Below are 56,987 nucleotides of genomic sequence, written 5' to 3'. Positions count from 1 at the left end.
ATCTCGTTTTATTTTATTTGAAAATGCATGCCACATATTTTTTGCAGTTTCATCCAAATGGAAAAGTGCATAGGCTACATTAATAAAAGTTCCTATGTCCATATTACTTAAAGCTATTGCGGACTCGATTTCATCACCAACAGCTTTCCCCGATCCTCTTTGAATAGCTTCCCACATCTTTTTCGCTGTTTCAAACGTGCTAACTATACCGTCTGCCGCATCGTCCCAAGCATTTCTAACCGGAGATTTCTCCTCAATTATGTTATTTGTTTCTATATCTTTAATTGACTGATCGTTTTTTCGAGCTGTTTCTTCTATAATCCCCTGAATCGAACTCACCCAATTCATATTCAACACTTGTGTACTAAACGTACCACTCACAGGGCTAAATCCTTTCCCGCTTTGCACTTCAGCGAGTCCGGCTGTGATGCTAGCGGCTAATTGGAGGGCGGTGCTGTAGTTGTTGCTGGATGAATGATTGAATTCATATAAATGCTCTAGTTTTTCTTCCAGTTTTTTTCTCATTGCACCTAATACCGTTACAATTGCACCTACTCCGGGCATTGGTGTAAGTACTTCTATTGCTTCTATACTTGCAATCGATTGATTAATTCCCCGTATTTGTTCTCTTATTTCTTGTTCAATCACATCTGTCGAAGCAACTTTCGCTTGGAACTCGCTTGGAAATGCTTCGTTTTGGCGAATTAATTCTTCACATAAGCATATGATTCCTTGCGCTAATGGCCGAAATGTTTGGACAAGGTAGGCTTTTGCACTACTATATGTTTGTCCTTGTAATACTGTATCTACCGCAAAGGCATCAATAGATTGAATGGCTTGTTCCATACTTTGAATCGTAGCATTACATATAGCGTTCATACTTTGAGTTTGATTTTGTACTTCTCCCAAATACATGTTTAAACTCATGTATTGGCCTCCCTTTGTAGTTGCTGCTGTTCATAGGAAAGGTCGTTTTCTTTCTCGCTGAGATGCCGTTTTTCTTTAAGCAACGTCTCTTTTTCGTTTTCTAATTCGAATGTAAGTTTTCTTTCGTACTGCCCGATCTCTTGCCGCATATTCGTAAAAAGGTGTAACACTTCTTTGTCACCATACCAAGTTTCTAGTATTCGGTTAAATAAACGATTATTTCTATTTTTCCATTCATGAAAACTAGCCTCAGCTCGTTCTTGATTTTGCAGCGCGATTCGGTTTTCATTTTGTTCTTCAAATATAATTCGTAATTTTTGATTACATTGATTGATTCTCGTTTCAATTCCTTGACTCATCTTTTCTCCCTACTTTTCCCCCTTTACGTAGGTTGTTACATTATTAAAAAGTCTTTTGAAGTCCTGTATCCATTTTCTCAAATTCATTTGCTACGGAATGGATATTATCAATTGTTTGTTGAAAAGCAGTACAAAATTGTTTCGTGATCTGTAAATTTTGTTGATTTGCTTCTTGTGCTTTGAAGTTCACAGATAGTGTCGTACGCGTTGCCTTATTTATAGAGCGACTAGTAGCACTTTGCATCCTATCTGAAGCATTTCTCATTTTCGTTGCAAGTTGCGTTGCCGTATGCAAATTACTTTGAAATTCTCCCATTACTTACTCCCCTCTACCTTTTATTTACAAGAAAATTATACCACGGAAAAATATCCCAATAAACCGAATATTCGAATTTAACATACAATTCAGCACTGTTACTGAGGATGCGAGCAACGCTTATCTATCAACATAACTGAGTCCAAAATGGATTCTACTTATACAAAAAAGATGACTTCAGCCATATGCTAAAGTCATCTTTTTCTACCTTATTATTTTACTAATTCTCCATTATAAGCTTTTATATTAAGCGGAGCAGTTAAAAATTGTGCTGCTTTACTAGCGAAAGATGTGAAGTGTTCACTCGTATTATGGCTCGCAACTGCTGCTTCATCTTTCCATACTTCTACCATCGTATAAACACTTTCTTTTTCTGTATCTTTATATAAGTCATAAGATACATTTCCACTTTCTTCTCTTGAACCATGAATGAGTGGCTGAATTTCTTCTAAAAATGATTGTTGTTTTGCTGGGTCTACTTGAAATATTGCGTGAATAATAATCATGGTGCTTCCCCTCTCATTTTTCACTAATTTTTTCAAACTACTTCCACTCTGCAACTTTTTCAATTGGAAGACGTACTGATTGGTAACCACTGTCAGCAGCTTTCCCGATTGAAATTAGCATTACTGGTACGTAGCGTTCTTTATCTAGTCCAAATGCTTCTGCGATTTGGTCTTTTTCAAATCCACCAATTGGACAAGTGTCATAACCGTGCGCACGAGCTGCTAGCATAAATTGCATCGCTACAAGACCACCGTCAATTAATACTGTATCTTTCATTACTTCTGGTGTAACCATAGAGAAGTAAGCTGAAAGTTTTTTCATTTGATCTTCTTTTACTTCTGCTGGCATTAAACCGCGCTCTACTGCTGTACCATAAATTTCTTCTGCGTTATCAAAGTTGTTTAAGTCACCAAATAAAGCGATCATTGCTGAAGATGTTTCTACTTGAGATTGATTGAATTTCGCAAGTGGCGCAAGTGTTGCTTTCGCTTCGTCACTTTCAATCACTACGAATCTCCATGGTTGCATGTTTACTGAAGATGGTGCAAGTGTTGCTTCTGTAAGAATTTCTGTCATTTCTTCTTTGCTAATTTTCATTGAAGGGTCGTACTTACGAATTGAACGACGTCCTGTTAAAATTTCGTTAAAATCATTTGTTTTTACTGAGTTAGTCATAGTTGTATTCTCCCTTTTTTATAATTCTTTTATATTTTCTTGAATGTGATTTAACATATTTAAAAGATTATCGCGTTCTTCCTCACTTAATCCTTTAAATGCAGATGCTGCAAAACGTTCTTTTTCCTCTTGAAATGCTTGAATTTTATTTCGTCCCTCTTCAGTAAGAGAAACTAACGTAATTCTGTTATCATCTGGATTTTTACGTCTTACAATCATTTCATTGGCCTCAAGCTGCTTTAAATGCCTTGTTATCGCAGCATTATCAATATTCACTTCTTGTTGAAGTGCTTTTTGACTAATTTCACCTACTTCATATAACTGAAGTATAAGCTCTAATCGAGACTGGCTCATACCCGTACACCCTTCAAATTTCGAACTTACTTCTTTATTTAGAAAGTGTAATTTATATAAAATAATCGCTTCTTTTGAGCATGAACTTGTCAAATTAATCCTCCTTTACAATCAAAATAAAAACATTTGATGTATCAATAGTTGATATGTCAATTAATATAATATATATCGATTTAGAATGCAAGCATTTTGTTTTTATTTTATTTTTTCCAAATTAAGGCGCTTTGTAGCGTTACAAATAATGTTAATTGCACTATAATAATACTAATTTAAAGAACTGGAGAGTGATTGATAATGCGGCAATACACAAATAGAAATGAGGAAATGAAAATGGAAAATGAAATGAGGATATTGATATATGACAACAATAAATATAGGGATTGTTGCGCACGTAGACGCTGGCAAGACGAGTTTGACTGAGCGTATTCTTTATGAAACGAATGTGATTAAAGAAATTGGCCGAGTTGATAGTGGTAATACACAAACTGACTCAATGGAATTAGAAAGACAACGCGGAATTACGATTAAAGCATCTGTCGTTTCTTTCTTCATTGATGATGTAAAAGTAAATGTCATTGATACACCTGGACACGCTGATTTTATCGCTGAAGTGGAGCGATCATTCCGCGTTCTAGACGGTGCGATTTTAGTTATCTCTGCCGTTGAAGGTGTGCAAGCACAAACAAAAATTTTAATGCGAACATTACAGAAACTAAACATACCGACAATTTTATTCGTTAATAAAATTGATCGTAGTGGAGCAAACAGTGAAAAAGTTATGAAACAAATAAAAGAGGTTCTTTCAAATGAAGCATTCCCCTTCTATTCTGTTCTAAACGAAGGAACGAAAGCAGCCCGGATCATTGAATACAAATCATATGACGATTGTATGGAACTGTTAGCACCATTTAATGAATCATTACTTGAATCATATGTAAATAACGAAATAATACCGGACGCACTATTAAGAGAAAAACTAGAACAGCAAATACAGCAAGCAAATGTGTATCCAATCTTTTTCGGTTCAGCAATGACAGGTATAGGAGTAACTGAAATACTTGAAAAACTTCCGGCCCTAATGCCAGCTCATACATCGGCACAAGAGGAACTACTATCCGGTGTTGTTTTTAAAATTGAACGTGAACCTTCTGGAGAAAAGGTTGCTTATGTAAGAGTTTTTTCAAGTAACTTACACGTTAGAAAATATGTTAATATACAGCGCAGTAAGTCTCTATCCCATAAAGAAAAGATAAAAAAAATGTGCCTATTTCATAATGGAGATTCCATTCAAACTACTACCGTTCCTAGCGGTGAATTTTGTAAAGTGTGGGGACTGAATGATATTAAAATTGGTGATATTATTGGTGAACATACGGATTATATAAAAGATATTCACTTTGCCGAACCACAAATGGAAGCTGCTATTGAAGCATTACCAAAAGAACGAATTCATGATCTATACGCTGCACTTATGGAACTATGTGAAGAAGATCCATTTATTAAAGTGTGGAAAGATGATGTTCATAATGAACTATACATTCGCCTTTTCGGTGAGGTACAAAAAGAAGTAATTGAAACAACACTTTATGAGAAATATAATTTGCAAGTTACTTTTTCAAATACGCGAGTTGTATGTATCGAGAAACCAATTGGCGTAGGCAATTCTGTTGAAGTAATGGGTGAAAAAGAGAATCCATTTTACGCAACAGTCGGATTCAAAGTTGAACGTGGTGAACTTAATTGCGGCATAACATATAAATTAGGTGTTGAGCTCGGCTCACTACCTTTAGCATTCCATAAAGCGATTGAGGATACTGTATTTCAAACGTTAAAACAAGGTTTATATGGATGGGAAGTTACAGATATTATCGTCACGTTAACACATACTGGTTATGCTAGTCCTATTACAACAGCGAGTGACTTTAGAAATTTGACACCGATCGTATTAATGGATGCTTTAAAGCAAGCTGAAACATATGTATATGAACCAGTAAATGAGTTTGAATTAACTGTACCGGAGCAGGCAATTAGTACCGCAATGTATAAGCTCGCTGCCGTTCCAGCAACTTTTGCAGAGCCTATATTATATAATAATTCTTACCAATTAACAGGATCATTACCTGTTGCGAAAACAGAGAATTTTAAACGCATGCTTCATTCATTTACAGAAGGAGAAGGCATATTTACAACGAAGCCAGCTGGTTTCACAAAGCTTATGGCTCCCTTCCCTACTCGAAAACGTGTTGATTATAATCCGCTGAATCGTAAGGATTATTTACTTCATGTTTTGAAGGCTTATTAAAGTAAAAGAGGTGCAATTCGCACCTCTTTTGCATGTATTAATAGGTTAGTTTGTCCTAACAACTTCTTTAAGTTTTCCTATTATTTTCGCTATAGCCTCAATTGAATTTTCCGTTTCATATCCCCCAACATTTACAGAATGATTTGCATTTTTGACAACTTCAATCTGTAAATTCGTTTTATATAACTGATCAATTTGATCTGCATTGTATTGGTGATCTTTATCCCCAATAACTAAAAACCCTTCGTGTCGACTATGTAAGATAGAATCAAAAATCGTATCAAACGTCAGTAAAGGTGTAAGTAGTATCATTTTTGACTGCGCGAATTCTTCTCTCTTCATTAAATCATTTGTAATCGGAATTGTTCCGAGTGACTTCCCTAAAAACATAGTCTCGTTGTATTGCTCATCTTTTAATACTTCATTTATTACAGGATTAATATCATCCATCATTACTTTCGTTACTTCTTCCATTGGTTTATTCATTAATTGTCCATCATAAGAATAATGAATATGTACAACATCTATTTTATGTTCAAGCATTAACATCGTTGCGTAATAAAATAACGGCTTATCATAATTGTATCCTGAACCTGAAAACATAAAGCAAACGGTACTAGCACCTTTTTCGATATGTGTGTAATAAATTACTTTGTCATTTATATGTACCTCTTTTTTAGTTCCCTTCACCATTTTCCCCTCCGAATACATTTACTTTTGTAATACGATATGTTCTGTGTGAACTGATACATCCTTTACTTTCTCTTTTATAAATGCAGGCTGTAAGTTATATGTATGCAGTTCTTCTACTGGCACCCATCTAAACAAATACGTTCTACCCTCTTCTTCCAAAATATATTGATCCGCTCCACTCGCAGGTAACTCATGTAGCTCTACTTCATAATAAAAACTAATTTCATGAAACTTTCGCTCAGAAAGTGTAAAGAAATTTTCTACTGACCATATTAACCTTTTCCTTTTAATAGGAACACCTATCTCTTCCGCAAGCTCTCGTTTTAATGCATCTTCACTATTCTCTAGCATTTTTACTCTACCGCCGGGTACATACCAAAAATCTTCACCGTCACCTTGCAGAATGAGTATTTTATTATCATGTTTACAAATTGCTCCAACGCGGTAATTAAAACATGTTTCCTCAACTTTAAACGTAAGATCCATCCGTAACGCCCCCTTATATAAATATCGAATTATTACAAAACAATTATGTAATTACTGTACAAATAAGGTTACTAAATTTATCCACTCCATTCAATGGTTTTTGAATTTTCTAAACTATTATTTTTCATCATTACAAGTGTATATACATATGTTACAATCACATTGCACACTAGAAAACATTATGGGGGTACGGATGGAAACATTATTAATCCAGCAAACTGAGAAATCAAATAAGTTTTGGAAAATCGTTGTGAAAGAAAAGGACTATGTTGTGTTTTACGGAAAAATTGGCACAGCTGGCAGTGTGAAAGCAAAAGAGTTTAAAACAGAAGAAGAATGTATGAAAGAAGCTAATAAACTAGTTGCTTCCAAACGTAAAAAAGGATATATAGACCCTATTCAAGGGGAAGATTACATAAAAGAAAAGACGATAACCGAAGAAGAATTTTGGGAACTACTTAATCATGCAAAAACGAAAGGTGAGGACCAAGAAGAACAAATAGAATGGCTTACTTCTCACCTTGCTAAACGTACAGTACATGAAATTGTAGCTTTTGATACGCATATGCATCATATATTAAAAGCTTCTTATACATCTCGCTTATGGGCAGCAGCCTATATTATTTTAGGTGGCTGTTCAGATGATACTTTTGATTACTTCCGTGGATGGTTATTATATCAAGGAAAAGAGACATACGAAGCTTGTATTGAAGATCCAGAACGATTAATTCCTGTATTAGAAAATTTGAGTGAGTATGATGTCCCAGAAATAGAAGAACTTTCTTTATATTTCGGTTTCACTGTATATGCAGAAAAAACTGGTGACGAAGATGATACTTACTTTACACTTTACCATGTCTTATCTAATGAAGAATTCGACGATGTAGATTTTGAATTTGACTGGGATGAAGAAAGTTTGAAGAAGATGTTTCCTAAGCTGTGGGAGATGTACGGAGAAGAACCAATTGAGTGGTAGATTAATTATTCGTGAAAAAGTGCCTTGTTACTAAAGAAACAAGGCACTTTTTTGATACTATATTTAAATTATTATCTTTCCACTCTCCCACCACTCCATAAAAGTCTTTAAAGAAGGAGCAACCCACGTTCTACTATCATTTTCATGGTTCCATACATATATATCATCTCTTTGTACTTTTCCATTCAAAATGGAATAGCCAAACAAATCACCATTTCCCCCATCAGCAAAAAATAATAAACAGTCAAAAGGCATGTATAAATCCTTAAAATCAACTATATTTCTCATATTCATATTTTCAGTTTTAATTTTTGAAGCAGACCATATAAAGTCACCGTATTCACCTTCTATACCGTTTGTTTCCTGTAATAATTGATATAAATCATTCGGTAACTCCACATGTATACATTGTTGTATATCAGTAAATTCATCCTTCGTAGCTGGGTTTTTCAAGCTTAAATTTGATGAGATACTGTGAATGGTGTCTTTCCACATCACCTTTTTCCTCCTTATGTGCAATCAAGCATATTCAAAGAACTCCGCTAAATTTATTGATACCATCTTTCTAACAATTCCTTCTCCCTCTCGCCTGAAATACCTGCTTTTAATTCCCATTCTTCCGTACTCTCCATCCACTCATACACATCTGTAACTGTCTCTTCTATTCTTCTAAAAGTAAGCCCTTCATTAACCGCACTTTCGATACAAATAGAAAACCCGCCTCTCCACGGCTTCGTCTCACCATCTAATGGGAAAGTTTCTGGAATCCACAAAGGCATTTCTGTCCAAGGCTGCACATTATGTTCACTCATAAACGATTCGTCTACCCAAACAAATTCAGCATCGCTATTCGTAACCTTTTTACACGTATTTAATAGCTCTTCCATCGTCAATTCATAATTTGGACCTGTTATATTGAATGTACCTGCTTTATTATTTTCTGCCATGTTGAGTCCAAAGCTCGCGACATCTTTTATATCAACGAATTGCACTGGACGATTTTTTCTGCCTGGTACTAACACTTTACCTCCTTTTGCTACACGCTGAATCCAGTATGTTAGTCGATCTGTATAATCAAACATTCCTGAAAGAAGTCCTGCTCTTACGTGTAAAACACGCCCTGGCCAATATTTATCTGCTTCTTTTTCGCATAATACTTTCAGTGCACCATAATGCTCATAAGGAGATATTTCACCATTCTCTACAGCCTTTATTTGCTCTTCCATTGGTTCAGGTTGTAATATATAGTCTTCTTTTATGTCATGCGGAATCCAATCTTTATATACGGAAAGGCTAGAGATGAATATATAGTGTTCAATATTATCTTTCAGTACTTCTCCAACATTTCTAATGTGATGCGGAGAAAACCCACACGTATCCACGACAACATCCCATTTTCGATTTTCTAAACTTGATACATCATCACTTCTGTCACCGATAAGCTGCTCCACTTCAGGAAAAACTTCTTTGTTTGTTCCGCGGTTAAATAATGTAACTTCATGCCCTCTGTTCAAAGCCTCTTTTACAACAGCTCTTCCCAAAAATCGTGTACCACCTAGTATTAAAATCTTCATGGTTCTCCCCCATTCGTGATTAAAAATCCTTTCTTTTGTTAAACGATTTTTTGTGCTGGAAAGTTACGGGGAATTTGTTATTTTACTTTAATTCTACAAATAAACAAGAATCCATTTTGAAAAATTAATCAATACGGATTCTTAAATTAGATATAATTATTTTACTGTATATTTGTTGAATTACTAACTCTGCACAATTTCCCCATCAACTAACTCAATAATTCTATTACACTTATTCGCTACTTCCATATCATGCGTTACAATAATAATTGTTCGTCCTTCTTCATTCAGTTGTAATAGCAAGCTCATAATTTCTTCTCCTGTTTTTCTATCTAAATTTCCAGTCGGTTCATCAGCCAATATTAATTCTGGTTCGCCTACTAACGCTCTAGCAATTGCGACGCGCTGCTGTTGTCCACCTGATAACTCGTCCGGTGTTTTATGCATATGTTCTTTTAAACCTACTTTTTCTAAATAGAACTTCGCCTTATTTTCTCTTTCTCGTTTCCTTAGCTTTCTATACGTGAGTGGTAGTGCTACATTATCCAGTACAGTATGTTCTTTTAACAATGCAAAATATTGAAAAATAAATCCAATCATTTCATTTCTTGTTTTATGAACTTTATTCGCTCTAATTTCATTTAATGGTTTTCCATTTAACGTATATTCACCCTCATTTGGCATATCAATTAACCCTATAACATTTAATAGTGTACTTTTCCCTGAGCCTGATCGCCCCATTATTGCTATAATTTCGCCCTTATTTATTGTTAAGTTTATACCGTTTAAGGCGAACGTATTGTGATTCTTGTTACTATACACCTTTTTAATATCTATTAGTTCAATTAAACCCATTATTCCATCCCACCTATTAATGTTTTCGGTTCGAGTTTTCTAATAAACAAGAAGACAATGAGATTTGAAACTATGATAATTAGTAGTAAGAATAGGCATACAAGTAATAAAATAGGCATATTTAAATTGATCTCTTGTACAGACACCGTATCAAAGTCCTTCGAACTTTGTAGATGAGCCGCATATCTCCATGAAAAATAGACTAGGGATAAAAACATACCAACTATCGCAATACATATGTTTTCTAAAACAATTTGAATGAACATCCCAAACTTACTTTCTCCAAGGACCATCTTAATACCAAATTCCCTCTTTCTCATCATGATGGAAACAACTGTCGTTACGACAATTCCCGCTATTATAAATAAAATAAATAGACTTCCTACTGTAAGATCGATATTTTCCGTATCCATACTACTAGTAACAGCTTCATTTATTTCTTCTCCTAAATTTTTCAAGTATAACGTAACGTCGCTTCCCTTCAGCTGAATCATTTCTTGTAGTTTGATTACATCGGCATCTTTTTTTAAAGTCATAATTGTACTATAGTGTAATCTTGAAAACATTATTTCATAATGTTCATATCTATCAATTGGCATGGGTGATAACATAGCCTTGTCTAATTTCTGGTATATATTCGCTCCGTTACCATTTATAATGAATTTATTTTCCGGCAAAAATCCAATAATCGTATATTGATTATTGATTGTATCCCCTATTTGAAAATATTTCTTAAAGTAAGGACCTACCAAAACATTCGTTTTCTCTTCACTATTTTTTTGGAAGTCTTGATACGAAAAGCCTGTTCCAGCTTTTATAGGTATGTTCAGTAACTTATAATAATCTTCATCTATTGTAATTGTACGAATAGTAGGGTTTTTATCGCGAAAAGTTTTATTTTTCAATTCTTCTAACATACTTTCTTGGAGCGGTCGATTGCTTGATTCTAGTTCGATTATGCCCTCTTCGTATGTACCATACGAAATCACATCTTTATTTTGCTGTATTTTTTTATAAATTTCTTCAACTTGTCCTTTATTAAATTGCTCTGCCTTCAACCTATCAGTAGTCATCCCATCATAAGTGATAAAATATGTACTTTCTAAATCTAGCAACGAGTTGGAACTGTTTTCAAGATAGTGAAAATTATAAAACATATTAATGGAAAGAGTTATTGCCGCTAATCCAAAAGTGAATTGTATTAAGAGAAATATGGAAATGAGCAGTCTATTTTTCAGGGCCATAAGAGCACTTTTTAGTCTCATCTTATTTATTCCTTTAACGCTTTAGCAGGTTCAATTTTAAGTATTTTGAAAAATGGTATTACAGCGGTGATGAACGAAATAGACAAGGCAATTACTACACTCATCATAACTTTGAAAATATCTATACGAATGGCAAAACCCATTAAATTTACTATGCTTTGGTTCATTGTACTTAAAATCCATTGCATACATATAGCACAAACGGCTGCAGCAATTGCGCATAGGAATAATTGGCTAAATATAAATACAAATAAATTCAAATTGCTTGCTCCCAACGTTTTCCTTAAGGAAATACTCTTCTTCTTCGTGTAAATCCAAAAATAACTCGCAATTATACAGTTCATTACAGCAATAAAAAGTAGTCTATACGGAAGAGTAAGTTGTGCTCTCATAGCTTTACTCGATCTTTTTTCATTCTCATAATTCTCTTTTTCATTTATCACTTTCGCATTTGTATCAGTTCTATTTTGCTTAACATACCAAATAAATGTATCCATTTCTTGTTTAGGATTTTCGTTAGACCTTACTATCATTTCAAATGTATTTTCATTTTGTATACGTCGTTTCATCTCATCAGGCATATCCTTTAAGCCGATGTAGACATTGTTATTATACACATGTTTATCATTCGCTCCATTCACGCCTTTAACTCTATATTCTTTACTAAACAGTTTTATTGTTTCAGATTCTTTATAAATATTCTTTCCGACAATTACACTATTTTCTTCCCCATCTTCCATGCGAGAGCCTTTTACTAATGGAGGAGACCAATTCTTATTTATAAGACCAACCATCTTTACTTCACCTATACCAGGGATTCCAATTATCATATTATTTGTAATAACACTTGAGTTCTTAAAAGTAGTTTCTGTTAACTCTTGAATTGCTTTGAAATCCAATTCCCCAAAACTAGTAAGCTGAACAGTATAGTAATATTTAAAATAACCATGTTTTCGCTCATAAAAATCTTCATCGTAATCATCTCGAATCGACATCGCTATAAGTATGGGCAGAATTGTTAAAGTAAATCCAATAACTAACATAACGAATATTTTTCTGTTCACTGCTATTTCTTTTAATATTAGATTCATATACCCTCCAAACGTCAAAAAGATAAATATCCTTTTTGACGAATTCCATATAAACGCTGTACTTATCAAAAAAACTTAAAATATTATTCTGTTTCCTTAAGCCATCAAGAAACGCACATTAGCTTTTAATTCGTTTTTCATACACACTTCATCCCCTTTCTTTAAAATATTTTTAGTATGCGGCTTCATTATACATAGAAAAATAAAGGTTAAAATCCAGGCATCGAAATCTTAACAATTTTTTACGCTATATTTATTTTTCAGTTAACTTAATGACATTAAGTTATTTTCCCATCTCCCTTTCTATGTAAAATGCCATATATAAAGGCGGTATGAGATCTCATACCGCCTTTATATATGACATTTAATTGTTTTGTATGTAAGGAAGAATGTATTTCACAATCACTTCCCATCTATCCCGTGCATTCGGCATAACTTCAGAAGCAATTACTACAACCAAATCCTGCTTCGGAATACAACAAATCATACTCCCACCATCACCCATTGCACAATATGAAAAGATTCCATTTTCTTCTCGTAACCACCATAAGTAACCATATTGATTTGAATTCATCGCTATTGATTCTTGTACCCAGGATTTCGAAAGAATTTGCTTTCCGTTATAAATACCATCACTCAAATATAATTGTCCAAACTTCGCCATATCTCTAGCTGTTAACGTAAGTCCCCAGCCGCCCGTTGAAATACCGTTTGGATCATGAACCCATCCCTTTACATCTTTTCCAAATAAGTCATCAAATCCAAATACTTTCATATTGTAGTTTGGAATTTCTCTCATACCGAGTGGCTGAAATAAGTATTCATTCGCAAATTCACGCGCATTTTTTCCTGTTGCGCTCGTAATAATTGCTGATAGTACATGCGCTCCTGCAGATGAATATTTAAAAGATCCGATTTCTCCACCGTTCCCCATTCTATTAAGTGCATACTGTACCCAATCCTCTTGTGTACATAGTTCTTCTAACGGTTCCTGCCAGTCTACAAAAGGATATGGTGCTGTCATTGAAAGGAGGTGTCGCACTGTTACTTCAGATGCCTTACGTTTATATTCAGGGAAAAACTCTATTACTTTTTGATTAACACTTTTTATATAGCCTTTATCTACACATATCCCAATTAACGCAGAAATAATCGTTTTTGTGACAGATGCTACATGAAATGCATCATCTGGACCTTGGCCATTATAATATTTTTCAAAAATAATATTACCTTTCTGCACTACTAACATACCATTCATATTTTTATATTCTTCTTGTATAATCTGTTCTAACTTTTCATCAGTTTTCATTATTCCTTCCCCTTTAACCTATAATTAAAAAGGTTCGATAGGTACATATATATCAACTATATGTTTATGCTTTGGATGCTGCTTTGGATCATTTTTATATACTTCAAAAGGATACGAATCTCTCGGTTTATATCCGCTATTTGGCAGCCATTCACCGTATAAGAAATCCCATGCTCCTTTATATTCATCTTGGAATATTTCAAAATGTCCTACTGCATACTTTCCAGAAGGTATTACCATTATTCCACCGTCGTTCGTTTCTACTGTGGATTCATCTGAAATTGTTACACATAGACTTGTTCTTAAATGATAATCCTCAGTAAATTCATGATGATCGTGGTAAATGGTTAATACTTTCGTATCCTCAAATACATGATAGTTATGCAACGCTGCGTAATGAAATAATTTCTCTATCATTTCTGGAAAAGCTATAGTTAACTCCTCATATGTACCAATATGTCTTATGTAAGCGACGTTTATAGTGTCTGCTGTTACAATTTCAACATTTCCTCGAACCTTCTTACACTCATTGTATTGAGAAGTTTCGCTTACGTCTTTGCAATTCTTGCTATTGTCGTTTCGATATTGAGATGGACTTATTCCGTAATGACTTTTAAATGTGCGGGAGAAAACTGCTGAATCTGTGAATCCGAAGTGGTACGCAATATCTGTAATTGTCATATCCAAACGGTATGTAAGTAAATTTGTTGCTCTTTCTAATTTTAATCGGTTTACATACCGTGATAATGGCTCGTCTACTATACCTTTAAAAATCCGATGAAAATGAAACTTTGAAAATCCTGCTACATCCGCTAGCTTTTCAATTGAAAGTGGATTATCTATGTGTAATTCTATATAATCTTGCACTTTATAAATGCGGCGTAAGTATTCATTTCTACTTTGTTTACTCTCCATATTTTTATCTCCTCACAACAAAAAGGCTAACATTAAGCTAGCCTACTTTTATACATTTTTTAAAAATAATACTCTACTCCCGCCATTCCCATCATAATTTCTATGTACCGATACACCCTCTATCTCATCATCCCCGGCCTCAATTCGAAAACCGATTTCTTGATGAAACTGTATCGACTTTTTGTTAATTGGTGACGTAATTGCTTTTACAACTTTACGGTTATTTGCACGAGCGACATCAAAGAAATAAGAATACAATGTCGATGCAATTCCTCTTCTTCAATAATAAAACTTGTTTCTTGAAAGTGAACGAAAAACAGTTTTGGCAACATAGCAGCCATATCTCTTCCGCCCCACCAATCATTTAAAACAGAATGAATATTTACATAATCTTCCTCTTGGATGTTTCTTACTCGCATATGTTTCTCCCTCTCACTCACTTCATTTTTTCATATATTTTAATGACTGTTTCTACTAATAGGATGAATACCCATATCCCGCAAAATACAAGAACAGACTGGAATATAGAACCTAGCATAACAATACTTATTAGACCTAATTCTGAGCCTGAAATGGACATTTCATCAAATCCTATATTATGTATAAATGGACCGGTTGAAAAAGCCATTAAAATTGATCCTATTAAATAAATCACACTCATTATTTTTAATATTTTTATAGAAAGATACGAAGTTTGTTCTTGCTCCACTTGTGATAATTCGATTTCTCCGCTCGCAATTCCTTTTTGCAGACAATCTTCACACAAAAATTCTTCCTTAATTTTTTTACCCCCATGTATTGTACCCGTTATCTCTTTACACCTTGAACATTTTCGATTTATCATGTTGTTACCACTCCAATCTATTAAGATTATACTTATATCATTCTGCATTTACCTTAATATCCCTTTTATGTATTTTATAGAGAAAGGTCGTGTTTTATGATTTCAAAACTTACGTTTGGCTCGAAAAAGCGTACCGTTCATTATGTATTAAGACCTAGTTGTTATGCAGTTATTTTCCATTCATCTTCTTCAATGATTGCTATTATCCAAAAAGGAGACCGTTATTTTTTACCTGGTGGCGGTATGGAAGGTACCGAAACAAAAGATGCATGCTTACATCGTGAACTACTAGAGGAATTAGGATGGGCAATTGAAATTAATCAATATATCGGTAATGCAATGCGATATTTTTATGCGGAAAAAGAAGATACTTATTATTTAAACGATGGGTTCTTTTATATTGCGAACATGGTGCAGACACAAACTGAAAACTGTGAGGAAGATCATGTTTTGCGGTGGATGTCTCCTTTACTTGCTGTAGAGCTTCTCATTCATGATCATCAAAAATGGGCTGTTGAACAAGCGCTTTTATTACAAAAACCAAAAGGATCTCCTTCTATATGAAAGAGATCCTTTTTATTGTTAACTTACTTTTTTCAAATTGAGAGCTGGCTTTTGAATTCCACCCTTTTTTACAACATATAAGCCGATAAAGATTATAAGTCCGCCAACGAGTTGCATCATGTTGATTTGCTCTCCGATAGTTACTGCCGCGAAGATAACTGCGAACAATGGTACAAGATACATATAAACCATTACTTTCGTTGAGCCTATTTTACTAATACCGACATACCACATTGCAAGTCCGAAGATTGTCGCGAAGACGATTGAATATGCTAGAGACCCCCAGCTTGGCATGTCTACTGGCCACGTTAATGTATTTACGTTGAATAAACAATATACAACGAGAGGTACAATTCCAATTAAAGTTGACCAAGATGTGACTCTCATTGCGGAATATTTTGTTATAAGAGGTTGCGCTAATATTGGATACCATCCCCACGCAATCGCTGCGACTAATCCAATTATGTTTCCGAGCCACGCATATTCGTAAGTAGCTCCTCCTGTATGTCCTGTTAATAAAACGAATGCTGCACCAATAAACGCTACGATTGAACCAATTTGTACTTTCATCGAAAAACGTTCTTGTTTGTGCAATACTGCTAATATCCCTGTAAAAATAGGTGACATCGCAATTAATAATGAGGCGTTCGTTGCTGAAGTATATTTCACAGATAGCATAAACATCGTTTGATACATTGCCGTACCAACGATACCGACTGCTACTAGTCGTAACCAATCTTTTCTTTCAATACGTAATGAGCGTTCCATTAAAAATGTAATAAGTAATAATACCGGAGATGCTACTAAAAATCGTAAACTATTAAATTGAATGGATGACATATATGCCACGCCATACTTTCCAATTGTATAATTCGCTCCCCATACTAATGCTACTGATACTAGGAGCCACTCCATTTGCCATCGTTTCATCCGAATCTCCCCTTCCATATTTAGCATAGTAAAATTGGCTGGATATAGCACCGTCCAATTGGCTGTTTTTTTCCCCAGCCAATTTGTTATACTTAATGTATATAAGAGATGCGGAGGCGTTTGTATGGAATGGAAGCTAGATAACGACAGTAAAATCCCAATTTATCAGCAAGTAGTTGACTTTATTGAGAAACGTATTACATACGGAGAACTTCCTCCTGGAAGCTTCCTCCCTTCCGAACGGAAATTAGCTACGCAGTTAAATGTAAACCGAAGTACGGTAACGACTGCTTATAATGAACTACGTGCTATGGGGATTGTGGAAAGTACGACTGGTAAAGGGACACGTGTAAGTACACATATGTGGGGCGTTTCTCCAACATTAACTCCGAACTGGAGAAATTTCGTAGAAGGTGGTACTTTTTTACCAAACTTACCGTTACTTCGCCATATTCGGGCAGAAGTACAACAAAATGAAAATATCATTGATTTCGCAAACGGCGAGCTCGGTTGTAACCTTTATCCTCACGATCAACTACAGACAATTTTACGAGAACAACCGTTAACGCATTCATTAAGTTATGATCATCCGCAAGGCTATCTCCCGCTAAGACAAGCGGTCGTAAAATATATGAAAGAATATTTAAAAGTTGAAGCGACTGAACAATCCATAATGATTACATCTGGCGCACAGCAAGCACTTCACCTTATCGTTCAATGTTTATTAAATCCCGGTGATGCAGTTGCTTTCGAAAGCCCTTCACACTGTTATTCCTTACCGTTATTCCAATCAGCAGGTATTCGTATTTTCCCATTACCTGTCGATGAACACGGTATTAATCCAGATGATGTGCAAGAGTTATATAGAAAACACCGTATTAAAATGATTTTTTTAAATCCAAACTTCCAAAACCCTACTGGAACGATGCTTCATCCAAACCGTAGAAAAAAACTGTTATCACTTTGCGCAGACTTACGAATTGCGATTGTGGAAGATGATCCGTCCAGTTTACTTACGCTAGAAAAAAAACAACCTTGCCCTACTTTAAAATCTATTGATGAAAACGGAACTGTCATTTATGTACATTCCTTATCTAAAATGATTGCACCAGGTTTACGAGTCGGCTGGCTTGTCGCCCCGCAGTCTGTAGTAGAAAGGTTATCCGACGCAAGGCACCAAATGGAATTAGGTATGAGCATTTTCCCGCAGTGGCTGATGCAACAATTTTTCGAAACAGTACCATTTCAGTCTCATATCGTACCGTTACGAAAACAACTAGCAGAAAAAAGAGACGTTATCGTTCGTGCCTTAAATGAGCAACTTCACGATAAAATCTCTTTTTCAAACCCGACCGGCGGTATATACATATGGGGAAAGTTAAAAGAACCGATAAACGAAAAACAACTTATTATGCAAAGTTTAAAACAAGAAATTGCATTTATGCCTGGTAGTATTTTCGGCGCGAAAGATGGTTATATTCGTTTATCTTATGGAAAAGTGGATATTGATCAAATTGAGGAAGGTATTTCTCGTTTGCGTGAGGCTATTTTGGTTTGTGAAAAATAACATGAAATAAAGCTATCTCGTTTGACAAAACCTAAATCTACCATTATTATCAACTCGAACCTAGTCATAGGAGTGATAAAATGAAAATTTACGTTGATGCAGATGCTTGTCCTGTAAAAGATGTAATTATTTTTGAAGCTACGAATGCAGAAATCCCTGTAACCCTCGTTACTAGCTTTTCTCATTATTCTAATGCTCAGCAGCCTAAAGGTGTGGAAACAATTTATGTTGATTCCGGAGCAGATGCTGCGGATTACCGAATTATACAGTTAGCAAAAAAAGAAGATTTAATCGTAACGCAAGATTACGGTCTTGCTTCACTCGCTTTAGCAAAAGGCTGTATCGTACTACATCATAAAGGCTATAAGTATACGAATGATAACATTGAACAATTGTTACAAACACGATATTTAAGTGCAATGGTTCGAAAAAGTGGTAAACGTACAAAGGGACCAAAACCATTTACAGCAGAAGATAAAGAAAAATTTAGAGCGCTCTTTAAAAGTATGATCGCACTTTAAAAATGAACCTTCTATTTGTAGGGAAAGCTTTATAAAAAAAAGAAGAGAATATCAAAATAAACATTCTCTTCTTGAGGTTTACCCTTTTAAAATGAAGGTAAATTATCTAAGTTATTTTCCTTTATCCCATCAGGTTCACTACGTATAATATCTCTACCATACTTATGAAATACGTCTACATGAGCTAACTTCCCTGATTTCGCTTCACTAAGAGCAGTCATATAATCTAACTCTCTCCCGCTACTTGTTTTAAACGCTATTAAATCACCATCATCATTTTTACGAACGGCAACAATTTGTTCTGCTCCTGAATTGACTTCATTGTCTACTTCAAATTGAGCTTGCTCTTCTCCTTGATGTAAGTAATCATTATAAACTTTTTCAAAGTCTTTTTTATTCATAACATTCACCTCCAACACATTTTATTAGTATGGTTGGGAGGTAGTGGTTTTATGTACTTTTCTCTTAGAAAAACGTATTTTTAATACCTACGCAAATCCTTCAAAGTTTCCAATATATCATCTATAAAGGCTGTACTACCCTCTGTCTCTAAAACTCTAAAATATAAACTTCTTAAGAAAGCTCTAATATTTTGTACTAAAATATCATATTGAGGATGCGGGATGTCTTCAACAATTGCTATACTATGTAACCAATTGCTCCACTCTTCTTCAGTTAAAAGATTTTGGTTACGTAACGACATAATTGGTGCTACTAATCTCTCATCCTCAAAGTGAATGTATACGTAGTCATGTAAGCGGACCTTCTGACGAACGGCAGCTAGTATTGCATATGAAAACTCACGATTTTGGATTGTACGTGCTAAAGCATCGAGTGCATCTGCTGCATGTGCAGTAGAGTGCGCCCAGCCTTTCCCTTCTACATAGCCCCTTACATCTTCTTCTAAATATACATATTCCAACACTTGTTCTGCCACACTGTACAATTGTTCTTCCGATAACAACGGTTCTCTTTCATGAACAGATAAAATAAGTGGTGGAATTAATACGGAGAATGCACGTTTAAATACAGAGTCTGTTCCCTTTTCACCAATTTTATAAAATAAATAATCAGGACTAATTGCTTGTAACATTAATCCTCTTAACTCTTTTTGTCTAAATACATCATTTGTAATCCATGTGTGAAGCGTACTATAAATTAAATCATCACGTAATTCAGCATCAGGTGATCCGATATAATCTAGCATCCATTGCGCATATGGATATGCATCTACGTCTTCTGGTACAGCATAATTGTTATTTTTAATTTGTAGTAGTTCTTCTTTTAGTTCTAGTACTTCATTCATTATATTTCTTATCCCCTTTTTTGCGTTTTTTATTGTCTTATCCCCTTTTATTTGCTTCATAAAATTAATTTAATTATAACAATAAACAAAAGGCTATACATATATTTCTGATTATGTAATACGCTCATTCATGAAATATAACTTCTGGATTTCCTAAATCACTATTCTGAAATACAACATCCGCACACTCTTTCGGATTACGCTCGTCTATATACATTTTACAAGCTGCATGATACCTGTTCAAAAACATCTTCTCTGCTTTTTCATAACTTCCAAAAGCTTCAGTTTCCCTCTTCGCACCACGTTTTCTGGCAATCTCAAAATAGGTATCTATAAAAATTTTGTAATCGAATAAATGCTCTACGTCTTTTTTCAATAGAAATGTTCCATCTACTATTAGAACCATATTTAGCGGAGCCACTAGCGGTTCATTATGTACAGAGATATCCGTTTTTAAATTATGAGAAATCGTTTCATATTGTAAATTTCCGTTTGGTCCTAAAGGCTTTAATAACCTTTCTTTGAAAGCTGTATAATCGTGTGCATCTTCGTAATACCCTCTTGCTGATTCTTTGCCCCGTGCATAGCGAATCGCTCTCGGATGATGAAAATCGTCAATGGTGGCGCGTGTTACTGGAACTCCGAGCTTTTTCATTTCCTCTGCTAATTCGTTTGCAAATGTTGTTTTTCCCGAAGCTGTAATACCACTTACTCCAACTCTTGTTGGATGTGTTAAGTTTAGCTTTAATATGTGATCTGCAATTTCTTTGATTCGTTGTTTTCGGTTCATGGAATTTCCTCCTACAATTAGTTTACATAACATTATTATGAGCAAGAGTTTATGTCACTATTTGTCGGTAAGTCGATATCCTTTGTTGAATCGTCGATATATTTTAAGTTATGATAGATATATTTGAAAAATCGTTGATATAATTATTAGCTTACTTTCCCTTAAACCCTCGATATAAAGCAGTCCGTAATTCTTGTTTGTATTCTTCAATTTCTGGCATTTCGAGTTCTTCTGCTAGTCTGATTGCTAATTCAATATCATACGGTACACGTACGAGTTGAATGGAAAAGCTTGCGGCTTCTTTTTCATTGTAAGTTCCTTCGAATATTAAATAGGAAGCTTGTGTAATTTCAAGTGGGTTTCCAACGCTACCAGCATTACATAACGTTTTTCCTCTGAAATTTTGAACGAATGCTTGGTGAACATCACCGTAGCAAACGACATCTGGTTTTCTTTCTCCTTCTATATTCTCGGTGAGCTCACTGTTTTCGAACATACTAATACGCTCTTCTCTTGAGGCGTGTGGTTGAATTCTTTCATATAAACTTCTCGGTGAAGCGTGAAACATACGAATGAGTTTTCCACTCATATGAAACTCGATTGAAAATGGTAAGCTTCTTAAATAGTCATTTTGTTCTTCCGATAGTTGTTTTTGATGCCATTTTAATGCCTCAAATTCAGTCGGTTTTGTAATGAAATCATCCCAGTTCCCCATTACAACTCCTTCGCATTCTTTACGAATGATTTCAATCACTTCGCTAGAATGAGGACCTTTTCCGACTAAATCTCCAAGGCAAATGATGCGCTCGATTCCTCTTAATTTAATATCTTGCAGTACAGATTCTAACGCTGGAATATTACCATGTATATCTGAAATTACCGCTATTTTATCCAAATGAATCCCTCCATTACTTATAGTTTATTATATCCTCACGTTGTGATTGATACCATTTTTGAATATAGGATGAAAAATGATTATGATCTTCTAAAATTCCGTTCAATCTTTCCTTCATATCATTTACTAAATGTGGCGTGCTTCGGTTTGTCCATACGATATCAGCTGGGAATGTCATCGCTGCATATAATGAATACAGTTGCCAAAAATGAAGCGATGGTTCACCTCCGCAATAACCATGAACTTGTCCAACCGCAAATGGCTTACTTATTCTTGTAGTAAAAATCGCTACGTTATAAAAATCGTGTATTGGATCACCAAAATCATATCCACCAAAATCGATAACGATAAATTCCTTATTATGAATCATACTATTTGCTGGATGGAAGTCATCGTGTAAAAATGTGATTGGGCGATTTTTCAATAATTGTTTATGCTCCCCTACAAAACTTAATACTGGCTTTAAATCAAGGAAGTCTATTTCATAGTTTGCTAACGCTTCTACGTATCTTTCGTATTTATTCCATCGAACCGTTTCCCATTTATTACTTGCACTTTCTCTTTCAATTGAGTGGATTCTCTTTAATACTTCTCCTGCTTTTCTTCCTGCATAATACTGTTCTTCCACCGATAGCTTCCCTAAACCTTCTTCACCATTTACACCTTGGACCCATTCAAATACTTGAATACATTTATTTAAATCCTCCAGCTTTATAAAATGAATTAACTTAGGCGTAGGAATATGTAATAACTCTAACTGTTTCATATACGTATATTCTTCTTGTTTACGTTCAAAATGAACAGCATCACATACTTTTACAAAATATGTAACTCTATTTTCTAATTCTATTTTATATTTCTCTTCATGTGAAAAACCTTTTGAAATAGCTGTACACTTTGTAATACGAGGCCATTCTAGTTTTCTCTCTATCTCTCTAAGTATTTCTTCCATTATGTTCACCTCTATCAATATATGTAAAAACTACCTAACACTTCATGCTCTCGTTTATTTTCCCCATTCCATTCCACTGCAAATGGATATTCACCATGATTCTTCAAACGTTCTAGTACTAACCCTTCTCCTATTGGTTCACAAAACTGCACATGAATATCTCCAAATACTACACTTTGACACTCAGCATTCCATTTTTCATTCTTAACGACCTGGCTTGCAGTTAGCCCCATTACTTCTTTCCATTTCCGTACCGTTTCTCGAACGTTTTTTACCGCATAATGAATCGTTTCAATTTGTTGTACTTTGCTTTTATGTTCAGTGATCGTCCCAATGTTACGTAAATCATTTCTTCTTTCTTCGTCCGTTTCATTCCACTGTATAAAGAAAGGTAATTTCGGTCCGTTCTCTTCTTGCTTTACAAATAACATTTTCCACTCTAATAGGCGGCCATCTTTTCTCATTCGTTTCCCCTCAAATGGTCCTATCGTATGTAATCCGTGTTTATTAAACTTAACTGCTAGTTCTTCAATTCCATCTGTTCGAATGGCGATTTGTAACATTCCTTCTCCATCTTGTAATTTCACTACCGTTTCTTGTACTAATGGATTTTCTGCTTTCTTCGCTTTTTCTTCATGCTGCACTGCTAAAAATTCTATATATGATAAATCAAAATAACTTAAACTATTCCAAGTACCCCAATTCGTATGCTCTCCGCCTAATACAGTATGAAATCCAAGTTCCTGCATTTGTTTTGCCGCTTCCTCCGGTGTACCATGAACTGCGTGAACGAGATGATCAAATCGTAACATGTCTTTCTCCCCTTTCTCTCCATCCTTTTATTGTATATTTTATTTTTCTTTCATTCAATTCAAAAACTTTAAAACCCAGTTGATTTATACGATTAATATGTATTATAATGAAACAAATTTAATTATTGCTGATTGGAAAAACCAAAGGCACTTTTCTCATACGGGAAAAGTGTCTTTTTCATTTATTATTACAGGGGGATTATTTATGCAGAAATTAATTGTCTTTGCTATTATTGGATTTTTCGCTCAATTGATCGATGGAGCACTCGGAATGGCGTATGGGGTAACGTCTACTTCACTATTATTAATGTTTGGTATTGCACCGGCTGTAGCTTCCGCATCAGTTCATTTAGCTGAAGTCGTTACAACTGCAGCTTCTGGCGCATCTCACATCAAATTTGGAAATGTTGATAAATATACAGTTTCCAGGCTTACATTACCTGGGGCAATCGGCGCATTTGTTGGGGCATGTTTTTTAAGTAATTTGCCTGGAGATGTGATCAAACCGTACATTTCCATATTTTTATTTACTTTAGGGGTTTATATTTTATTACGATTCATCATTCAAAAACAAATTGTCACTTCAAATAAGCGTATGTCTGCAAAACAACTTGTGCCGCTTGGTTTATTCGCTGGATTCGTTGATTCAACTGGTGGCGGTGGTTGGGGGCCGATTACAACACCCGTTCTTCTAGCAAGAGGAAATGAAGCTAGAAAAGTTATTGGATCTGTAGATACGAGTGAATTTCCTGTTTCACTTGCTGCAACAATCGGATTTTTCATTTCACTTGGCTGGGAACAAGTAAGCTGGGTTTGGGTATTTTCTCTCATGCTTGGTGGTATCGTTGCAGCACCAATCGCTGCATGGTTAGTACGCATCGTTCCTTCTCATTTACTTGGCGTATTAGTTGGTGGCCTTATTATCTTTACAAACATTCGTACATTGCTTACTACATTTAAAGTGGATCCAACTATTATTTCACTTTCTTACGTGGCAGTTGGTCTTGTCGTTATTATTTCTATTTTCATTGCTGTTCGCAATCATTCCAAGCGTTCTAACGCATCGACAGCCGGATATCCGAATGATCAAAAACAAATGCTACCATAACGATAAAAATACCGCCCGATATACTTCGAGCGGTATTTTTTATTTTTCTATTTTCCAATTAATCATCGTTTCTGTAGCATTTACTCTCTTCATATGTAACTTTTCTAAAACACGAATCGAACTATAGTTATCTAGGAGTGTCTCTGCAATTATTGTTTCTACCTCTCCTATTTTGAAAGCCCAATCGATTAGTTCTCTTACAGCTTCTGTTGCATAGCCCTGATTCCAATATTTCTCAATAAATCCATAGCCAATTTCTACTGTTTGCTTCTCGTTTGGTTTCCCTTTAAACCCAATATCACCTAAAACGCTATCATCTTCTTTCCGAAGAACATACCACGCACCCCATGGTAATAAATCTGCATCTTGTTTTACATTCTTTACATGCCCTACAATATGCGGACCGCTATTATATCCTTGCTCGTTAGCGACTTGCATACTCTCTTCTGTACACGGCACTATATAGAGCCTTTCTGTTTCTAATTTCATATTGATTTCCCCTTTTTACTTAAACGTTACTCTAATTATAACAAATAATATGACTTTATCATGAATGTCGAATTATATTTTTCTGAATTTTCTTTTAATTTAGAGGGTTTTTCAATATTTTTTGCGAAACATTTGTATAACAATTTTTTCTTTGCTTATTGCTACATAATAGTAGGTTCGGGTGGAGTTTTGCAAGCGTTTCCTATACAATAACCGATATTTTTTGACTTTTCCTAACAAAATATCTTGCAATATATTCAGAAAGTCATTACAATTGCCATATATTAAAAATCTTAGCAATATATCAAATCCTCATCAATCCGATGAGGTAGAGGTTGCGACTTTTATGAGTAAAACGGACGAGACACAGAGAATGTCACCAACTCCGTTTGAAAGGAAAGGTTGCCGAAGTTTATATTTCTTCTCTGGAAATATGAGCTGGGGCTGTCTCCGAAAGGAACAGAACTGTCACGTTTACAAATTACCGTGTAAACGTGGGGTGCTATCTTAACGGAAGGGTATGATGGGGTGGTTATTTGTGAAACGTTCCGCCAAATTCCTTTGGCGGTTTTTTGTATTTTTCTCCCCCGCTCCTTCCTAACCTACAAGAAAAGGAGTGTTGAACATGAATAGCGCAACAAATCAATCTACCTCTAAAACGCAAACTACACAAGGACAAGGTGAATTAAAACGCGGATTAAAATCTCGTCACCTTACGATGATTTCTCTCGGTGGTACAATTGGTACCGGACTATTTCTTGCCAGCGGTGGTGTCATCCATACAGCTGGACCTGGTGGCGCATTAATTGCATACGCCGCAATTGGAATTATGGTTTATTTTTTAATGACAAGCTTAGCTGAACTTGCAGCTTACATGCCTGTTACTGGATCTTTTAGTACGTATGCAACAAAATTTGTTGATCCATCACTTGGCTTTGCACTTGGATGGAACTATTGGTATAACTGGGCAATTACGATTGCTGCTGAACTTGCAGCTGTAACATTAATTATGAAATTTTGGTTCCCAGATACTCCTTCTCTTATTTGGAGTGGATTATGTTTAGCTATTATTTTCCTTTTAAACTATTTATCTGTTAAAGGGTTTGGTGAATCTGAATATTGGTTCGCACTTATTAAAGTAGTTACTATTATTATCTTTTTAATTGTTGGCTTTATGATGATTTTCGGAATTATGGGCGGCGAAACTGTTGGATTTAAAAACTTCACAGTTGCCGATGCACCATTTAACGGCGGTATCATGGCAATTATCGGTGTATTTATGGCAGCTGGTTTCTCCTTCCAAGGAACTGAATTATTAGGAGTAGCTGCTGGTGAAACATCTGATCCAGAACGTAATATCCCAAAAGCAATTCGTTCAATCTTTTGGCGTATTCTTTTATTCTATATCCTTGCGATTCTCGTTATCGGTTTACTAATTCCTTATACAACTGAAAGCCTTGCTGCAAGTGATGTAACAGTAAGTCCGTTTACACTTATTTTTGAAAAAGCGGGCGTTGCCTTTGCTGCTTCTGTTATGAACGCTGTTATTTTAACTGCTGTACTATCTGCTGGTAACTCTGGTATGTATGCATCAACTCGTATGCTTTGGGATTTAGCTCGCCAAGGAAAAGCACCAAAGTTTCTTGGTAAATTAGATAGCCGCGGTGTACCTGTTAACGCATTAATCGTAACGTCAATTGTTGGTAGTATTGCTTTCATTGCTTCTTTATTCGGTGACGGTGTTGTATACATTTGGTTATTAAACGCATCTGGAATGTCTGGCTTTATCGCATGGGTCGGAATTGCAATTAGTCATTACCGTTTCCGTAAAGCATATATCGCACAAGGAAAAGATTTAAAAGACTTACCGTATAGAGCAAAATGGTTCCCATTCGGTCCAATCTTCGCATTTACACTTTGTATCATCGTAATTTTAGGACAAAACTACGGCGCATTTATGGGTGAAGCAATTGATTGGAACGGTGTACTCGTTTCTTACATTGGTTTACCACTCTTCTTAGTACTATGGTTAGGTTATAAATTTACGAAAAAAACAAAAGTGATTCCACTTGATAAATGTGAATTAAAATAAAGTGAAACGAGCAAACAAATTTGTTTGCTCGTTTTTTGTTACAAACCTCTTTGCTTCCCTATTGCTCCTGTTTTTGCCATAATAGAAGAAATATAAATAAAGGTTGGGATACAATGAACATTCGTATTACTGATGAAGCAAAAGCAGCTATACATAGATTAGAAAGCGAAGATAAAAAGATCGTTCGCATTAGAGGAACAATGACGAACTCTTGTAGTATTTTCGTTGATGTCGATTTAATTTTGGATACATATAACGCAGATGATGTTGTATATGAAGATGCAGAGCTTATCGTACAAATGGATTCATTCACGAAAGATTACACTGGTGATACAGTGAAACTTGATTATAAGACGACAGGTTTTAGTATTACAACTCCTAGTGAGACGTTAGTTTATGGATTGTCGATTAAAAAATAAAAATTGTTTTTATTTGACCACCGAGGTGAAAAATGGGTAATTATGTTCCGTTAAAATTTTTATTTAGCGAAGAATTAGCAGAGAAAATAGCTGATTCTATTTGTAAACACGATCCTAATTTTTCTAAAAGAATCTTTGTAGATTCTGTAACATGTAAAGTTGAAAATTTAGAGTTAAAACAGCGTATTGAAGTAATTGCAGATGAATTACACAATGCTTTACAAAAAGATTTTAATGCCGCAATACATATATTACTGAAAACATTAGGACCAGAAAATACAACAGAAGTAGGCACGTTTACAAACGGATATATGTACATGCCTATCACAAAATACGTTGAAAAATATGGTCTGAACGATTTTGAAATCTCATTCAAACAAGAGAGCAAGAAAACAAGTTGAATAAGAACGAGCTTCTTTCGACAATTTGGCTACTCATCAGCGCTGGACATGAAACGACAGTTAATTACATAGAGAAGTCAACGTCTTTTTTATTTTAGGGGAACTTGTTTTGTTAATTTGATATTTACAGTTAAGTGAAGTGACATTTGATTCTCATAATCCGTATTATCTGAAGTTAATAAAGTCTATTACACTCTCTTCTTTAGGAACGTTTCCATAATATCTTTCTTAAATTTTTCATAATCAAACTGAAAAGCTACATTATGCGTTTTATAGCCTGGATTAGTAACAAAACGAAAATCTGCAATGCTTTGACCAAATCCTTCTCCTTGATCAGGGATTACTTTAATAGGTACTCTTGAAAGACTAACAGCGTCTTGATTTAGCAAATACCAAACTGTTACAAAATCATGCATAGGACTTCCACTTATACCAGGATTAGACTTGGAATAGAAATTATAATAATAATCTAGCATAGGTTTGATGATGAGCCCTGCAGAATCCTGTGTATTCCGATGAAATGCATCTATTTTCCGGACCATTTCAGGTGTAACAATTGCATGTTGAGTCACATTTAAAGGAATAATTGTCAAGTTCTTTGCATGCTGTAGAATTAAGTTTGCTGCATAAGGGTCTGCATAAAAGTTAGCTTCAGCCACGGCAGTTACGTTACCTGGATAGAAAAAAGCTCCCCCCATGCAAATGCATTCTCTTACGTTTCGCATTGTTTCTAAATTTAATACAAAAGTTGTAGCTAGCGAAGAAAGTCTCCCTAAATTGATAATGGTAAGATCTTCTAAATTTGATTGTATAATTTGATAAATATCATTTAGAGAATAAACTGGATATGAAATTTCAGGAGGAATGATAGGTCCTAATCCGACTTTTCCATGTACTTCAGGGAAATACTGAATTAATATACCTGTCAACGGTACAGAAGCACCAAGGAATACAGGTATCTCTTCTCTTCCTGCAATGTACTTCAAATAGTTAATATTTCTTATTACATTTTCTCTCGATACATTTCCATAATCGGCTACAATTCCTAAAAGTTGAATGTCTTTACGAAAAAAGGTGTACAGTATAGCAAACGCATCATCAATCCCTAAATCTGTAAACAGGAGAACCTTTTTCGGCATATCTCTTCCTCCAAAATTTATAGAATCCTACTTTCACTAATGATGTAGTGAGTAGACTACACTTGTATGTATATATTTTATGTATTCTTAAAGAGTGGATTCTATTCACTTGAAATAGTTTTGCTTATCTAAATCTGATATTATATTCAAGCACAAAATACATAAGGGTATTAGAGATATGGAAAAATCTGTTGTTATTGAGGAATTTACATCGGATTGGGCACTACAATTAGGGCTCACCATATCAAAAAAGAAAATTGTACGTTTAGACACAAAATTAACATATTTTGATTAGCTCCCTGTACGTTAAGGAATTAGTTTCTATATTTGAGGAGATGTATGTGACAGGTGTATATTTAGGGGAATCTAATATTCACCATTCAAATATGATAGAATAGAAGTATATCCAAAACGGAGGAATAACAAATGAACTCAAACACAAAACAGTTTATTTATGATATCCAGCAAAGAAAGAACAATTATATAGAAAATGCTCTAATAGCAATACAACACCCTAAAAAAGAGCAATCTGAACAGGTCATTCAAAATATAGTAGAGAAGATGGATATGATGATTAGTCTAGTTACTACGTACATGAGGATTGAATCTGGATCTACGGAAGAATTAAAAGAACTTCAGAAAGAAATTATCCATGCTCAAGCATATATCCAAAAACGAAAATTTGAAGAAACACAGAGATAAAACCCTGTGTTTTTATTTGATTTATAATGCTAATCTATTATAAATCAAATTACATGTGATTATTGTTTTAGCATAATCCATACAATTTGTTGAATGCGTACAATATATGGCACCGTATCTTCAATGAGCAAATGATCTAGTTTCACATCCTTTAATTTACCTCTTATATTGCCTCTTACAGTTTCAATAACCACATGTTTACCAATTACTGATTGTAATGTCTGATATACATAGGGATTAGGCACACTTACCATATTTTGTTTACTAAAGTCATTTCCCTCCAAATAACTCATTCTATAAGACTCCTTTCTAACTTGCATTCTTTCTACTAATATATGATATAAATCTTATAAATATGCTAGAAGGATAATTCATTATATGGACGGAAATAACATTTTAATAGGGTACGGTTTCTATTTCTACATTGCTAAAAAAATGATTTATATAAAGTTACTTTTACTAGTTAATAGGAGATGATAAAGGGATATTTTGAATATACATCTAGGTTGTTCCTTTCTGGTTATGTATCATTTTAAATACGCCCTTTATTAGAATAGTGCTCATACTTTTTTTGAGATTCTTTCGTAATACGTGCGTTAAGTAAAATTGCTAACAATAAAAATACTCCATATTTTCCGCCTGTAGCTCCTATGATAATCACACTACTACAAACAAGTACAATTAATAGGATAAACGAAACTAAATAAATACGATCATAATTCTTTGACATCTTCTCGTATTTTATGCGTTCTTTCCTTGCATCCATTTTAATTCCTCCTTTAGATGATCCATTTCACTCTCAGATAAATCTCGCCCTTAAAAAGGAAACAATCTATCGTTTTAAATAATTAGTTTGTTTTTTTATCAACTAATTTATATAACGTAAAAAGAAATCCTACCAATATTAAGCTTTCCACCATGATAATCTCCATCCTCTCCTTCCTTTTAACCCCAACACATCAGATAAAAGTTATGTATATCCCATATTAGCTGCAGCAAGCAAAAAGGATCCCCTTTTCTTAAAGGCTGATCCTTTTCTCCTTGCATGCAACTATTTTTACCTATTCTTGATTAATTAGAATAATAGCTGGTCCATCTACACGAATTCCACCAACTTCGATTTTTTCATAAGGCTCAACTGTAATAGAAATAATCCCTTCTCGCTTCTTTAATTCATTACTTAATTCTTTTGTTAACATTTTTTTCATGTGCGGACTCCTTCTTACTGCTTAATTTACTATTGTTATGTAAATAAAATAAAAAATGGTTTCTTGGTCTGGAAACCATTTTTTGTAGTTTACCATATGGTGTTACCAGTTCGTTTATCAATTTTACGTAAAGAAGATAAACAATTACTATTCACTGTCTCAGTAGATGTAAGGAACTCTTAAAGCTGGCGGTGAGATTGATTGTTTTTTCTTCTAGAAATAATGACTTAGATAGTATATTACCTAAAACAATGAAAGCCCTACCTCTCTTTCATCCTTACGGCTCCTTGTCCGTGCCAGTGTGAATCAGGATTGCAAAAATCAAGTGACTATTTAATCGAATTATTTAATGAAACTTCGAATGTTCGTAAAATAAATTTAAAAATAAAAATGGATTAGATTGAAGTAATAACAAAAGAGGTTCCTACTCTAAAAGTGAGTTGAAGAAATTGAATGTCTTTGAAATGATTTACTTTTAATACTCATCATATTCTCGAAAAATTCAGGATGTTTTCGGGAGATATAATACATTATCTATAATAAACCTTAACAGAAACTTTTTATTTGATTTTCAGTGATTCCTTTAATTAATTCTAGTTCACTGACCAAAAACTTATATGCATCATCCAACAATTTTTTTTCACTTGTATTCAGTGTTTTTTCTTTCTTCATACGCATTAAATCGCGTACAACTTCAGCACCTTCTTGTATTTCACCCGTTTTTATTTTGTCCGTGTTCACTTTATGCCTTTGTTTCCACGGCAGTAATTTACATGATTCTTCATGCTGAAAAATGTGTATAATGTGTTTTAATGCAAGTATATCCGTAACTGGGCGTATATTCGAATTCAATATTTTACCCGTAGGAATCATGACTTGCATATTACTGATTGACATTTTGATGACATAATACTGTTGTTTTTTCCCTGAGAATTCTTTTTCTTCTATGGCTTCAATTATACCTGCTCCGTGCATTGGATAAACAATGTTATCGCCAATTTGAAACATATAATCCACCTCCATATGTGGTAACCTTTTCAAGCTTAACACATATGTTGTTTTTTATCAAATATTTAATAATATCATAATTTTATTTTAAGTGTCAATTACTTTTTTCTTAAAAAGTTAAATCAAGTAAAACAGCCGCAAAACACCAAAGAGCGTTCCAGATTTCCAATAAAAGAAAAGGGAATTCATACGCGTATCTACTAAATTCCCTAGCTCTTGATCAAAGGACTTTCACTTACTTATCCCGAATATATAAATAATCATTCTCGAAGGAGCGAATTTATATGAATCTATCCGAACACGAAACATAAAACCGTTCCACTTTCATAAGAGGCCCTCCCTTTTTCTTTTCTCATCATTTCATTCATTAAAAAATAGGAGGACAAAATTATGAAACGTGATCCATTATTTTTAACTTTATTAGAAAGTGCAAATACACATTTTAGCGGCTGGGATTTTTCTTTCATTTCAGAGACGGGTCGAATGAAGAGCGAGCCTTTATCTTGGTCATACGACAGCACTGCTTTCCAGCTTATGCAGCGTGCAGAATCAATGCTAGATATGGGCACTGGCGGCGGAGAGTTTTTATCTATGTTACAACCATTCCCGTCAAATATTTATGCGACGGAGGGTTATGCTCCAAATGTGCCAATTGCTCGGAAGAAATTAGAACCTTTAGGGGTTACAGTGATAGAGGTAACGGATGATACTGCTTTACCATTTCAAGATGGTCAGTTTGATTTAATCATAAATCAACATGAATTATATGCCGCCTCTGAAGTAAACAGAATCCTTTCTCCAAATGGAATTTTCCTTACACAACAAGTTGGTGGTCTCGATTGTGCGGAACTAAATGAGCAGTTTAGCGCACCGCTAAATAACGAATTTGCAAATTGGTCTCTCGAAGCAGCATGTAGTGAGTTAGAGGAAAATGGATTTACTATTTTAGAAGCAAAAGAAGAATTCCCTTTCCAATACTTTTATGATATTGGCGCTATCGTCTATTATTTAAAAGCAATTCCGTGGCAAATTCCTGATTTTACTGTTGAAAGGTACTTTGAGGAGTTATATCGTATACATGAGATTATCTTGCAAAAAGGATATTTTGATGTGAAGCAACATCGTTTTATGATTAAAGCGATTCGCAGCTAATAATATAGAATACTAAATAAAAAAAGAGTGCTTTTCTTAAAAGCACTCTTCTTATAGAATTTACCACTCTTTACGTTCATCACAATCACAGTCACGATCATGATTACGTTTGCGTCGACATTTATCACAATCGCAATCACGGTCACGTTTACAACGACATTCATCACAGTCTCTATGTCTGCATCTACAAAACATTAAATCATCCCAAAACCTATTACAATTTCGAAAACGTCTGAAATTACTATTACATCCCATAACTATAATTCCCTCCTCTTTTTAATAAGACTCCCCCTATTCTATGTTTAAAATTCAAAAACAGCTTGTTTACTAGTCTATTTTTTCTACCTATTCTTATCTTAACAACAAATCAGACGCTAACCACGTAAAGGTTGCGCCTACAATCATTAATATTATTTTAATCAAAATATAAATGGTACTTTAAACATGTCTTTTTCTCAGTTAAATATCTAAAGCAATCAACATAAAAATGCCGCTTACTCTTTTTAAAATATTATCTGCTTGAGTATAAAAATAGTTTTTTCACTTATCTTCTATTGAGAAACAAGTTGTTTTTCATATCTTTTGTTCGCATCATCCTCTGCCAAACATACAGTTGTGTAATGAATAATATTCCGGTTATCATACGTGAATATATGCTCTAACTTTTTTTCTTCTGTTAATACTATCGGTAAGTATTTTGGTAAATTGCTAACTACACCTCTATTATCACCATCTAATATCCAATCAATTTCTTTCCATTCTAATAATCCTTCAGCCGTACGAAATGGTGTATTCATCTGCATTTCATCTGGCAAATCAGCAATGAATACATACATTCCTTCACTAGCCTGGGGCTCATCTTTCCCCTTAAAAACAACAGTCCCTTTATACGTTACACTTGAAAGTTCTATGCCCGTTTCCTCAAACGTTTCTCTAATTATTCCATCGTATGGCGTTTCATTCTCTTCTATTTTCCCTCCGACACCATTCCACATCCCCATATTCGGCTTTTTATTTCTATTTAATAGCAGTATTTTATCGCTTTTTCTAATAAAGCAAATTGTGTACTTGTACATATGATCATTTCCTTTCATTTACACATGAGTTATTTATCTTATTTTCAAGTAAAAACCCTCTCCTTACAATTCCTTACCACATAATATATAGTACAACTTTCATGCGTAAACACTTTACGTCAAACGAGAGAATCTTTTTTAGAAAGGAGAATTTAAAATCGATACTATAAGCAATGCATTTTTAAACCAATATTACAACAGCCTTGTGTGGTTAAACGATACACACTGGTTCGGGGTTCCAATCTGTAAACTTCCCTCTGATCTCTTTTTGTATCAAGAAATTATTTATGAATTAAAGCCCGATTTAATTATTGAATGCGGGACTTTTCATGGTGGTAGTGCATTATATTTAGCTTCTATGTTAGATTTAATTGGAAAAGGTCACGTACTTACTATCGATATAACTCCACAGCCAAATCGGCCATCACATAATCGGATTACGTATTTAACAGCATCTTCTGTTTCTGTGCAGGCCATCCAAACAATAGTAAGTATGCGCAAACCTGATGATGTGATTTTAGTTATTTTAGATTCTGATCATAGTAAAGAACATGTATCCAAAGAACTCTTACTATATAAATCTATCGTCACTACTGGCAGTTATATGATTGTAGAAGATACCTCCATTAATGGAAATCCGCTTCTTCCCAATTGGGGTCCTGGCCCGATGGAAGCTGTGGATGAGTTTTTAACTAAAAACAATAACTTCATAATCGACGAGTCTAAACATAAATTTTTCATATCATTTAATCCAAAAGGTTTTTTAAAGAAAATAAAGTGAAGCTTTAATAAGTGGGGTTTTGCTCCTCCCCCACTTATTCTATCATTTTCATTTTTGAAAAAGGATAATATACAAATTCCACCTTGCCAATTATGTTATCTTCTTCAATATATCCTAAGCCATTGCGACTATCTCTACTTACTTCGCGGTTATCTCCCATTACAAATAACTTATTTGGCGGAATTTTTGTCTTTTGAAAGTTATAAAACACTTGTGTGTTGTTAAATAAATCTTTGTTCGTATATGGTTCTTCTTGTTTTTTATCGTTCACATATACCTTTCCGTTCGTTATGTTAATTACATCGCCAGGAAGTCCTATTACACGTTTCACATAATATTTCGATTCATCCTCTTCCTTTATAATGACAATTTCTCCGTGTTGTAAATTAGAAAGACGTACTGCTGCTTTATTTACAAATACGTAGTCTTCTTCATATAAAGTCGGCTGCATCGATTCCCCTTCCACTTTACATAAAGTAAAAGAATGGTAGCCTATTACCATCACAAATATAAATAGTATGTACTTTCCCCAGCCTCTCTTAATCTCCTTTTTCATATCCATTCCCACCTTATAAAGCGCTTTTTAACTCAAAAAATATATCACTGCACAATATGTTTCCATGCAGTGATACTATTTTTACTGTGCCTTGTTCGGTTGTTCTACTGGAATTGAATTTGCATTTGATCTATTTGTTTTTAATTCAAAATACGCATCCAAAATCTCTTTACCAATCGCAGAATTAATTCCTGATTTATCATCATTCACCCATGGTACAACAACTGAAAAAGCTACTTCCGGATCAGCATCATATGGTGCATAACCGGCAAGAGTTAAATTATAACATTTTTTTCGGTTGTAGTTCTCATCTCTTCCAATATCACTTTCTCCACCATATACTGTCTCAGCTGTTCCTGTTTTTCCGGCTGGTTTATATGGTAACCCTTTAAACGTTCCGGTACCTGTTCCGTCAGCTTCTTGAAAAACTCTTCTAAATCCTTCTTTTACATGATTAATGTACGAAGTGTCCATATCCACTCGATTTAATACAACTGGTTCAATCGACCGAACAACTTTTCCTACATCCTCTGGTCTATTCGGTTGTTCTCTAACTTCTTGTACAATTTGTGGTTTCATTCGGTAACCGCCATTTGCAATTGTGGAAATATATTGCGCAAGCTGAAGCGGCGTGTATGTATCATACTGTCCAATCGCGTAATCAAGTAAAAATCCGGGTATGTTATCAGTTCTACCTACTTGACCGATTGCTTCATTTGGCAGATCAATACCAGTCGACACACCTAGGCCAAATTGTCTAAAATAGTAGCGCATTTTATTAAATGTTTCTTGTTTAATATCTAATGGATTATTTGGGACATAATTAATGCCTGCCATTTTTAAAGCTGTATTAAACATATAAACGTTCGATGAAACTTGTAAAGCTCTTAAATCATCAATATCCCCAAATTCTTTCCACGATTTCTTTGGCTTAGAACTTCCTTTAAAATACATTGGTGTATCAAAGAAATGTGTATATGGCTTAATCGCTTCTGTTTGATATCCAGCTAATAAAGTAGCACCTTTTACAGTTGATCCTAACTCATAAGAACTTGTCATCGTTCCTAATGCATAATCTTCTATTTGCATACCGCCATCTTTATTTACAATTTTCTTTCCTGCCATTGATAAAATTTGACCGTTTTTCGGATTCATCATTACTACGAACGCACGATCCATCATCGGCTCTGCAGCATGAAAAGCTCGTAAATTCTTTTCAAGGCTTCCCTCTACTTTTTTCTGTAAATCCATATCGACTGTTAACATTAAGTTATTTCCACTTTTTCCTTCGGTCACTTTTTCTGTTCGAACAATTTTCCCTGCTTTATCCATAATATTTTTAGACTGTTCTTTCGTTCCATGTAGTGCATCTTCGTATTGTTTTTCAATGTAACTTTTACCAATACGATCGTTTCGATTATACTCACGAACTAAATAATAATCTAATTGTTCTCTTGGCAACCCTTCATTTTCATTAGAAACGCTACCTAGTATAGAGCGAAGTATTTTATCATTTGGGTATTCACGTTCCCAATCTACTGTCGTATCTACCCCCGGTAAACTTGCCAATCTTTCACTAACGACAGCATATTCATTTTGACTTACATCTTTTTTAACGATTTGCGGTGTCATTTTATATCCCGCATTCATTTTGCTTTTAATTACTAATACTTCTATATCTTCCTTTGAAAGCTCATTTAATTCTTCTTGTGTAATTCTTTCCCGGCGCAGTTCTTCTACTTTTTTATCTAATTCTTTTCCTTCTATTTCTTGCCTTCTAAATTTACTCTCATCTTCTTTCGTTACTTTCGCTGCTGCCCGCTTTTCATTTAACTGCATCCAAAAATCTTTCTTATCTGTCTCTGTTAACTTATCCATGTCCTCTTGCGACATTTCAATCAGCTTGGCTAAATCTCTTGCTACTTGTAAAACTTCTTTCGAGTCTACTCCTCTCATTTTCGTATATGTAACGGTTCGCAATGGTTTATTATTTACAATAACGTGACCTTGCCGATCAAACATTTTCCCTCTAGGAACGGGAGTGCTTACCGTTACATCTTCCTTTTTGTTTACTTCATTTCTATACGTTTCTCCATCAATGATTTGTACTTTACCTAATTGAATTATAATAGCTGAAAATAAAAGAAAGACAATAAAAAATAGTACATTTAACCGAAATGGAATATGAGTCTTTTTCTTTTTCGATTGTTTTTTCTGCTCCTTTTTCTGCCTCATTTCGCTCCCTCGCTTCATTCTATTAACATTTCTACGCAAAATCATTATGTATCAAATTTATTTATATGATATATATAGAATTTTATATTAATTACAGAAGAAATAAAAGATTTAATTTTCAGTTTTTTAATTCATTATCCTATTTATTACCATTCCCTTAATGCACAATAACATGAATATTATTCTAAAAGAAAAATGAGGCAAATTGATTTTTATACCATTCGTTTACATTTATTTGTATACTAAAGAAATAAATTCATAAAAGACATTACTTAAGGAGAGAACGAAAATGACAGATTCGTTTATCATACATACTAATACGCCACATTGTTTAAACTTTATGATCTACATTCAAAATATTTATCTCAATCAAAAAGGAAAAAAAGAAAATTTTCGTTTTCCTTACATAACAAAAACATTACATTTCTCCACTGACTTTAAAACAAATTTCAAAGAATTATGGCTGACTCTTCGTAAGTAAACTGCTAACGACAGATATGATTTACAAATTTTTCACGAGGAGAATCATATATTTTATGAGAAGCTTTTTGACGTTAATTTATGTGACGAGGAATCATTTAAAGAATTAATATGTAGTTTTAAAGTATGGTGGACTAGCATAGCAGGTCAGCTTTCAATTGAATATTCCGTAAGTAATTATAGTAAACAACTTTATAATGACTTAGTTTTATACCTAAAACAACACCAAATAAAACCTTCACAACAGCTACATATTAACTTACTTTATGACGACTGTGTATTCGTTAAAGAAAATATTACTTCTTATTCTGCCATTTTACCTACCAAACTCTTTTTTATAAATTATAGAGATGGTGTTACTACATTATCGAAATGTTTTCATATGGCTTAAAACAGCGATTACTCAAATAAAAAAGTGAGGTAGATACCTCACTTTTTTCGATAACTTATTTCATTGAAGATACTCCTTCAACAAATTCGCCAATTTTATTTTGAAAAACAAAATCAAAGTTATATTCTTGCCCAGTTAACTCTTCATTTACTAAGATCGTTGTTGCTCCTATTTCCCTCTTTGCGATTTCCGGGAATGAAGCGACGGGTTGTACTTTTAATGAGGTTCCCATAACGATAAGTACATCTGTTTCATATAAACGTGTTATCGCATTTTGATATTGCGGCAATGTATCTCCGTATAAAACAACATCTGGATTTAAGATGAAATTACACTTCTCGCAGCGAGGCACTTCATGGTCAATCATATACTGCAAGTCATATCCCGCTTTACACTTCGGACAATGTGCAGTTTGAAGTGTTCCATGTAAATCAATGACATGCTTACTGCCACCTAATTGATGTAAACCGTCAATATTTTGCGTTAAAATCGTAATATCTTTCCCTTGTTCTTCTAGCTCAGCTAAAAAGCGATGTCCACGATTTGGTTTATATTGATGGAACGTATTAATTTGAAAGATTTCTTTATAATGCTTCCAAAATTCTTTCGGACTTCTGTTATAGTACCCTCTCGATAAGTACATCTCCACATTCGCATCAGCATACAATCCATTTGCATTTGCTGAACGAAAATCTGGGATACCACTTTCCGTACTTGCACCAGCGCCTGTTAATACTGTAATTTTCTTCGCTTTTTCTAAAATTGAACGTACTTCTTCAAACTTCACAAAAATCACCTCTATGTATATTGCTATACTTATTATACCAGTTGTTTACAGGAGGTGTTGTACAATTCATTTTACTTAATGCGTTGCGCCCCCAACCTCTACAATATCTACTTCAACTGTCATCGTTACTTCGATTGCCAATTCGATCCCCTTACTAATAGTAGAAAGTGACATACTCGGTTGCCCTGGATAGTTACTTGCTTGTTCTGGTAAAAACGGAATGTGAATGAATCCGCCTTTTATTTTCTTATCATGTTTCTCTAGTTCATGCATAAGTCCATAGAATAAGTGATTACAAACGAATGTGCCTGCCGTTTGTGAAACGGAAGCTGGTATACCTTCTTCTTGAAGTCTTTTTACGATTGCTTTCATCGGAAGCGTAGACCAATAGGCAATCGCTCCTTCTTCTACGACCGGTACATCTACCGGCTGATTCCCTTCATTATCAGCAATTCTTGCATCATCGATATTAATTGCGATACGCTCTATCGTAATATCTGGTCTGCCCCCGGCTTGTCCAATACATATAATCATTTCAGGGTTTAGTTCTTCTATATACTCTTTTAATACGCTGATTGATTTTTGGAATACTGTTGGTACTTGTTTACTAATAATCTTGTACTCTCCGATTGTTTTTTCATGCAAACTTTTTGCGACTTCCCAAGCTGGATTGATGCTTTCTCCGCCAAACGGATCAAACCCTGTTAATAATACTGTTTTCATAGTTTTTCCCTCCTAATTAGAAACGATATACTAGGCCGTACATAATAAACATATTGATAATAAAGATTGAAAGAGCTATTGGTACTTGTGCTTTAATAACTGCATTTTTATCTTTTAGCTCTAAAAGCATTGCTGGAACGATATTAAAGTTTGCTGCCATTGGAGTAAGCAGCGTTCCGCAATACCCAGCGAACATACCGAGTGCTGCCATAATTGCGGGGTTTCCTCCGTGCATTTGAACAATTAAAGGTAAGCCAATTCCGCCAGTAATAACGGCAAACGCTGCGAATGCATTTCCCATTACGACTGTGAACAGCATCATACCTAAACAATATGCCATAACAGCAACGAACGGATACTCTGTCGGTAATACTTGTCCGACTAAATCAGAAACGACTTGTCCAACGCCAGATTTCGCGAAAATACCGCCAAGTGCTGCTAACATTTGTGGTAAAATGACAGCCCAGCCGACAGCTTGTAATAGTCTGCTTCCTTCTTGAACAGGCGTTGTTATTTTCGATTTTGTAATACGCATCGCGGCAATGAATGCAAGTAATGCCCCAAGTGCTAATGCAACTAATGTGACTTTATCCGGATCAACAAGAGAAACATTTCCCCATTTAATTTTCCCTAACGTTAACGTACCGATAATTGTAAAAATAGGAATTAATAGTGCGGGCATGAAAACTTTATTTTTTAATTTCTCCGCATGTTTCACACGTTCTTGTACTGGTACTTCTTTCTCTTCTGATTTTGTTACTTTATTTAATGAAGCTAACACGACCATAGCGAGCACGATACAGCCAACGTAAAATGAAGGGATTACATTTCCGAATAAAAACGTAACTGCAAATAACGCCCAAAACAAGCTAGAGCCAAATCGATTTGGATGTTCACGATCAAATGCAATACGAACGGCGATAAAGGCAACGATTATACCTAATACGTAATAAATTGTATCCATTGTGATGATGTTCATTTTATATTGCCTCCTTCTCTTCTTTTTCTTTTGATGTCATCGTTTTCGCTATATATTTATCAAATCTTCTAAATCTGATCCAGCTTACAATAAGTGCTGATATTGCAGTTGGAATGCCCCAAAGTGCCATATCCCATACACCGACATGCATACCTACTGAATCGAAGAATCCTTTCATTAGTAAAATAGCACCAGTCGCGATGAAAATATCCTCTCCGAAAAACCAAGCTGTATTTTCCGCAGCTGCTGCGTTTGCTTTAATCTTTTCTCTTAACTTCTCAGGTAACTTACCATATTTACCTTGCGCAGCCCCTTCTGCCATCGGTGCAACGAGCGGTCTTACTGTTTGCGCATGACCACCAATGTTCAGTCCAAGTGCTGCTGATGATTCTCTTATCGTAAAATATGACATTAATACTCTTCCAGTTGTTGCTCCTTTTGATTTCGTTATAAGTGCTTCTGCTCTTTCTTTTAAACCGTAACGCTCTAAAATTCCGATTACCGGTAAAGTTAATATAATTGGCATAGACATATATCTATTTTCTATGAAAAAATTACCGAACATGCTAATCACATCATAAAAGCTTAATCCTGAAACCATACCAGTAACAATACCTGCAACCATAACTACTAAAAGTGTATTTAATCTAAATAAAAAGCCCACTGCAACAAGTAGTATTCCGATTAATTTAATCATCCCAGCACTTCCCCCTATTTTTTATTTCGGTGCACAAATAGAAATACCATTACGTTCGAATATTCTGTATATTCTTCCCGCAAATTGTACTGCTTTTTCTCCATCACCGTGTAAACAAATCGTCTGCGCCTGAACTGCTACTTCCTCTCCATTGACCGAATTCACATGGCCTTCTTTCACCATTTGAAGCACTTGCTTTATCGCTTCGTCTTCATCTTTTATAAGCGCATTTTCTTCTGTACGGCTCGTTAATGTACCATCTTGCTTATATGTACGATCCGCAAAAGCCTCTTGTACGAGAGTTATATTGTATTTTTCCGCAGCCTGTATAAACGCCTCGCTATTTGCTAATCCGTAAAATAATAGACATGGATTCATATAATATATTGCCTTTGCGATTGCATCTGCGATTTCCGGATTAGACGCCGCCATATTATATAAGGCACCGTGCGGCTTTACATGCTGCATTTTCCCGCCAGCTGCTTTTACAAAACCGTCTAATGCACCAATTTGATATAAAACATAATCGTATACTTCACTTGCTGAAACGTTCATGTTCCTTCTACCAAATCCAATTAAATCTGGAAATCCAGGGTGTGCCCCTATCGCAACGTTATGCTGCATTGCCTTTTCAACTGTTTGCCGCATAACGGACGGATCACCCGCATGAAAACCACAAGCAACATTTATAGAGGACACGAACGGAAGAATCTCGTCATCATTCCCCATTTTATAAGCGCCAAAACTTTCTCCTAAATCACAATTCAAATCAATTGTAGTCATGATATTTCCCTCCTGCTCTCAGCTTCGTAAAGCGATGAATTTCTTTAATAGATTCATATTTACTTCTTGTTCTATGGACAATTGTTCCGCTTCTTCAAGCGTAATTTTCTCAAAAGAAACATAGTCCCCCGGCTTTAGCTGGGCAAGAAGAGGTAAATCTACTGAAATGATATTTCCCATTCTCGGATAGCCACCTGTCGTTTGCCTATCTGCCATTAATATAATCGGCTGTCCACCATTAGGAACTTGAATGGTTCCAAATGTAACAGGACTCGATAAAATCTCTTTTTCTTCAATCCTATTTAAAACTTCTCCCTCAACCCTATAGCCCATACGATCAGCATAATTAGATACCTTATACTCTTTCATAAAAAATGCCTTTTTACTTTCTTCTGTAAATTGATCATATCCAAAGTCAGTTATGACACGAAGCTTAGGATGTTTCTTATACTTTGGTAGTACGCTGTTGCTAATTGCCCATTTCGTTTTTATTCTCTCATCTTTTTGTAAGTCTTGAATGAAACGATTCGCCATTGCTGGTTGTGCACCAATTTGGAAGTAGTCACCCTTTTTCAACATTCTTCCTTCTATACCGCCAATCGCAGCACGTATGTACGTACTTTTACTTCCCATAGTGCGATCAATATGGATGCCACCCGCAAAAGTCACATACGCTCTGCAACCACTTTTCACTTTTCCAAAACAAAGCATACTACCTTCTTCCGCTAAAATGGGACGCCATAACGGGATACATTCTCCATTCAATAACGGTTCCATATCTGCTCCGCCAATCGCAAGTAAAGTCGTTTTCTTTATTAACAATTTAGGTCCCATAATCGTCATTTCGAGTCCCGCTTCATTCTCTTCATTACCGACTAACATATTGATCATCCGAAGTGCACTTTGATCCATAGTCCCGCCAACTGGTACACCGTATTGTTGATAATGAGATCGCCCTAAATCTTGGACTGTTGTAAACATTCCTGCATGCAAAACTTCTACATCCATTCTTCAGCCCCCTCAAATGATACGTACTCTTCCTTCGTTATTGGGATAAATCGTAAATACATACCACTTTGAATATATGTTGGTATTTCTTCTTCTGGATTAAATAATGAAATAGGAGTTCGGCCGATAATATTCCATCCTCCTGGTGTTTCAAGCGGATATATACCTGTTTGATTTCCGCCAATACCTACTGAACCAGGAGAGATTTGTAACCGTGGTATTTCTTTTCTAGGTGTTTCTAATTCTTTTGATAGTCCTCCTAAATACGGGAACCCTGGTGTAAAACCTAGCATATATACAAAATATGTAGTTTCACTATGTATTCGAATCACATCTTCTACTTGTAAACCTTTATAATGCGCAACCTCTTCTAAATCAGGTCCATATTCTCCCCCGTAGCACACTGGTATAGAAATATGTTTCACATCCTGTTTTACTTCTTCTTTATAAGAATCACAAAGCTCCTTTATATACTGGTGAACGTAATCATATGGCCTTTCACTTCTCTCATTTCTCTTCCATACTTCGTATACATTGTAGTAAACAGCTAATGAAGTAAACGACGGAACGCACTCAATCATTCCTGCAAACGGATGTTGCTGCAGTGCTTGAAATAACCGCTGTACTTTCTCATATATATTCATCTTAATTTCTTCACCAAATGTAACAATAATTGCTTGATCCCCTAACGCAGAAAATTTCATCCTACTCCCTCTTTCTATGCCAAAAAGCCGAGTTCTTTCGAAATGCGATTCGCTGTCTCTTTCACCTTCGCGATAAAATATGAAATGTTACTTTCGCTGTACTCAATTGCTAATCCCGAAATACTAATGCCTGCTACAACCGTTCCATCGCTCGCAAAAATAGGCGCTGCTATAGCTGCTGTATGATTTTCTAACTCAGAATAACTAATTGTGTAGCCTTCCTTTTTTGCCATTTGCAACACTTCTAACAATTGGTTCTTATCCACGATTGTTCCATCTGCAAACTGTTTTAAATCCACTTCCTCTATGTATCTCCGTTTCTCTTCCTCAGAGAAATACGATAGTAAAATTCTCGGACATGCACCAGCATAAAGCGGCGCTCTTCTTCCAACCGCCGTATACACGCGTACCGGCTGAACACCTTCCATCTTTTCAACATAAATTGCGTCATTACCATCTTGAATTATTAAATTAACTGCCTGTCCTAAACTATCTCTAAGTTCTTTCATATAAGGAATTGCTATATTTCTTACTGATAATCGTTGTGAAACAAGTTGACCGAACCGTAAAAAAACGACTCCTAAACGATATTTCCCCTTCTCGTTTTTTTGTAAAAAATCCATCTCTTCCAACGAGCCAATTAAACGATAAACAGATGTTTTCGGCATATTTGTAAGCTGAACCATCTCTGTTAAACTGAGCTCTTCATGCTCATAAAACAATTCTAAAATATCCATTGTCTTAACTGCCGTTTTATTTATACTCATTCTCTCTCCCTTTCGTTCCGAATTTCAGAACTTAAATTCCATTTTTCGAAACAAATATATAATTTAAAATTATAAAATATTCTTTCAATTCATTCAATAGATTTTAAGCAAATAAAAAAGTATGGAAGAATATCTCTCCCATACTTCACTACACTTTATAACGCTCTTACTTGTTTCAACGGCCAGAAAACAGCTTGTCCTTTTCCGACAATCTCATCTTCTGAAATAAAGCCAAACATGCGACCATCCTTAGAAACTTCACGATTATCCCCTAAAACAAATACTTGGCCTTCTGGCACTTTCGTTTTCCCTGTGATTTGTTCTAACGTAAAGTCTGGAGTTAATACTCGGCCTACTGCTTTTTCTTTAAACTCTTTTAAATATGGTTCTTCCATCGCTTTTCCGTTTACATATAAAACATCATTTTTATACTCAACTGTATCACCTGGTAAACCAATTACTCGTTTTACTAAATCGTATCCTTCTTTGCCGTGGAAGACGATAATATCAAAGCGTTCTAATCCACTTATACTATAACCAATCTTATTTACGAGAACTCGTTCATTATTTTCTAAAGTGGGCATCATTGATTCACCTTGTACTAAAGAAGGTGTAAATAAAACGCCGCGAATAATAGCAATTAATACAAGGGTAAACCCTATCGTCTTAGCCCAAGAGAATAATTCTTTCTTCGTATTTTCCTTCATCGTTTCTCCTCTTTCTTAAGCACTTATTTTATTATTTCAACTAATTCTTGTACTAAATTAGAATCTATTTCAGAAAAACATGATTTTCCTTCTCTTACCGCTGTACCGACATGCGCTTGCGAAATTCCAGTTTCATCTAGCAATCGCTTTATACTTTCTTTCGTCACGCCAGCTCCAGCTACAAGCTGAATTTGACCATCACTTACTTTTTGCATTTCTGTAAGCACCGGAATATTTTCTACTATATTTCCTTGTCCACCTGAAGTTAAAACGTGAGTTACTTTATGAAACTTCTTTAAAGTTCTCATCGCTTCTACTGGATTTTCTATATCATCTATCGCACGGTGGTACGTTACATTTATTCCATCTACAACAGATAGTAAGTCCGCTAATTTCTCTTCATCCACTTCATTTTGTTCGTTTAATACGCCTAATACTACACCAGCTGCTCCTAACTTCTGCGCAACTATAATATCTTCTTTCATCATTTCAATTTCTTCTTCCGTATATGTAAAAGACTTCGCATGCGGACGAATCATAACATGAATTGGTATACTCACCGCTTCTACCGCTTTTTTTATAAAAGCATAACTTGGTGTTAAACCACCTTCTGTATAAGATGAAATTAATTCAATCCGCTTTCCGCCAGCACTTTCAATTCTTTTTACATCTTCTAAACATGTTGCAATAACCTCTAGCATGAGATGACCTCTTTTCGTGCTTTTTTCTTATTATAACATTAGTAAAAATAAGAAGCCTAGCTTTCTCCTTTAAAACTTAAAAAAGAAGAATGAAAAGAAAGATTTTTTATTGGCAACGATTATTGGTAACATCCTATTATTCATGTACACTCCTACCATAATGAAAAAGCCCGTCATTTTGACGGACTTTTCTAATTTCAAGCTTTTCTTTCCTCAGTTTTCATATCAATGCCTAATTGATCTTCCAATAACTTTACACCTTTCTTTGTAAGATGGACAGCTCGGTTCTTATCCGTTTTCGTAATCCATCCCTGTTCAAAAAGCAGCTTTGCAATTGCAGATCCTAACCAACCAGCAATATGGTAGCGTCGTTCACTCCAATCAAGACAAGGTTTTGCAAATACCCTCCTTTTTATATCTGCCTTATCAATATTTATTCCAAAATTCAGAAACCATTCCTTACCTTGTTCTGTTACAATGTATTCTCCATCCTCTAAAATTATAAATTTCCTATCAAGTAATTTTTCAGTTATCTCTACACCAAGTTTGCCTGCCAGATGATCATAACAAGTTCGAGCATAACGAATTTGTTTTAGTTGACCTGATTGTTTTAAAGAGCGAACTTGAACTGTTGGTGCGATTGTCCCTAACTTTTCAAGCACTTCTGCAACTTCTTGATTAGCAAGTCGATAGTAACGATGTCTACCATGTTGTTCAACTGTAAGTAGATTCCCCTCTACTAATTTAGAAAGATGGGAACTAATCGTTGGATGTGACACTTTTGCCTTATAAGCCAATTCGCTAGCAGGTAGTGCCTGATTATTCATTAGACAATCTAAGATAATTGCTCTTGTAGGTTCAGCAATTAGTTTAGCTATATATGAGATATTCGGATATACATTCATATTTCGATGATACCCTAACTATTAAACTGATACAATTATTTTAAGTTTAATAGTAAAGGAGAATGTATTATGAATGCAATTGATCTTAGTATATTAAATTTGAAAGAAACGAGAAGGCGCTCAGAAAAATTATGGAATTCTCTTCCCGATAATTTTCTTAATTGGAAGCCTGATCATGAAGCTATGTCCTTTGGTGAGATGATTCGTCATGTATGGAGCTCAACTTTTTACTATCATATGATTTTAAAAAACAACGGCTCAATAAATGATATACATTTCCCGTATGATGACGAGCCAATTACTTGTGTAAAAAAGGAAATTGAATTGGCACAATCGTACTTTACTGACTTTATAGAATATGTTCAATCCATAAGCATAGCTGAGCTAGATTTAACCCTTATTGATCGAAGCGATGTTGGCTATCAAAGATATTTAGGCGACATGCTATTACGAATTGCCTATCATGATGCGGTCCATGCTGGTCAATTTTTACAATATTTACGAATGATAAACTTAGAAAGACCATTAATTTGGGATTAAATACGAAAAATGTTTATACAGCCTCCAAACTGGCATTACAATAAGAATTTTTCAACAAGAAACAATCACAAAACCATGATAATCATTTATATTAAAAACCTACATCTCAACCAAGTGCTTCATACACATAAAAAGCACGGGTTTGATCACTAATCAAACCCGTGCTTTCAAAACAACTATATTATCCATAAACAATAAAATGTAAGCTTTAAAAACTACGACCGAAACGCCGCATCCGCCAGCATAGACAATGTTGCATCATCCATCGGCGGGTTGTGTAATCCTGCTCTGACGTTTAAATAGTAACGATGGAGCGGATTTTTTTCCGATAAACTTTTTGCTCCTACGATGCGCATCGATTTATCCACTATAGATATCGCCGCATTTGTTACAGCATATTTCACGGCTGCTAATTCTGCTTGCAATGATAGTTTATCTTCTGCTTCATCGTATTTTTTCGCAATTTGATATAAAAAGACACGAGCTTGCATAAGCTCAAGTTCTAATTCTCCAACTAATCTTCTAACATTCGGCAATAAACTAATAGAATGATTTAAACTATTTGGCTTGTATGATCCCGCAAATTGAACTGCATAATTTCTTGCTGATTGTGCAATTCCTAAATAACATGCTGGTATATGTAGCAACCAGCCAATACCCTTTTGTTTTACTTTCCCACCCTTTATATCTGTAAAAAAACGACTTTCTATCTCTACATTTTGTAAGACAAGGTCGTGACTAGCAGTCCCCCGCATCGCAACGCTATCCCACGTTTCTTCAATGGATACACCGAGCGTATTTCTTGGAATGACAAACTCACCAACTTCTTCACGGCCTTCAATACTCGCTGAAATAATAAAATAATCAAGTACTGGCGCCATCGTTGTAAAAGTTTTTCTTCCATTTATAATCCACTTCTCGCCTTGTTGAATCGCTATTGTTTCTGGCTTACCACCACGCGTCGGACTCCCTGTTTTTGGCTCTGTTGCTGCCCTGTTAAAGAGCGCACCATTGCGTACTTCTTCGCAAAACCATTTGAACATATCATCATCCCAAGAGCGATTTTCCGCTAGCTCTTTCAAAATACCAAGATGCCAGCCAATCGATAATGCAGTAGCTCCGCAGCCTTCCGCGATTTTTTCTTGAAATAAAACGAAGTCATATAAAGAAATCGCACTACCACCAAATTCCTTCGGTAACGTTAATTTCGTATATCCGATATCTTTCAAATTATTTATATTTTCATACGGAAATGATCCTAATTCACTTAGTTGATGCTCCCTTTCCATGAACTTCGGAATCAATTTATTTATTTTCTCAATAATTAAAGACTGTTCTTCTGTTTCAACAAATGAGAGTGCCATACTATAATCTCCTTTATCCCGCTATTTGCGGGCAGTAAAACTCTCACCTAAAAATTTAGGTGAAGCAAAGAAGTTAGGTGGAAGATCAACTGCCCGTAAACGCCCGATTGGTTCAACTAATAATCAGTGGGGTGGCCCCGCCACTGATTAAAGTTTCACTTTATGCTCGATTCATAAACCGTTCATTTTGTCATTATGATTATATGAAGCTACCTCTCTATTGTTTCACTATTCCGATAAAAATACAATGTTTTTGACTAATAAGAAAAGTTCCTATTTAACGATAGGTTCTTTTCTTATTAGTCTCCCTTCAATGCCTTTAACGGCAAAGAGGTTACATATCCAATATACGAGAATAATTCTTTAAAGAAGAATGGTATTTCTGTATCTAACGTTTTATATGCTGATGTCGGCGTTGGTGAAGCATATGCTTCAATATTAATATGTTTTGCGATTCTCATTGCGCGTTTCATATGAAGTGGATCACTTACAATCGTGTATGTGTGTATTCCGTTCTCTATTCCAACTTGCTTCGCATTCTTTAAATTTTCTTCAGTGAAAAGGGATTTTGTTTCAATTAAAATATCTTCCTCTTTTACACCTTGTTTCATTGCATATACTCTTGCAGTACGTGCTTCCTCAAGTTCTGCCTCGAACTTTGTACCACCTGTAAAAATAATCTTTTTAATATTTCCGTTCCTATATAAAGAAATCGCATGATTAATTCTTTCTTTAAATACAGGAGATGGTTTTCCGTTCCATGAAGCTGCGCCTAGTACGATACCAGCATCCGTTTTCACGTCATCATTTGCTTTAAAACGATAACTCCAAATATCGTAAGCTGCATAACTTACATATAAAATAGCAGAACAAATCATTAGTAAAAATACTTGAAAGATTCGTCTTTTCTTACTCTTCTTATTTTCTTTCATTTGTAATTGCCTCCGTACATCATCCATACTTCTATAAAAAACATTTATATCAAATCGTTTTGTTTGAGTTTATTTAAAAGAAGGAACTTTACTTGTTATTTATATATAAAAGGGTTTTCATTTAAAATTGAGGATTATCAATTCATTTTCATTTGCGGTTTTCATTACATTTTTTAAATTCATAAGTTTATTACCATACAACTACATTGTAACGAATTTTTTCTCAGAAGGGAACGATGAAACAAAAGGAATTAAAATAAAGTAGCATTTTGTAAGAAAAAAGGTATATTTTTCATACCTCACGAACAATATACCTTTCAAAACACGAATTATAACTTTTCTTTATATAACTCTAATTTTTCTAACAATTGTTCTTTTACGCCTGGCCATTCACTCGAGATAATACTGTACACCACCGCATCTCTCACATAACCATTCGGTAATTTTCTTTCATTTCTAAGCACACCCTCTTTTACTGCGCCTAACCTTTCAATTGCTCGTTGTGCTTTTTCATTTCTTGCATCCGTCTTAATTTGTACCCTAAGCATATGCAGTTTTTCAAAAGCGTACTGGAGAAGCATATACTTACACTCTGTATTTATACTCGTACGTTGCACACTCGGATGATACCACGTTTGCCCTAACTCAACTGTCTTATCTTCTACTGAAATATTATATAAACGTGTACTTCCTACAATCTTATTCGTCTGTTGATCTACGACTATGAAAGGTATTTGATTACCTCTTCCGTAACCCTTTATCGCTTTTTGAACGTATTGTTGCATATCTTGCACACTATCCATTTTAGAGATTAAATACGCCCAAATATCCCGATTTCCTTCTACAATCGAAAACAAAGTTTCGACATCAGTATTATCCATTAACCGCAACTTTGCTCTTTCGTGAATAATTTCCATTTGTAAGCCCCCTTTGTTGTTACTATAACATACCATCAATATCGTTTTATTAATATATAAAAATATTTTTGCATCGTAAACATGTAGTACATCTAAAAATAAAAAATGCGATGCCTTTATTCAAGCATAGCACTTATAATTTTGCACTACCTACGATTTTACGATAAATATTCATTTACACAAGTTAGTAAACGTCATATATTTAGAACTTACATTGTAGTTCAAAGCAACAAATAAGCAATCGGCGTAATGATAAGCAACGTTAAAATCGTTCTCTGCACATATAAAATAATAAGTTCAGATACTTTTAACGGAATATCTGTTGATAATATACAAGGAATGGAAGCGGAGAAAAACAGTATAGATGATACGGAAACAACTGCAATGACAAACTTTGTCACAAGTGGCGCACTTACAACTAATAATGAAGGTAAAAACATTTCTGCAATACCAACTGATGCGGCTTTAGCAGCTAAGTCTGCTTCTGGTAATTGTAATAGCCATGTAAATGGATAGAAAATATAACTGATCCAATCAAATATTGGCGTGAACTTCGCTAAGACGATACCAATTAATCCTACTGACATAATAGATGGTAAAATTCCCATCGTCATAATAAATCCATCTTTTAAATTCACTGCAATATTTTTCATAATGCTCGGTGCAGACTTTGATACTTCTAACGCATCTTCCCAAGCACGTTTTAGCATTTTCTCTTTATAAACAGGCTCTGGGAACCCTTCTTCTGTTACATATGTATCTGGTTTTCTACTAAGGGGTGGGATTCTTACGGTGATAGCAGTCACGATGAATGTTACAACAAGCGTAGTCCAAAAATAAACATTCCATAAATGCATAATATCTAATGTTTTTGCGATGATGATCATAAATGTAGCGGATACTGTAGAAAATCCTGTAGCGATAATAGCTGCTTCTTTTGTCGTATACTTTCCTTCTTTATACACGCGGTTCGTAATAAGGAGGGCCAGCGAATAACTTCCAACGAAGGACGCAACTGCATCGATTGCCGATCTCCCCGGCGTATTCCATAATGGCCTCATAATCGGACGACAAAATGTACCGATAAATTCAAGCAATCCATACCCGACTAATAACGCTAAAAACGCCGAGCCAATTGGAACGAGCAAACTTACTGATATGACTAGCTTCTCATACAAAAACGGCCCAACATCTGGCGCAAAGAACCAAGCTGGTCCTACTTTTAAACAATATAATATGCCAAAAACAACGCCAACTACTTTTAAAATAGAAAAACAAATGTCTACGATAGATGCATTCCATTTCTTCGTATAAAATGGATAAATCGCACCAATCGCCATAACAAATAATGCATAATAAGGTACTACGCCTGGAACCGAAGCCCTGATCCACGATACGATATGATCAATCATAATAGACGATGCACCGTTTATCGTAACAGGAACGAAAAACATAAACACCCCAACGAGACTAGCAAGTATAAACCGAAGAATAATCCCCTTCTCTCGCCCTGTCTTAATTACATTACTCTTTAATTCAATTTCACTCAAAATTCAACACCTCCCATTATCTAAATATTCTGTATAATCACATTGTATTCCTTCTTTCCATTTCTACTATTTAATCATATGAAAAACCTATTTTAAAATAGGCTTTTCTATTACCCTTTATAATCATCCACAATCACTTGAATGACACGATAAGATTCTTCTGCCACCTTCTCATTACTATCCCTATTCGCGTCATATGTAATTAACGCCTTCCAGAGTGCCCATCCTCTCGCTCTATTCCACGTTTCTTCATCCATGCGTAATACTTCTTTAAATACATTTCTACTATTTTCATCAAAAAACGTCCAAGCCATCGCTGCATCACAAGCAGGATCTCCTACGCCTAAAATACCAAAATCAATTACAGCACAAAGTTTTCCATCTTTAACGAGTAAATTCCCCGCTGCTACATCTCCATGAACCCAAACTGGCTTACGGTCCCATGTTGAACTAAGTGCTACATCCCAAAGATGCTTTAATAATGCCTCGTCAAAGACATCCTTATTATTTTCAATAGCAACTCTCGCCTCTTCATCATATACCGATATAAGTCCGCCCCGGTAAAAATTATGTGCCCCAGCTATCGGTCCGTTACTCGCATCAATAGATTGTAATTCTACTAAAAATGATCCTAAGTCCGCCACAAATTCATTTAAGTCACGAATATTTTGTTTCGTAACAGTATCTCCTTCTATCCACTTATTAATAGACCAAGGCCATGGATAATCTTCAAATGGATTTCCTTTCGCAACTGGTGTAGAAACCGGTAAAGAAAGCTCCTTACTTAATAGTGGTAACCACTTATTTTCTTTCTCTACTTGCGGTGCATATGCCGCGTCACTTGGCAATCTTACACTCATCTCATCCCCTAGATGAAACGTTCTATTATCATGCCCACTAAACTTTACTGGTTTCACTTCTAAATGGGCCCATTCGGGAAACTGTTTCTGTATTAACTTTTCAACTAAACTTACGTTAATTTGATTCATTCACATTCTCCTTTTTTTTTGAAACTTACTAAGTCCATCTGTACTCCCAACATATTCAAAACCATTTTTCTTATAAAAATCATTCAACGTATGATTATGTCCCACACAATCTAGCTTCAAATACTCTTTGTCATGTTGTACATTCTCTTCTACCCACCATAAAATCCATTCTCCTATTCTATTCCCCTTATACTTCCGTTTCACAGCAAATCTATGAATATATAATGAATTAGAAACTTCCTCTTTACCAAAAATATGTTCATCCCATTCATTTTGTTTAGGAGAAGTTGTAACCGTACCAACTATTTCATCTTCTTTCATAACAACATATGTATAATTCTCTCTTATACATTCTAGTATTTCAGCCGTAGCTTCCTCTCCTAAAAGATACTGCCACTGATCCACTTCTTTATATTGTAGCCATTGTGCTACTTCTTTTAATAGAGTTTTAATACTATCACTCTCATTTTCGGTAGCAATTCGAATTGTATATTCTTTACTTAGATTTCTCTCCATATTGCTGTTCCCCTTTCACATTACTACCATACTGACATACGAGTCCTTCCATCATTTTCATCTGTAATATATTCTACATACAATCCTTGATTCCGTGCGTTTTCATACATCATTTCAATCTCTTCTTGGTTTTTCACATAAATTTGTATGTAATCACCATCCGCTACTAATACGACTACTTCACACTTACTCTCCTTAAATTCTTCATATGTTTCAATTTCTCCTAGTACTTCCCCTTTTGGATATGCTTTTAAGTCTACAAATAAAAGATAATATATGTTGTCTTTTATTAGCTTTTTTAAAGCTGAACCTGCCATGATCTCGTTATCTTCTGAAAATAATTCTGGACCTAATTCATTCCCAACTATTATATAAGCTTCCTCCCTTCCCATGGCTTGCCAATCAAATGCAGTAATATCAATTGGCTTTAACACTTTCCAAAGTAAATTATCATATCCATCTAGAATATCTACTGTAATCCCTCTTTTCATATGTCTGCTCCTAGCTTATTTATTTTTGTTCCATACATTATATATCAAATTTAATTACTATATTTTGTCGATACCTATGTACATCATAAAAAACCGCTCCACTACTAGCGAAACGGTTTCCTTCTACTTACATTTACATATCTTATTCAATCGTTGCACTGCGTTTTAAAATAACTTCTAATATATTCACCACATCAGTCATTCTTAATGCTCACTTCGACTTCACAAAATAATATAAAAACCATACCGCATGATTTTGTTCATCCGCAGCTATTCTCCGTAACAAATCTTTCAGATGTGCATCCGATGTCTCATCTGAAATTTCCAAATAAAAATCTACTGTCTTTTGCTCATCCTGTATAGCGAACTCTAATCCTTGTAAGTAGGTATTCGGACAGTCTTCGGTAATCTGTGGTTTCGGCTGCCTGCCAGTTAAATTCGTATAAATTTGTACAAAGTGATGAAAATGTTTTATTTCATCATTACGAATTTCAAGAATTTGTTTTTTCTCTGCTTGACTTGGAGCCATATTCGCTAATTTTGCATAGCAGCTTATAGCGCTATACTCTCCATTTATAGCTTTCTCAATATCACTTATCAACTTATCATTCTGCCTATACCAATCATAATAATTCGAATTATACATTGTATCCCCTCCATACTTTCGCATAACATTTTATGCATTTTGAAATAGTAGGAGCATGTGTATATAACGGGACAGCTTTAGATTGAAAGTAAAGTTTGAGAAAATGGTCTATTTTGCAAAAGAATTGCTTATGCATAAAATAATACTGTTGCTATAAACTCTCGCGGGAGTTGGAAAATAAATTCGCGAATCAACGAGAGGTTCAACATGATGCGGTGCGAAGCTATTATGAGTTCAGTAACATAACTAGGAGGTTCCACTATGCCATCTTTATTTAAAACTATGAAGTTCCAGCTAAAAACCGAACGACTTGACCTGAGTATGTGGGAGGAATCCGATTCAGTTTGGATGAGAAAATTAATTGGCGAACGTGGTGTGGACATGCCGACCCTCGACTCCGTTCGTAGCCGGCTTATTGAGATGCGCAAGAAGGCAGACGAAAATGGCATTTCCCTTCTCACTATTCGAAGGAGAGACGAAGGCGATTTCATTGGATACTGTGGCTTAATTATCGGTCGTTCCACACTTGAAGAGCCGGAGATTGCATACGAGTTGTTCCGCAGCGCTCATGGTAAAGGTTATGCAACTGAGGCGGCATCTGTTGTACTGGACGCGGCGATTGCTACTGAGCGCCAAAGACTTTGGTCGACTGTAGGCGCTTGGAATATCGCTTCCCTCCGGGTACTTGAAAAGATAGGATTTAAGCGTCATCACAGTACGTGGGATGACGAACGTGGTGAGATTGTCTGGAACGTACGCGATCTTTAGAGATCCCGACTTAATTCTAAACATAACACTTTTCAACAATTAGGTGTTTGCATTGAGGAAAAACCACAAAAATTAACAAACTTTATTCTTAGACTACAACAACAAATACTCATTCTTTAGCTTATAGATTTCATCAAAAAAGCCGTTTCACTAATTTGAAGTGCACCCCAATTGTTAGACACAGCCTAACAATTGGAGGTGCATTTTTTATGGCTAAATTTTCTTCAAAAGAAAAAATCCAAGCGGTGAAACGATATTTAGATGGTACAGAAAGTGGAAAAACAATTGCTAAATCTATAGGAGTTAACCCTAGCGTACTTCGTGAGTGGATTAGACGATATGAGTCTTCAGGTGAAAAGGCCTTTGAAAAGTGCTATACATTCTACCCAGCCCAGTATAAACTAGATGTACTTTATTATATGAATGAACACGGGACATCTATCAGAGAAACAGCGGCACTTTTCAATATACCGTCTTATGAAACACTTCGG

The 56,987-nt window shown here is 35.0% G+C and carries 66 protein-coding genes, 4 pseudogenes and 1 riboswitch (1 of these 71 running past the window's edge); of the genes and pseudogenes, 17 read left to right on the top strand and 53 right to left on the bottom strand.

From position 1 onward, the window contains the following. The 6 genes from C4S65_RS10390 to C4S65_RS10365 form a co-directional block, all read right to left on the bottom strand. On the bottom strand, positions 1-927 hold the 5' portion of the coding sequence (locus tag C4S65_RS10390; protein WP_086790420.1) for a T7SS effector LXG polymorphic toxin. The gene continues 774 nt to the left of window position 1, outside the view; the window shows 927 of its 1,701 coding nt (coding positions 1-927); it begins with the start codon at positions 925-927; the stop codon falls past the left edge of the window. Next, complete coding sequence (locus C4S65_RS10385) at positions 924-1,286, bottom strand: DUF3958 family protein (RefSeq protein WP_000077519.1); 363 nt, start codon at positions 1,284-1,286, stop codon at positions 924-926. Before C4S65_RS10385 ends, C4S65_RS10390 begins: the two co-directional genes overlap by 4 nt. 43 nt (positions 1,287-1,329) lie before the next feature. Further along, positions 1,330-1,602 carry a TIGR04197 family type VII secretion effector gene (locus C4S65_RS10380; RefSeq protein ID WP_061666953.1) on the bottom strand — a complete coding sequence of 91 codons (273 nt, stop codon included), beginning with the start codon at positions 1,600-1,602 and terminating at the stop codon, positions 1,330-1,332. Positions 1,603-1,814: 212 nt separating this feature from the next. Then, positions 1,815-2,108 carry a putative quinol monooxygenase gene (locus C4S65_RS10375; RefSeq protein ID WP_098838289.1) on the bottom strand — a complete coding sequence of 98 codons (294 nt, stop codon included), beginning with the start codon at positions 2,106-2,108 and terminating at the stop codon, positions 1,815-1,817. A gap of 37 nt (positions 2,109-2,145) precedes the next feature. After that, positions 2,146-2,784, bottom strand: a complete 639-nt coding sequence (locus tag C4S65_RS10370) for a nitroreductase family protein (RefSeq protein ID WP_061666952.1) — start codon at positions 2,782-2,784, stop codon at positions 2,146-2,148. Positions 2,785-2,802: 18 nt separating this feature from the next. Continuing rightward, positions 2,803-3,231 carry a MarR family transcriptional regulator gene (locus C4S65_RS10365; protein WP_000204172.1) on the bottom strand — a complete coding sequence of 143 codons (429 nt, stop codon included), beginning with the start codon at positions 3,229-3,231 and terminating at the stop codon, positions 2,803-2,805. A 265-nt stretch (positions 3,232-3,496) separates the two neighbouring features. Between C4S65_RS10365 and C4S65_RS10355 the strand changes: the two genes are divergently transcribed. Further along, positions 3,497-5,440, top strand: coding sequence for a TetM/TetW/TetO/TetS family tetracycline resistance ribosomal protection protein (locus C4S65_RS10355; protein ID WP_086407383.1), 1,944 nt, complete (start codon positions 3,497-3,499; stop codon positions 5,438-5,440). Between the two features lie 45 nt (positions 5,441-5,485). Here C4S65_RS10355 and C4S65_RS10350 read toward each other — a convergent pair whose 3' ends face one another. Both C4S65_RS10350 and C4S65_RS10345 read right to left on the bottom strand, forming a co-directional pair. Next, positions 5,486-6,151: a hypothetical protein gene (locus tag C4S65_RS10350; RefSeq protein ID WP_003307308.1), complete on the bottom strand. Its 666-nt coding sequence runs from the start codon at positions 6,149-6,151 to the stop codon at positions 5,486-5,488. Beyond that, positions 6,152-6,619 (bottom strand): NUDIX hydrolase, encoded by a 468-nt coding sequence (locus C4S65_RS10345; RefSeq protein ID WP_000366230.1) that lies wholly within the window; start codon positions 6,617-6,619, stop codon positions 6,152-6,154. 193 nt (positions 6,620-6,812) lie between these two features. Between C4S65_RS10345 and C4S65_RS10340 the strand changes: the two genes are divergently transcribed. Beyond that, positions 6,813-7,595: a DUF4240 domain-containing protein gene (locus C4S65_RS10340; protein ID WP_086790421.1), complete on the top strand. Its 783-nt coding sequence runs from the start codon at positions 6,813-6,815 to the stop codon at positions 7,593-7,595. Between the two features lie 63 nt (positions 7,596-7,658). On the opposite strand, the gene C4S65_RS10335 is transcribed toward C4S65_RS10340, so the two are convergent. The 9 genes and pseudogenes from C4S65_RS10335 to C4S65_RS10295 form a co-directional block, all read right to left on the bottom strand. Beyond that, positions 7,659-8,090 (bottom strand): SMI1/KNR4 family protein, encoded by a 432-nt coding sequence (locus tag C4S65_RS10335; RefSeq protein ID WP_000265337.1) that lies wholly within the window; start codon positions 8,088-8,090, stop codon positions 7,659-7,661. Positions 8,091-8,143: 53 nt separating this feature from the next. After that, positions 8,144-9,169, bottom strand: a complete 1,026-nt coding sequence (locus tag C4S65_RS10330) for an SDR family oxidoreductase (protein WP_000697755.1) — start codon at positions 9,167-9,169, stop codon at positions 8,144-8,146. 183 nt (positions 9,170-9,352) lie between these two features. Continuing rightward, positions 9,353-10,024, bottom strand: coding sequence for an ABC transporter ATP-binding protein (locus C4S65_RS10325; RefSeq protein ID WP_000522857.1), 672 nt, complete (start codon positions 10,022-10,024; stop codon positions 9,353-9,355). After that, complete coding sequence (locus C4S65_RS10320; RefSeq protein WP_061666949.1) at positions 10,024-11,289, bottom strand: ABC transporter permease; 1,266 nt, start codon at positions 11,287-11,289, stop codon at positions 10,024-10,026. The genes C4S65_RS10325 and C4S65_RS10320 overlap by 1 nt, the downstream gene beginning before the upstream one ends. Positions 11,290-11,294: 5 nt before the next feature. Next, a complete protein-coding gene (locus C4S65_RS10315; protein WP_001048981.1) occupies positions 11,295-12,380 on the bottom strand; it encodes an FtsX-like permease family protein in 1,086 nt (361 codons plus the stop codon). 364 nt (positions 12,381-12,744) lie between these two features. Further along, the gene (locus C4S65_RS10310; protein ID WP_103945215.1) at positions 12,745-13,689 is read right to left on the bottom strand and encodes a serine hydrolase; all 945 of its coding nucleotides are present in this window, start codon (positions 13,687-13,689) and stop codon (positions 12,745-12,747) included. Between the two features lie 24 nt (positions 13,690-13,713). Beyond that, positions 13,714-14,604, bottom strand: a complete 891-nt coding sequence (locus C4S65_RS10305; protein ID WP_061666947.1) for a GyrI-like domain-containing protein — start codon at positions 14,602-14,604, stop codon at positions 13,714-13,716. 48 nt (positions 14,605-14,652) lie between these two features. Continuing rightward, positions 14,653-15,023: pseudogene (locus tag C4S65_RS10300) on the bottom strand (GNAT family N-acetyltransferase). A 17-nt stretch (positions 15,024-15,040) separates the two neighbouring features. Continuing rightward, positions 15,041-15,448: a DUF3980 domain-containing protein gene (locus tag C4S65_RS10295; protein ID WP_061666972.1), complete on the bottom strand. Its 408-nt coding sequence runs from the start codon at positions 15,446-15,448 to the stop codon at positions 15,041-15,043. Between the two features lie 96 nt (positions 15,449-15,544). Here C4S65_RS10295 and C4S65_RS10290 point away from each other — a divergent pair, with 96 nt between their 5' ends. Then, positions 15,545-16,012 (top strand): NUDIX hydrolase, encoded by a 468-nt coding sequence (locus C4S65_RS10290; protein WP_061666945.1) that lies wholly within the window; start codon positions 15,545-15,547, stop codon positions 16,010-16,012. An 18-nt stretch (positions 16,013-16,030) separates the two neighbouring features. Here the strand turns inward: C4S65_RS10290 and C4S65_RS10285 are convergent, their stop codons facing one another. Then, positions 16,031-16,942 carry a DMT family transporter gene (locus C4S65_RS10285; RefSeq protein WP_000832965.1) on the bottom strand — a complete coding sequence of 304 codons (912 nt, stop codon included), beginning with the start codon at positions 16,940-16,942 and terminating at the stop codon, positions 16,031-16,033. A gap of 124 nt (positions 16,943-17,066) precedes the next feature. Here C4S65_RS10285 and C4S65_RS10280 point away from each other — a divergent pair, with 124 nt between their 5' ends. Both C4S65_RS10280 and C4S65_RS10275 read left to right on the top strand, forming a co-directional pair. After that, positions 17,067-18,509: a PLP-dependent aminotransferase family protein gene (locus C4S65_RS10280; protein ID WP_000454896.1), complete on the top strand. Its 1,443-nt coding sequence runs from the start codon at positions 17,067-17,069 to the stop codon at positions 18,507-18,509. Positions 18,510-18,589: 80 nt separating this feature from the next. Continuing rightward, on the top strand, positions 18,590-19,030 hold the full coding sequence (locus C4S65_RS10275; RefSeq protein ID WP_061666943.1) for a YaiI/YqxD family protein: 441 nt from the start codon (positions 18,590-18,592) through the stop codon (positions 19,028-19,030). Between the two features lie 86 nt (positions 19,031-19,116). On the opposite strand, the gene C4S65_RS10270 is transcribed toward C4S65_RS10275, so the two are convergent. The 6 genes from C4S65_RS10270 to C4S65_RS10245 all read right to left on the bottom strand — a co-directional run bounded on the left by C4S65_RS10270 (position 19,117) and on the right by C4S65_RS10245 (position 23,785). After that, positions 19,117-19,431, bottom strand: coding sequence for a DUF3892 domain-containing protein (locus tag C4S65_RS10270; protein WP_001034297.1), 315 nt, complete (start codon positions 19,429-19,431; stop codon positions 19,117-19,119). An 80-nt stretch (positions 19,432-19,511) separates the two neighbouring features. Beyond that, entirely contained in the window at positions 19,512-20,336 is an 825-nt protein-coding gene (locus C4S65_RS10265) for a DUF2785 domain-containing protein (RefSeq protein ID WP_001006673.1), read from the bottom strand. A 124-nt stretch (positions 20,337-20,460) separates the two neighbouring features. Continuing rightward, positions 20,461-21,126, bottom strand: a complete 666-nt coding sequence (locus C4S65_RS10260; protein WP_001080546.1) for a uridine kinase — start codon at positions 21,124-21,126, stop codon at positions 20,461-20,463. A gap of 151 nt (positions 21,127-21,277) precedes the next feature. Then, positions 21,278-22,021 carry a metallophosphoesterase family protein gene (locus C4S65_RS10255; protein WP_000357639.1) on the bottom strand — a complete coding sequence of 248 codons (744 nt, stop codon included), beginning with the start codon at positions 22,019-22,021 and terminating at the stop codon, positions 21,278-21,280. Between the two features lie 13 nt (positions 22,022-22,034). Beyond that, entirely contained in the window at positions 22,035-22,973 is a 939-nt protein-coding gene (locus C4S65_RS10250; protein ID WP_086790389.1) for an aminoglycoside phosphotransferase family protein, read from the bottom strand. A 14-nt stretch (positions 22,974-22,987) separates the two neighbouring features. Beyond that, positions 22,988-23,785: a VOC family protein gene (locus tag C4S65_RS10245; RefSeq protein WP_061666941.1), complete on the bottom strand. Its 798-nt coding sequence runs from the start codon at positions 23,783-23,785 to the stop codon at positions 22,988-22,990. 97 nt (positions 23,786-23,882) lie between these two features. Between C4S65_RS10245 and C4S65_RS10240 the strand changes: the two genes are divergently transcribed. Next, positions 23,883-24,893 (top strand): sulfite exporter TauE/SafE family protein, encoded by a 1,011-nt coding sequence (locus C4S65_RS10240; RefSeq protein WP_003307297.1) that lies wholly within the window; start codon positions 23,883-23,885, stop codon positions 24,891-24,893. Between the two features lie 39 nt (positions 24,894-24,932). Here C4S65_RS10240 and C4S65_RS10235 read toward each other — a convergent pair whose 3' ends face one another. Continuing rightward, a complete protein-coding gene (locus C4S65_RS10235) occupies positions 24,933-25,382 on the bottom strand; it encodes a GNAT family N-acetyltransferase (protein ID WP_061666940.1) in 450 nt (149 codons plus the stop codon). A gap of 321 nt (positions 25,383-25,703) precedes the next feature. Then, positions 25,704-25,895, top strand: a riboswitch (Lysine riboswitch). Positions 25,896-26,007: 112 nt separating this feature from the next. Between C4S65_RS10235 and C4S65_RS10230 the strand changes: the two genes are divergently transcribed. From C4S65_RS10230 to C4S65_RS35155, 4 genes and pseudogenes are all read left to right on the top strand, one after another. Next, complete coding sequence (locus C4S65_RS10230) at positions 26,008-27,474, top strand: amino acid permease (RefSeq protein WP_001083394.1); 1,467 nt, start codon at positions 26,008-26,010, stop codon at positions 27,472-27,474. A 113-nt stretch (positions 27,475-27,587) separates the two neighbouring features. Further along, on the top strand, positions 27,588-27,893 hold the full coding sequence (locus C4S65_RS10225; protein WP_141551080.1) for an iron-sulfur cluster biosynthesis family protein: 306 nt from the start codon (positions 27,588-27,590) through the stop codon (positions 27,891-27,893). Positions 27,894-27,925: 32 nt separating this feature from the next. Continuing rightward, a pseudogene (locus C4S65_RS10220) lies at positions 27,926-28,267 on the top strand (hypothetical protein); the annotation flags it as partial. Continuing rightward, a pseudogene (locus C4S65_RS35155) lies at positions 28,261-28,365 on the top strand (cytochrome); the annotation flags it as partial. The pseudogenes C4S65_RS10220 and C4S65_RS35155, both read left to right, overlap by 7 nt. A 117-nt stretch (positions 28,366-28,482) precedes the next feature. Here C4S65_RS35155 and C4S65_RS10210 read toward each other — a convergent pair. Next, complete coding sequence (locus tag C4S65_RS10210) at positions 28,483-29,433, bottom strand: nucleoside hydrolase (RefSeq protein WP_001125075.1); 951 nt, start codon at positions 29,431-29,433, stop codon at positions 28,483-28,485. A 426-nt stretch (positions 29,434-29,859) separates the two neighbouring features. On the opposite strand from C4S65_RS10210, the gene C4S65_RS10205 reads away from it, so the two are divergent. Beyond that, entirely contained in the window at positions 29,860-30,135 is a 276-nt protein-coding gene (locus C4S65_RS10205) for a hypothetical protein (RefSeq protein WP_001087712.1), read from the top strand. A gap of 59 nt (positions 30,136-30,194) precedes the next feature. Here C4S65_RS10205 and C4S65_RS10200 read toward each other — a convergent pair whose 3' ends face one another. The 4 genes from C4S65_RS10200 to C4S65_RS10185 all read right to left on the bottom strand — a co-directional run bounded on the left by C4S65_RS10200 (position 30,195) and on the right by C4S65_RS10185 (position 32,351). Continuing rightward, a complete protein-coding gene (locus tag C4S65_RS10200) occupies positions 30,195-30,428 on the bottom strand; it encodes a YuzF family protein (RefSeq protein ID WP_000120815.1) in 234 nt (77 codons plus the stop codon). A gap of 239 nt (positions 30,429-30,667) precedes the next feature. Beyond that, the gene (locus C4S65_RS10195) at positions 30,668-30,901 is read right to left on the bottom strand and encodes a hypothetical protein (RefSeq protein ID WP_000340032.1); all 234 of its coding nucleotides are present in this window, start codon (positions 30,899-30,901) and stop codon (positions 30,668-30,670) included. Between the two features lie 295 nt (positions 30,902-31,196). Beyond that, on the bottom strand, positions 31,197-31,343 hold the full coding sequence (locus C4S65_RS10190) for a BC1881 family protein (RefSeq protein WP_000738546.1): 147 nt from the start codon (positions 31,341-31,343) through the stop codon (positions 31,197-31,199). Positions 31,344-31,889: 546 nt separating this feature from the next. Continuing rightward, entirely contained in the window at positions 31,890-32,351 is a 462-nt protein-coding gene (locus C4S65_RS10185) for a CarD family transcriptional regulator (RefSeq protein ID WP_176281146.1), read from the bottom strand. Positions 32,352-32,741: 390 nt separating this feature from the next. Here C4S65_RS10185 and C4S65_RS10180 point away from each other — a divergent pair, with 390 nt between their 5' ends. Continuing rightward, positions 32,742-33,503, top strand: coding sequence for a class I SAM-dependent methyltransferase (locus C4S65_RS10180; RefSeq protein WP_061667770.1), 762 nt, complete (start codon positions 32,742-32,744; stop codon positions 33,501-33,503). Positions 33,504-33,563: 60 nt separating this feature from the next. Here C4S65_RS10180 and C4S65_RS35150 read toward each other — a convergent pair whose 3' ends face one another. Next, positions 33,564-33,758 (bottom strand): hypothetical protein, encoded by a 195-nt coding sequence (locus tag C4S65_RS35150; protein ID WP_086407378.1) that lies wholly within the window; start codon positions 33,756-33,758, stop codon positions 33,564-33,566. A gap of 296 nt (positions 33,759-34,054) precedes the next feature. Beyond that, entirely contained in the window at positions 34,055-34,579 is a 525-nt protein-coding gene (locus C4S65_RS10170) for an 8-oxo-dGTP diphosphatase (RefSeq protein WP_000280194.1), read from the bottom strand. Positions 34,580-34,736: 157 nt separating this feature from the next. On the opposite strand from C4S65_RS10170, the gene C4S65_RS10160 reads away from it, so the two are divergent. After that, complete coding sequence (locus tag C4S65_RS10160) at positions 34,737-35,360, top strand: CmcI family methyltransferase (protein ID WP_276308202.1); 624 nt, start codon at positions 34,737-34,739, stop codon at positions 35,358-35,360. Between the two features lie 34 nt (positions 35,361-35,394). On the opposite strand, the gene lepB (C4S65_RS10155) is transcribed toward C4S65_RS10160, so the two are convergent. Then, positions 35,395-35,916, bottom strand: a complete 522-nt coding sequence (gene lepB, locus C4S65_RS10155) for a signal peptidase I (protein ID WP_000711483.1) — start codon at positions 35,914-35,916, stop codon at positions 35,395-35,397. Between the two features lie 81 nt (positions 35,917-35,997). Continuing rightward, positions 35,998-38,151, bottom strand: a complete 2,154-nt coding sequence (locus C4S65_RS10150; protein WP_001249195.1) for a penicillin-binding protein 2 — start codon at positions 38,149-38,151, stop codon at positions 35,998-36,000. Positions 38,152-38,440: 289 nt separating this feature from the next. Between C4S65_RS10150 and C4S65_RS35145 the strand changes: the two are divergent. Continuing rightward, a pseudogene (locus tag C4S65_RS35145) lies at positions 38,441-39,022 on the top strand (hypothetical protein). A 55-nt stretch (positions 39,023-39,077) separates the two neighbouring features. Here C4S65_RS35145 and C4S65_RS10140 read toward each other — a convergent pair. The 11 genes from C4S65_RS10140 to C4S65_RS10090 form a co-directional block, all read right to left on the bottom strand. After that, positions 39,078-39,818, bottom strand: coding sequence for an NAD-dependent protein deacylase (locus C4S65_RS10140; protein WP_061667772.1), 741 nt, complete (start codon positions 39,816-39,818; stop codon positions 39,078-39,080). 66 nt (positions 39,819-39,884) lie between these two features. Then, entirely contained in the window at positions 39,885-40,532 is a 648-nt protein-coding gene (gene pcp, locus C4S65_RS10135; protein WP_000859743.1) for a pyroglutamyl-peptidase I, read from the bottom strand. A 16-nt stretch (positions 40,533-40,548) separates the two neighbouring features. Continuing rightward, complete coding sequence (locus tag C4S65_RS10130; protein WP_001021664.1) at positions 40,549-41,511, bottom strand: DUF979 domain-containing protein; 963 nt, start codon at positions 41,509-41,511, stop codon at positions 40,549-40,551. A gap of 1 nt (position 41,512) precedes the next feature. Then, positions 41,513-42,208, bottom strand: coding sequence for a DUF969 domain-containing protein (locus tag C4S65_RS10125; protein WP_103945214.1), 696 nt, complete (start codon positions 42,206-42,208; stop codon positions 41,513-41,515). A gap of 21 nt (positions 42,209-42,229) precedes the next feature. Then, a complete protein-coding gene (gene pxpA / locus C4S65_RS10120; RefSeq protein WP_061667773.1) occupies positions 42,230-42,991 on the bottom strand; it encodes a 5-oxoprolinase subunit PxpA in 762 nt (253 codons plus the stop codon). Positions 42,992-43,009: 18 nt separating this feature from the next. Then, complete coding sequence (locus tag C4S65_RS10115; RefSeq protein ID WP_061667774.1) at positions 43,010-43,999, bottom strand: biotin-dependent carboxyltransferase family protein; 990 nt, start codon at positions 43,997-43,999, stop codon at positions 43,010-43,012. Continuing rightward, positions 43,990-44,703, bottom strand: coding sequence for a 5-oxoprolinase subunit PxpB (pxpB, locus tag C4S65_RS10110; RefSeq protein ID WP_061667775.1), 714 nt, complete (start codon positions 44,701-44,703; stop codon positions 43,990-43,992). Before pxpB ends, C4S65_RS10115 begins: the two co-directional genes overlap by 10 nt. A 14-nt stretch (positions 44,704-44,717) precedes the next feature. After that, on the bottom strand, positions 44,718-45,470 hold the full coding sequence (locus tag C4S65_RS10105) for an IclR family transcriptional regulator (RefSeq protein WP_000026352.1): 753 nt from the start codon (positions 45,468-45,470) through the stop codon (positions 44,718-44,720). A gap of 155 nt (positions 45,471-45,625) precedes the next feature. Next, on the bottom strand, positions 45,626-46,177 hold the full coding sequence (gene lepB / locus C4S65_RS10100) for a signal peptidase I (RefSeq protein ID WP_000662495.1): 552 nt from the start codon (positions 46,175-46,177) through the stop codon (positions 45,626-45,628). Positions 46,178-46,200: 23 nt separating this feature from the next. Further along, the gene (locus C4S65_RS10095) at positions 46,201-46,878 is read right to left on the bottom strand and encodes a copper homeostasis protein CutC (protein WP_000895106.1); all 678 of its coding nucleotides are present in this window, start codon (positions 46,876-46,878) and stop codon (positions 46,201-46,203) included. 197 nt (positions 46,879-47,075) lie between these two features. Continuing rightward, a complete protein-coding gene (locus tag C4S65_RS10090) occupies positions 47,076-47,783 on the bottom strand; it encodes a helix-turn-helix transcriptional regulator (RefSeq protein WP_061667776.1) in 708 nt (235 codons plus the stop codon). Between the two features lie 69 nt (positions 47,784-47,852). Between C4S65_RS10090 and C4S65_RS10085 the strand changes: the two genes are divergently transcribed. Further along, entirely contained in the window at positions 47,853-48,323 is a 471-nt protein-coding gene (locus C4S65_RS10085; RefSeq protein WP_061667777.1) for a DinB family protein, read from the top strand. Positions 48,324-48,538: 215 nt separating this feature from the next. Here the strand turns inward: C4S65_RS10085 and C4S65_RS10080 are convergent, their stop codons facing one another. The 8 genes from C4S65_RS10080 to C4S65_RS10045 form a co-directional block, all read right to left on the bottom strand. Beyond that, complete coding sequence (locus C4S65_RS10080) at positions 48,539-49,687, bottom strand: acyl-CoA dehydrogenase family protein (RefSeq protein ID WP_061667778.1); 1,149 nt, start codon at positions 49,685-49,687, stop codon at positions 48,539-48,541. Positions 49,688-49,986: 299 nt separating this feature from the next. Next, complete coding sequence (locus C4S65_RS10075) at positions 49,987-50,619, bottom strand: YdcF family protein (RefSeq protein ID WP_000662217.1); 633 nt, start codon at positions 50,617-50,619, stop codon at positions 49,987-49,989. Positions 50,620-50,948: 329 nt separating this feature from the next. Beyond that, positions 50,949-51,536 carry a GNAT family protein gene (locus tag C4S65_RS10070; RefSeq protein WP_000402582.1) on the bottom strand — a complete coding sequence of 196 codons (588 nt, stop codon included), beginning with the start codon at positions 51,534-51,536 and terminating at the stop codon, positions 50,949-50,951. Between the two features lie 221 nt (positions 51,537-51,757). Continuing rightward, the gene (locus C4S65_RS10065; RefSeq protein ID WP_001289421.1) at positions 51,758-53,086 is read right to left on the bottom strand and encodes a YjiH family protein; all 1,329 of its coding nucleotides are present in this window, start codon (positions 53,084-53,086) and stop codon (positions 51,758-51,760) included. 110 nt (positions 53,087-53,196) lie between these two features. Next, positions 53,197-54,075: an aminoglycoside phosphotransferase family protein gene (locus tag C4S65_RS10060; protein WP_098013483.1), complete on the bottom strand. Its 879-nt coding sequence runs from the start codon at positions 54,073-54,075 to the stop codon at positions 53,197-53,199. Further along, entirely contained in the window at positions 54,076-54,591 is a 516-nt protein-coding gene (locus C4S65_RS10055) for a GNAT family N-acetyltransferase (RefSeq protein WP_086407372.1), read from the bottom strand. It lies immediately after the preceding gene. A gap of 23 nt (positions 54,592-54,614) precedes the next feature. Next, a complete protein-coding gene (locus C4S65_RS10050; RefSeq protein ID WP_000820194.1) occupies positions 54,615-55,082 on the bottom strand; it encodes a DUF2691 family protein in 468 nt (155 codons plus the stop codon). 211 nt (positions 55,083-55,293) lie between these two features. Next, the gene (locus C4S65_RS10045; protein ID WP_000282836.1) at positions 55,294-55,728 is read right to left on the bottom strand and encodes a ferritin-like domain-containing protein; all 435 of its coding nucleotides are present in this window, start codon (positions 55,726-55,728) and stop codon (positions 55,294-55,296) included. Between the two features lie 261 nt (positions 55,729-55,989). Here C4S65_RS10045 and C4S65_RS10040 point away from each other — a divergent pair, with 261 nt between their 5' ends. After that, positions 55,990-56,496 (top strand): GNAT family N-acetyltransferase, encoded by a 507-nt coding sequence (locus C4S65_RS10040; RefSeq protein WP_001139534.1) that lies wholly within the window; start codon positions 55,990-55,992, stop codon positions 56,494-56,496. Between the two features lie 209 nt (positions 56,497-56,705). Then, positions 56,706-56,987, top strand: a 282-nt coding sequence (locus tag C4S65_RS10035) for a helix-turn-helix domain-containing protein (protein ID WP_142391528.1), incomplete at its 3' end; no start/stop codon positions are given.

The sequence above is a fragment of the Bacillus sp. ok061 genome (assembly GCF_900108285.1).
Taxonomy (GTDB): Bacteria; Bacillota; Bacilli; order Bacillales; family Bacillaceae_G; genus Bacillus_A; species Bacillus_A thuringiensis_S.
Note: the sequence above shows the minus strand (reverse complement) of the source record. Positions and strands in the feature narration are given on the sequence as shown.

Bases quoted from the DNA above. Each gene is read 5' to 3' on its own strand.
- C4S65_RS10210 (WP_001125075.1), bottom strand. From the start codon at position 29,433: ATGCCGAAAAAGGTTCTCCTGTTTACAGATTTAGGGATTGATGATGCG.
- C4S65_RS10185 (WP_176281146.1), bottom strand. From the start codon at position 32,351: ATGTTTCAAATTGGCGATAACATTGTTTATCCAATGCACGGAGCAGGT.
- C4S65_RS10235 (WP_061666940.1), bottom strand. From the start codon at position 25,382: ATGAAATTAGAAACAGAAAGGCTCTATATAGTGCCGTGTACAGAAGAG.
- C4S65_RS10275 (WP_061666943.1), top strand. From the start codon at position 18,590: ATGAAAATTTACGTTGATGCAGATGCTTGTCCTGTAAAAGATGTAATT.
- C4S65_RS10190 (WP_000738546.1), bottom strand. From the start codon at position 31,343: ATGAAAAAAATGTTAACAAAAGAATTAAGTAATGAATTAAAGAAGCGA.
- C4S65_RS10350 (WP_003307308.1), bottom strand. From the start codon at position 6,151: ATGTATTCGGAGGGGAAAATGGTGAAGGGAACTAAAAAAGAGGTACAT.
- C4S65_RS10085 (WP_061667777.1), top strand. From the start codon at position 47,853: ATGAATGCAATTGATCTTAGTATATTAAATTTGAAAGAAACGAGAAGG.
- C4S65_RS10345 (WP_000366230.1), bottom strand. From the start codon at position 6,619: ATGGATCTTACGTTTAAAGTTGAGGAAACATGTTTTAATTACCGCGTT.
- C4S65_RS10045 (WP_000282836.1), bottom strand. From the start codon at position 55,728: ATGTATAATTCGAATTATTATGATTGGTATAGGCAGAATGATAAGTTG.
- C4S65_RS10355 (WP_086407383.1), top strand. From the start codon at position 3,497: ATGACAACAATAAATATAGGGATTGTTGCGCACGTAGACGCTGGCAAG.
- C4S65_RS10385 (WP_000077519.1), bottom strand. From the start codon at position 1,286: ATGAGTCAAGGAATTGAAACGAGAATCAATCAATGTAATCAAAAATTA.
- C4S65_RS10240 (WP_003307297.1), top strand. From the start codon at position 23,883: ATGTATTATAATGAAACAAATTTAATTATTGCTGATTGGAAAAACCAA.
- C4S65_RS10280 (WP_000454896.1), top strand. From the start codon at position 17,067: ATGGAATGGAAGCTAGATAACGACAGTAAAATCCCAATTTATCAGCAA.
- C4S65_RS10150 (WP_001249195.1), bottom strand. From the start codon at position 38,151: ATGAGGCAGAAAAAGGAGCAGAAAAAACAATCGAAAAAGAAAAAGACT.
- pxpA (WP_061667773.1), bottom strand. From the start codon at position 42,991: ATGACTACAATTGATTTGAATTGTGATTTAGGAGAAAGTTTTGGCGCT.
- C4S65_RS10245 (WP_061666941.1), bottom strand. From the start codon at position 23,785: ATGTTACGATTTGATCATCTCGTTCACGCAGTTCATGGTACACCGGAG.
- C4S65_RS10230 (WP_001083394.1), top strand. From the start codon at position 26,008: ATGAATAGCGCAACAAATCAATCTACCTCTAAAACGCAAACTACACAA.
- C4S65_RS10205 (WP_001087712.1), top strand. From the start codon at position 29,860: ATGAACTCAAACACAAAACAGTTTATTTATGATATCCAGCAAAGAAAG.
- C4S65_RS10335 (WP_000265337.1), bottom strand. From the start codon at position 8,090: ATGTGGAAAGACACCATTCACAGTATCTCATCAAATTTAAGCTTGAAA.
- C4S65_RS10265 (WP_001006673.1), bottom strand. From the start codon at position 20,336: ATGAATGAAGTACTAGAACTAAAAGAAGAACTACTACAAATTAAAAAT.
- C4S65_RS10070 (WP_000402582.1), bottom strand. From the start codon at position 51,536: ATGGAAATTATTCACGAAAGAGCAAAGTTGCGGTTAATGGATAATACT.
- C4S65_RS10340 (WP_086790421.1), top strand. From the start codon at position 6,813: ATGGAAACATTATTAATCCAGCAAACTGAGAAATCAAATAAGTTTTGG.
- C4S65_RS10330 (WP_000697755.1), bottom strand. From the start codon at position 9,169: ATGAAGATTTTAATACTAGGTGGTACACGATTTTTGGGAAGAGCTGTT.
- C4S65_RS10080 (WP_061667778.1), bottom strand. From the start codon at position 49,687: ATGGCACTCTCATTTGTTGAAACAGAAGAACAGTCTTTAATTATTGAG.
- C4S65_RS10105 (WP_000026352.1), bottom strand. From the start codon at position 45,470: ATGAGTATAAATAAAACGGCAGTTAAGACAATGGATATTTTAGAATTG.
- C4S65_RS10195 (WP_000340032.1), bottom strand. From the start codon at position 30,901: ATGGATGCAAGGAAAGAACGCATAAAATACGAGAAGATGTCAAAGAAT.
- C4S65_RS10200 (WP_000120815.1), bottom strand. From the start codon at position 30,428: ATGAGTTATTTGGAGGGAAATGACTTTAGTAAACAAAATATGGTAAGT.
- C4S65_RS10270 (WP_001034297.1), bottom strand. From the start codon at position 19,431: ATGAATAAAAAAGACTTTGAAAAAGTTTATAATGATTACTTACATCAA.
- C4S65_RS10320 (WP_061666949.1), bottom strand. From the start codon at position 11,289: ATGAGACTAAAAAGTGCTCTTATGGCCCTGAAAAATAGACTGCTCATT.
- C4S65_RS10225 (WP_141551080.1), top strand. From the start codon at position 27,588: ATGAACATTCGTATTACTGATGAAGCAAAAGCAGCTATACATAGATTA.
- C4S65_RS10095 (WP_000895106.1), bottom strand. From the start codon at position 46,878: ATGCTAGAGGTTATTGCAACATGTTTAGAAGATGTAAAAAGAATTGAA.
- pxpB (WP_061667775.1), bottom strand. From the start codon at position 44,703: ATGAAATTTTCTGCGTTAGGGGATCAAGCAATTATTGTTACATTTGGT.
- C4S65_RS10375 (WP_098838289.1), bottom strand. From the start codon at position 2,108: ATGATTATTATTCACGCAATATTTCAAGTAGACCCAGCAAAACAACAA.
- C4S65_RS10315 (WP_001048981.1), bottom strand. From the start codon at position 12,380: ATGAATCTAATATTAAAAGAAATAGCAGTGAACAGAAAAATATTCGTT.
- C4S65_RS10370 (WP_061666952.1), bottom strand. From the start codon at position 2,784: ATGACTAACTCAGTAAAAACAAATGATTTTAACGAAATTTTAACAGGA.
- C4S65_RS10130 (WP_001021664.1), bottom strand. From the start codon at position 41,511: ATGAACATCATCACAATGGATACAATTTATTACGTATTAGGTATAATC.
- C4S65_RS10290 (WP_061666945.1), top strand. From the start codon at position 15,545: ATGATTTCAAAACTTACGTTTGGCTCGAAAAAGCGTACCGTTCATTAT.
- C4S65_RS10075 (WP_000662217.1), bottom strand. From the start codon at position 50,619: ATGAAAGAAAATAAGAAGAGTAAGAAAAGACGAATCTTTCAAGTATTT.
- lepB (WP_000662495.1), bottom strand. From the start codon at position 46,177: ATGAAGGAAAATACGAAGAAAGAATTATTCTCTTGGGCTAAGACGATA.
- C4S65_RS10325 (WP_000522857.1), bottom strand. From the start codon at position 10,024: ATGGGTTTAATTGAACTAATAGATATTAAAAAGGTGTATAGTAACAAG.
- C4S65_RS10260 (WP_001080546.1), bottom strand. From the start codon at position 21,126: ATGAACCGAAAACAACGAATCAAAGAAATTGCAGATCACATATTAAAG.
- C4S65_RS10090 (WP_061667776.1), bottom strand. From the start codon at position 47,783: ATGAATGTATATCCGAATATCTCATATATAGCTAAACTAATTGCTGAA.
- C4S65_RS10285 (WP_000832965.1), bottom strand. From the start codon at position 16,942: ATGAAACGATGGCAAATGGAGTGGCTCCTAGTATCAGTAGCATTAGTA.
- C4S65_RS10310 (WP_103945215.1), bottom strand. From the start codon at position 13,689: ATGAAAACTGATGAAAAGTTAGAACAGATTATACAAGAAGAATATAAA.
- C4S65_RS10305 (WP_061666947.1), bottom strand. From the start codon at position 14,604: ATGGAGAGTAAACAAAGTAGAAATGAATACTTACGCCGCATTTATAAA.
- C4S65_RS10055 (WP_086407372.1), bottom strand. From the start codon at position 54,591: ATGGAGAGAAATCTAAGTAAAGAATATACAATTCGAATTGCTACCGAA.
- pcp (WP_000859743.1), bottom strand. From the start codon at position 40,532: ATGAAAACAGTATTATTAACAGGGTTTGATCCGTTTGGCGGAGAAAGC.
- C4S65_RS10180 (WP_061667770.1), top strand. From the start codon at position 32,742: ATGAAACGTGATCCATTATTTTTAACTTTATTAGAAAGTGCAAATACA.
- C4S65_RS10125 (WP_103945214.1), bottom strand. From the start codon at position 42,208: ATGATTAAATTAATCGGAATACTACTTGTTGCAGTGGGCTTTTTATTT.
- C4S65_RS10295 (WP_061666972.1), bottom strand. From the start codon at position 15,448: ATGATAAATCGAAAATGTTCAAGGTGTAAAGAGATAACGGGTACAATA.
- C4S65_RS10050 (WP_000820194.1), bottom strand. From the start codon at position 55,082: ATGAAAAGAGGGATTACAGTAGATATTCTAGATGGATATGATAATTTA.
- lepB (WP_000711483.1), bottom strand. From the start codon at position 35,916: ATGAAAAAGGAGATTAAGAGAGGCTGGGGAAAGTACATACTATTTATA.
- C4S65_RS10115 (WP_061667774.1), bottom strand. From the start codon at position 43,999: ATGGATGTAGAAGTTTTGCATGCAGGAATGTTTACAACAGTCCAAGAT.
- C4S65_RS10040 (WP_001139534.1), top strand. From the start codon at position 55,990: ATGCCATCTTTATTTAAAACTATGAAGTTCCAGCTAAAAACCGAACGA.
- C4S65_RS10170 (WP_000280194.1), bottom strand. From the start codon at position 34,579: ATGTACAAGTACACAATTTGCTTTATTAGAAAAAGCGATAAAATACTG.
- C4S65_RS10250 (WP_086790389.1), bottom strand. From the start codon at position 22,973: ATGGAAGAAATACTTAGAGAGATAGAGAGAAAACTAGAATGGCCTCGT.
- C4S65_RS35150 (WP_086407378.1), bottom strand. From the start codon at position 33,758: ATGGGATGTAATAGTAATTTCAGACGTTTTCGAAATTGTAATAGGTTT.
- C4S65_RS10060 (WP_098013483.1), bottom strand. From the start codon at position 54,075: ATGAATCAAATTAACGTAAGTTTAGTTGAAAAGTTAATACAGAAACAG.
- C4S65_RS10380 (WP_061666953.1), bottom strand. From the start codon at position 1,602: ATGGGAGAATTTCAAAGTAATTTGCATACGGCAACGCAACTTGCAACG.